The sequence below is a fragment of the Streptomyces sp. NPDC015661 genome (genome assembly GCF_043077765.1).
Lineage (GTDB): Bacteria > Actinomycetota > Actinomycetes > Streptomycetales > Streptomycetaceae > Streptomyces.
Window position 1 is genome coordinate 166,616 of the sequence record NZ_JBIBST010000011.1, and the last position, 56,663, is coordinate 223,278.

Below are 56,663 nucleotides of genomic sequence, written 5' to 3' on the forward strand. Positions count from 1 at the left end.
TCCGTCGGAGGCAGCGCGTTCACGTCGAGGGCCAGCTTCAGGAGCAGGTCCGCGATCTGCGGGTTCCGCGCCATGACGGGGCCGTGCATGTACGTACCGAAGACGGTGTCGTTGTACGCGCCCTCGGTGCCGTCGCCGGTCCCGTTGCCGTTGCCGAAGACGGTCCGGGCGAACGGCCGGGCCGTCGGGCCGAGATGGGTGATGCCCTGGTGGTTCTCGAACCCGGTCAGCTGGGGGAGGCCCAGGCGCGGGTCGATGTCCCCGAGGACGTCGCCGACGCAGCGGGCGCCCTCGCCGCGGGTCGTGGTCACGTCGAGCAGGCCGAGGCCGGGCTGGCGCTCGCCGACGTCGTTGATGAACTCGTGGCCCAGGATCTGGTACCCGGCGCAGACCGAGAAGATGATCGCGCCGTTGGAGGCGGCCCGGGACAGGCCGCCGTCGCGGAGGAGCCGCTCGGCCGCGAGCCGCTGCGGACGGTCCTCGCCGCCGCCGATCAGGTAGATGTCGCCCGAGGTCGGCACCGGCTGGTCGCTGCGGACGTCGACGCGCTCGACGTGGAGACCGCGCTGTTCGGCACGGCGCTGGACGACGAGGACATTGCCCTGGTCGCCGTAGGTGCTGAGCAGGTCCGGGTAGACCCAGACCAGGCGCAGGCTGCTGTCAGTCATGCTGCAAGTCCTCTACGGGTCAGTTGCCGACGCGGCGGCGGACGTCCTGGAAGGCGGTGTAGTTGGCGATCAGCTCGATCTGCCCGGGCGGGGCCATCGCGACGGCCTCGTCCAGCGTCTCGCAGACGCGGAAGTCCACGCCCGCGACCTCCAGGCGGACCGCGAGGTCCAGCTTCCGGTCGCCGATCACCATGATCGGATGGCCGGCGAGCCGGCCGTAGTCCACGTCCCACAGCCAGGAGGTGTCCGTGCCGTCGGCGCCGCGCGCGTTGACGGAGAGGATCACCGGGGCGGGCGGCCCGTCGATGAGGGAAAACGTTTCGAGCCAGCCGGCCGGGTTCTTCGCGAGGAGCAGACGCAGGTCGCGGTCCTGGAAGGAGACCACGTCGTAGCGTCCGGCGACGGCCTGCACCTGGTACATGCGCTCCAGGGCCACCTGCGGCGGCACCCCGAAGACGGCGGCGACGGCGGCCGAGGTCGCGGCGTTCGCCTTGTTCGCGCGGCCGGGCAGCTGGAGCCGGATCGGCCAGGCCGAACCGTGCGGGTCGAGCACGTGGTCGCCGCTGAGCGCCCAGCTCGGCGCGGGACGGCGGAAGCCGCACTCGCCGCAGAACCAGTCGTCGCCCGGGCGCTGCATCACACCGCCGCAGGCGGGGCACGACCAGGCGTCGTCCTTCCACTCCTGGCCGGCGGCGACCCACACCACGTTCGGGGAGGAGGAGGCGGCCCACACGATCAGCGGGTCGTCGGCGTTGGCGATGACCACGGCCTTGGTGCCGTTGAGGCCCTCGCGCCACTTCTCGGCGAGCATCCGGGTCTCGGCCGCGCGGTCCAGCTGGTCGCGGGAGAGGTTGAGCAGCGCGATCGCCTTGGGCGTGGTGTCCCGTGCGACGCCGGCGAGGTACTTCTCGTCGACCTCGATCACGCCGAACTTGGAGTCCGAGCCGCCGGCCAGCGCCGAGGTGATGCCGGCGGGCATGTTGGCGCCGAGGGCGTTGGAGACCACGGGGCCGGCGGCGCGCAGGGCCTCCGCGATCAGCCGGGTCGTGGTCGTCTTGCCGTTGGTCGCCGACACCAGGACGACGTCCAGATGCTGCGCGAGCCGACCGAGCAGGTCGGGGTCGAGCTTCAGCGCCACCCGGCCGCCGATCACCGATCCGCTGCCGCGCCCGGCCGCACGCGACACCGCGGCCGCGGCCTTGCCCGCCGTCACGGCCAGCTTGGCGCGCGGCGACAGCGGCTCTGGATTACCGGGGTGTCCTGACATCTTTCTTGTTCCTCCTTGCGTCGGTCCGGGCTCAGCCTATCGAGATCCGGCCAGCAGCCCGAACAGCGGCACCGGCAAGCGGCCGCACGAAACACGGAGGTCACGGCGGACCGTACCCTTACCGCCATGCGAAACCGCCCCATCCCCGGCAGTTCCGGCCTCGTCCGAGCGATGACGCTCCTCGGCGACCCCGTGCTGCACACGCCCTGCGCGCCCGTCACCGACTTCGGACCCGAACTGGCCCGGCTCGTCGAGGACATGTTCGCCACGATGTACGCGGCGCACGGCGTGGGCCTGGCGGCGAACCAGGTCGGCGTGGGCCTGCGGGTCTTCGTGTACGACTGCCCCGACGACGAGGAGAACCGTCACCTGGGCCATGTGGTGAACCCGCGCCTGGTGGAGGCGGACGGCGACGAGATCCGGGGCCCCGAGGGCTGCCTCTCGCTGCCGGGCCTGGAGGCGCCGACGCCCCGCTTCGACCGCGCGGTGGTGGAGGGCGTCCGCCTGGACGGCACTCCGATACGGATCGAGGGCACGGGTTTCTTCGCCCGCTGCCTCCAGCACGAGACGGACCACCTGGAGGGCGGGGTCTACGCGGACCACGTCACGGGGTGGCGCAAGTCACGCCTGCTGCGCACGATCCGCAAGCAGCCCTGGGGGAGCGGAGCGGACCGGATCGCCTAGGGGTGTCCGGAAAGTCCCTCACAGCACCCACGGCGCCCGGCACGCCCCGGCAGCCAAATCCGGCCCGACCCGCCCCGATCCGCTAGAAGCCCGGTCCCCCCGGCAGGTCGTCCGCCTCGGCGAGCCGGCCCCACAGGAGGTCCGCGAGGCTCTTGACGAGGTCCGCGCGGGAGCAGGGGCGCTCGCCGAGCCACCAGTCGCCCGCCGCGTGCATCATGCCGACGATGCCGTGGCCCCAGATGCGGGCCTGGGCCTCGGCGGCCGGGCCCAGGTCGACGCGCTCGGCGATGACCTGGCCGAGCTCCTCGCCCATGCGGCGCAGCAGCGGGGCCGAGTGGCGGCCGACGTCGAAGCCCTGCTCGGTCTGGTGAGACTCCTCGGCCGGGTGCATGAGGAAGCGGTAGACCTGGGGCATCGCCTCGATGGACGCCAGGTACGTGTCGAGGGTGGCCTCGACGCGGCGGCGCCGGTCGGCGGGCGCGTCGAGCGAGGCCCGCAGCGAGGCGAGGAGCGCGTCGGTGTGGCGGGTGGCGAGGGCGCGGTAGAGCCCGCCCTTGTCGCCGAAGTGGCGGTAGAGGATCGGCTTGGTGATCCCGGCCTCGGCCGCGATCGCGTTCATGGACGCCTTGGGGCCGTCCCGGAGCACCACCCGGTCCGCCGCCTCCAGCAGCTCGCGGCGCCGCTGCTCGGCGGGCGTCTGCTGGTCGGTGGCCCGGTGTGCGATGTCCATGTGCGTGTCTCCCCGCCCGTGCGATTCGTGAGGCTGTCGCAACGTAACACCCGGCCGGGATCCGATGTCGGTCGGGCCGAACCGCTCCACCGCAGGTTGACAGCCTCTACCCACCGGTAACAGACTGCTGTTACCGCAAGTAACGTCATGCTGGGAGGGAACATGGGCGAGTTCACGCTCGAACTCAACGAGGACCAGAAGCAGGTCCGCGACTGGCTCCACGGCTTCGCCGCCGATGTGATGCGCCCCGCCGCCGCCGAGTGGGACGAGCGTGAGGAGACTCCCTGGCCGATCATCCAGGAAGCGGCCAAGCTCGGCATCTACTCCCTCGACTTCTACGCCCAGCAGTTCTTCGACCCGACCGGCCTCGGCATCCCGATGGCGATGGAGGAGCTCTTCTGGGGCGACGCCGGCATCGCCCTCTCCATCGTCGGCACCGGCCTCGCCGCCGTCGGCGTCCTCGCCAACGGCACCGAGGAGCAGATCGGCACCTGGGTCCCGCAGATGTACGGCGACGCCAACGACGTCAAGGTCGCCGCCTTCTGCTCCTCCGAGCCCGACGCCGGCTCGGACGTCGCCTCCATGCGCACCCGGGCCGTGTACGACGAGGCCAAGGACGAGTGGGTCCTCAACGGCACCAAGACCTGGGCGACCAACGGCGGCATCGCCAACGTCCACGTCGTGGTCGCCGTCGTCGACGCCGAGCTCGGCTCCAAGGGCCACGCCTCCTTCATCGTGCCGCCGAACACCCCCGGTCTGTCCCAGGGCCAGAAGTTCCAGAAGCACGGCATCCGCGCCTCCCACACCGCCGAGGTCGTCCTGGAGGACGTCCGCGTCCCCGGCTCCTGCCTGCTCGGCGGCAAGGACAAGCTGGACGAGCGCCTCGCCCGCGCCCGGGAGAAGGCCAAGGCGGGCGGCGAGCGCGTCAAGAACGCCGCCATGGCCACCTTCGAGGCCTCCCGCCCGGCCGTCGGCGCCATGGCCGTCGGCACCGCCCGCGCCGCGTACGAGGTCGCCCTCGACTACGCGAAGACCCGCGTCCAGTTCGGCCGCCCGATCATCGAGAACCAGGGCGTCGCCTTCCAGCTCGCCGACATGGCCACCCAGATCGACGCCGCCCGGCTCCTCGTCTGGCGCGCCTCCTGGATGGCCACGGCCGGCAAGCCCTTCACCGCGGCCGAGGGCTCCATGTCCAAGCTGTACGCGAGCGAGGTCGCCAAGAAGGTCACCGCCCAGGCCATCCAGATCCTCGGCGGCAACGGCTACACCCGCGAGTACCCGGTGGAGCGCATGCACCGCGACGCCGCCATCTACACGATCTTCGAGGGCACCAGCGAGATCCAGCGCATGGTCATCAGCCGCGCGCTCGCGAAGTAGCGGCCGCGCACGCGCGCCGCTCACACGATGCAGAACTCGTTGCCCTCCGGGTCCTGGAGAACCACCGCGTAGTACTCCATGCCGTTCGGCCGGTCCATCGTGTAGAGGACGGTCGCGCCGAGCGCCGTCAGCCGGGCCACCTCGCCGTCCACGCGCTCGCGCCGGACGGCGAGGGGCACCTCGCGGCCGCCGCCGACCTTCAGGTCCAGGTGGACGCGGTTCTTGACGGTCTTGGGCTCCGGGACGCGCTGGAACCAGACGCGGGGGCCCACCCCCTTCGGGTCGACGATGGACTCCGGGAGCTCCCCGGCGTCCTCGCCCAGCTCATCCTCGGGTACGCCGATCGACTCCCAGTACGCCCGCCAGGTGGCGTGGCCGGCGGGCGGCGGGTCGGGGATGTAGCGCAGGGCGTCCAGCCAGAAGGGCACCAGGCGCTGGGGGTCGGCGCAGTCGATGGTCAGTTGCAGGGTCAGCTCGGGTCGCTCCATGGGGAGCAGCCTCGCAGACGCCACTGACAGTGGCTGATTTCGAGCCAACAGGCCGGATCCGATTCGCTGTTCGGCCCCGGCTGCCTGTGAGTTACTTCCTGAGGGACAATCGCCGGGCCAGTGACGATCAAGGGGGAACCGATCATGGCCACCACCACCGGAACCGAAGCACCCCAGCTCGCGGGAAGTCCGCTCCTCGGCTCCATGCCCGACCTCAAGCGGGACTCGCTGGGCACCTTCCTGCGCGCCCGGCGCGAGCACGGAGACGTCGTGCGGATGACCGCGGGCCCGCCCGGGATCCGCGCCACCTTCTACGGCGTCTTCTCCGCGGAGGGCGCCCAGCAGGTCCTCGCCGGGGAATCCGCCAACTTCCGCAAGGACAACCCCTTCTACCAGGAGATCCGCGAGTCCTTCGGCAACGGCCTGCTCACCAGCCAGGACGAGGACTACCTCCGCCAGCGCCGGCTCGTCCAGCCCCTCTTCACCAAGCGCCGCGTCGACAGCTATGCGGGGGCCATCGCCGCCGAGGTCGCCACCCTCATCGGCGAGTGGCAGGACGGCGGAGCCGAGACCGTCGACGTCCTCCACGAGATGACCCGCCTCGCCCTGCGCGCGGTCGCCCGCATCCTCTTCGGCACCGACGTGGACGCCGCCGTCGAGATCGTCGAGCGCTGCTTCCCCGAGCTCGGTGCGTACGTGCTGCGGCGCGGCTACTCCCCGGTCAAGTTCCCGCGCGACTGGCCCACCCCCGGCAACCGCAAGGCCGCCGCCGTCCACCAGGCGCTGTACGAGGTCTGCGACCGGATCATCGCCGAGCGGCGCGGCTCCGGCCGGTCCTCCGCCGAGGGCGACGACCTCCTCACCCTGCTCGTCGAGGCCGAGAGCGCCGAGGACGGCAGCTTCGACGCCACCGAGCTGCGCGAGCAGGTCCTCGTCTTCCTGCTCGCCGGGCACGAGACCACCGCCACCTCCCTCGGCTTCGCCCTCCACCTCCTCGCCCGCCACCCGGAGGTGCTGAAGCGGGCCCACGAGGAGGTCGACCGGGTCCTCGGCGGCCGTACCCCCGGCGCCGCCGACCTGGACGCGCTGCCCTACCTCACCCAGGTCCTGAAGGAGGCCATGCGCCTCTACCCCGCCGCCCCGGCCACGGGCCGCCGCGCCGTCGCCGAAACCGTGATCGGCGGCGTCACCATCCCCGCGGGCGCGGACGTCATCGTCGCCTCCTGGGTCACCCACCGGCACCCCGACTACTGGGAGGACCCGGAGCGCTTCGACCCGGACCGCTTCACGCCCGAGGCGGAGGCGGCCCGCCCCCGGTACGCCTGGTTCCCCTTCGGCGGCGGCCCGCGCGCCTGCATCGGCCAGCACTTCTCGATGCTGGAGTCGGTGATCGCGCTGGCGATGGTCCTCCAGAAGTACGGCTTCGAAGCCGTCGACACGGAGGTGCCCGTGGGCTCCGCGATCACCCTCACCACGCACGGCCCGGCCCGCTGCCGCCTGCTGCCGAGGACGCCGTAGCCCGACCGGACGGGGGAGCGGCCCGGGGCCGCTCCCCTCCTCCTACGGCTTCGTCGCGACGACGACCGTCGCCCACCACTCCTCGGAGGTGACGAGGCGCGGCGTCAGACCGGCCCCGGACATCACCGCGAGGGCCGTCTCCGCCTGCCGCTCGCTCGTCTCCACGAGCAGGTGCCCGCCCGGCGCCAGCCACTCCGGCGCCTCGGCGGCGACCCGCCGCATGACGTCGAGGCCGTCCGCGCCGCCGTCGAGCGTGACGTGCGGCTCGTGGTCGCGGGCCTCGGGCGGGAGCAGCCCGATCTCCCCGGTCGGTACGTACGGCACGTTGGCGACCAGGACCCCCACCCGGCCGCGCAGCTCCCGCGGCAGCGGCGCGAAGAGGTCCCCCTCGTACACGCGCCCGCCGCGCGGCTCGACGTTCCGCCGGGCGCAGCGCACCGCCGCCGGCTCGATGTCCGAGGCGTGCACCTCCACGCCCTCGGCCTCGGCCAGCAGGACCGCGCCCGCCGCGCCGGAGCCGCAGCACAGGTCGACGCAGACGGTGCCCGGCCGGGCCAGCTCCACCGCGTGGCCGACGAGGAACTCCGTACGCCGCCGGGGCACGAAGACCCCGCCGTCGACCTCGATCCGGAGCCCGGCGAACTCGGCCCAGCCCACGACGTGCTCCAGGGGCAGGCCGGAGGCCCGCCGCTCGACCATGAGGTCGAGCTCGGCGGGCCCGGAGGCGGTCGCGAGGAGCATCTCGGCCTCCTCCTCGGCGAAGACGCACCCGGCGGCGCGCAGCCGCTCGACGACCCCCAGGTCAGACAAGCTGTGCCTCGATGGCCGCCACGACCTCGGGGGCCTCCGGCTCGGTGCGCGGACGGAAGCGGGTGACCCGGCCGTCGCGGCCGATGAGGAACTTCTCGAAGTTCCACTGCACGTCACCGGCCTCGCCGTCGGCGTCGGTGACCTTCACCAGCTCGGAATAGAGCGGGTGGCGCTCCTCACCGTTCACGTCCGTCTTCTCCAGGAGCGGAAAGGAGACCCCGTACGTGGCCGAACAGAACGTCGAGATCTCCTCGGCGCTGCCCGGCTCCTGACCGGCGAACTGGTTGCAGGGCACGCCGAGCACGGTGAAGCCGCGCTCCCCGTATGCCTTCTGCAGCCGCTCCAGACCCGCGTACTGCGGGGTCAGCCCGCACCGGGAGGCCACGTTCACGACCAGGACGGCCCGGTCCCGGTAGTCGGCAAGGGAGACCGGCTCGCCGGTCAGGGTCTTCAGCGGAATGTCGTACAGGCTCATGGACTGCTCCTCGTCGGAATAGGGTTTGATCTCAGCATGGGAGACGAACCACTGGCAATCGCGATCGATTCCACGGCGGACGCGGGACCGCGCCGGGTCCACTGCCGCCTCTGCGGCCGCCCCCTGACCGGCGCGGACTCCCGCCGCACGGGCCTGGGCCCCACCTGCGACGCCAAACTCCACCCGGCGCCCCCGGACATCCGCACCCGCCGCCACGAGGTGGAACAGGACACGCTCCCGGGCATCGACCCGGAGCCGTAGGACCGCAGCCCGGCGACGCTACCAGGCGACAAAACGATGGCCCACGGGAATTCGGGTCGGCCACAGTGACCGGCGATGAGACCGAAACCCGAGCAACCGGAGTCCTGAATGTCCACCCTGCGCGTCACCGCCGAAGTCCTCACCGTCCATCCACACCCCCGTGCCGACGCCCTCGAAATCGCCCAGGTCGGGCTCTACCGGGCCGTCGTCGCCAAGGGGGTCTACGAGACGGGCGACGTCGCCGTCTACATCCCCGAGCAGGCCGTGCTGCCCCTCCCGCTCGTCGACGAGCTGGGGCTCACCGGCCGGCTCGCCGGGGGAAACGCGGACCGGGTGAAGGCGGTGCGGCTGCGCGGGGAGCTGTCGCAGGGGATCGTGTGCCGGCCCGGCGCGCTCGCCGGCACCGACCTGGCGCGGGCGGCCGCCGAGGGGGTCGACTTCGCGGAGGTGCTCGGGATCACCAAGTGGGTGCCGCCGATACCGCCGACGATGAACGGGGAGGTCGAGCCCGCGCCCGATCTGCTGCCGTGGGTCGACATCGAGAACCTGCAGCGGTATCCGGACCTGTTCGAGCCCGGTGAGCCCGTCGTCCTGACGGAGAAGCTCCACGGCACCGCCTGCCTGCTGACCTTCCACGCCGAGGAAGGACGCGTGCAGGTCACCTCCAAGGGCTTCGGGGCCAAGGGGCTCGCCCTGCGGGAGGACCCGCGCAACCTGTACTGGCGCGCCGTCCACGGCCATGGCCTCGCCGGCGTCGCCGAGCGGCTCGCCGAGCGGCTCGGCGCCCGCCGCGTGGGGCTCTTCGGCGAGGTGTACGGCTCCGGGGTGCAGGACCTCGCCTACGGCGCCGACGCCCGCTCCGAGACCGTCGGGTACGCGCTGTTCGACGTGTCCGCCGAGATCGACGGACAGGTGCGGTGGCTGGACCCCGAGGCGGTGATCGAGGCCGGTGAGGTGGCGTTCGTACCGCGGCTCCACACCGGGCCGTACGACCCCGACACCGTCCTCGCCCACGCCACCGGCCGCGAGACCGTCTCCGGCCGGGAGACGCACCTGCGGGAGGGCGTCGTCGTCCGGCCCGCGACCGAGCGGTACAGCCCGGTGACCGGCGGCCGGGCCATCGCCAAGGCTGTCAGCCCCGCCTACCTGACCCGCAAGGGCGGCACCGAGTTCGAGTGACCCCGGCGCGCGTCAGAGCTTTCTGAACAGGCCCTCCTGGACCACCGACACCAGCAGCCTGCCCTCGCGGTCGTAGATGCGGCCGCGGGCCAGGCCCCGGCCTCCCGTCGCGATGGGGGACTCCTGGTCGTACAGGAACCACTCGTCCGCGCGGAACGGCCGGTGGAACCACATCGCGTGGTCCAGGGAGGCCATGTCGAAGCCGCGCGGGCCCCAGAGGGGTTCGACCGGGATGCGGACCGCGTCCAGGAGCGTCATGTCCGAGGCGTAGGTGAGGGCGCACGTGTGGACCAGCGGATCGTCGCCCAGCGGGCCCACCGCCCGCATCCACACCGCGCTCCGCGGGTCGGCGCCCTTGACCTCCTCCGGCGTCCACCGCAGCCGGTCCACATAGCGAATGTCGAAGGGCTGACGGCGGGCCATGCGTTCCAGGGCCTCCGGCAGCGCGCCCAGGTGCTCCCGGATCTCGTCCGCGAGGTTGGGCAGGGTCTCCGGGTCCGTCAGGTGCCGCGGCGGCAGCTGATGCTCGAAGGCGCCCTCCTCCGGCTTGTGGAAGGAGGCCGTGAGGTTGAAGATCGTCCGCCCCTCCTGGATCGCCGTGACCCGGCGGGTCGTGAACGACCGGCCGTCCCGCACCCGTTCCACCTGGTACACGATCGGCACCCCGGGCCGCCCCGGCCGCAGGAAGTAGGCGTGCAGCGAGTGCACCGGCCGGTCGCCCTCCGTGGTGCGGCCGGCCGCCACCAGGGCCTGCCCGGCGACCTGCCCGCCGAAGACCCGCTGCAGCGACTCCTGCGGGCTGCGCCCACGGAAGATGTTCACCTCGATCTGCTCCAGGTCGAGCAGGTCCACGAGCCTCTCGGCGGGGTTGGTCATCCCGTTCTCCTCCTACAGCTGTCCGACGGACGTCACGCGGACCACCGCCCGGCCCTCCTCGTCGGAGGCCGCGAGATCCACCTCCGCGCTGATGCCCCAGTCATGGTCGCCGTTCGGGTCGGCGAAGGTCTGCCGGACGCGCCACAGCCCGTGCGCCGCGTCCTCCTCGATGGCGAGCAGCTTCGGGCCGCGCGCGTCCGGGCCCGTACCGAGGTCGTCGTACTCGTCCCAGTACGCGTCCATCGCCTCGCCCCACGCGTCCGCGTCCCAGCCGGCCTCGGCGTCCAGCTCGCCGAGCGCGTCGACGTTGTCGAGGGCGGCCAGCTCCACCCGGCGGAACATCGCGTTGCGCACCAGGACCCGGAAGGCACGGGCGTTCGCCGTGACCGGCTTGACCTGGTCGGCCTTCTCCTGGGCCTCCTCGGCCGTCTGGATCTCCGGGTTGGCCAGCTGCTCCCACTCGTCGAGCAGCGAGGAGTCCACCTGGCGCACCATCTCGCCCAGCCAGGCGATCAGGTCCTCCAGGTCCTCGGTCTTCAGGTCGTCCGGGATGGTGTGGTCGAGCGCCTTGTACGCGCTCGCCAGGTACCGCAGGACGATGCCCTCGGTCCGCGCCAGCTCGTACCAGGAGGTGAACTCCGTGAAGGTCAGGGCCCGTTCGTACATGTCACGGATGACCGACTTCGGCGACACCGGGTGGTCGCCGACCCACGGGTGCGACTTCCGGTACACGTTGTACGCGTGCCAGAGCAGCTCCTCCAGCGGCTTCGGGTACGAGATGTCCTGGAGCCGCTCCATCCGCTCCTCGTACTCGACGCCGTCCGCCTTCATCTGCCCGACGGCCTCCCCGCGCGCCTTGTTCTGCATGGCGGCGAGGATCTGGCGCGGGTCGTCGAGCGTCGACTCGACGACGGACACCATGTCCAGGGCGTACGAGGGGGACTCGGGGTCGAGCAGGTCGAAGGCGGCGAGCGCGAACGTCGACAGCGGCTGGTTGAGCGCGAAGTCCTGCTGGAGGTCGACCGTCAGCCGGATCGTGCGGCCCTCGGCGTCCGGCTCGTCCAGCTGCTCCACCACACCGCCGTCGAGCAGCGAGCGGTAGATCGCGATGGCCCGGCGGATGTGCCGCAGCTGCGCCTTGCGCGGCTCGTGGTTGTCCTCCAGGAGCTTGCGCATCGCCTCGAAGGCGTTGCCCGGCCGGGCGATCACCGACAGCAGCATGATGTTGGTGACCTTGAAGCGGGAGGTCAGCGGCTCCGGCTCGGCGTCGATCAGCTTCTCGAAGGTGGTGTCGCTCCAGGCGACGAAGCCCTCGGGGGCCTTCTTGCGGACCACCTTGCGGCGCTTCTTCGGGTCGTCGCCGGCCTTCGCGAGCGCCTTCTCGTTCTCGATGACGTGCTCGGGGGCCTGCGCCACCACGAAGCCCGCGGTGTCGAAGCCGGCCCGGCCGGCCCGGCCCGCGATCTGGTGGAACTCCCGGGCGCGCAGGGTGCGCACCCGGTTGCCGTCGTACTTGGTGAGGGCCGTGAACAGCACCGTGCGGATCGGCACGTTCACGCCGACGCCCAGGGTGTCCGTCCCGCAGATCACCTTCAGCAGACCCGCCTGGGCCAGCTTCTCCACGAGCCGCCGGTACTTCGGCAGCATGCCCGCGTGGTGCACGCCGATGCCGTGCCGGACGTACCGCGAGAGGTTCTGGCCGAACTTGGTGGTGAAGCGGAAGTTGCCGATGAGCTCGGCGATCTGGTCCTTCTCCTCGCGCGTGCACATGTTGATGCTCATCAGCGACTGCGCGCGCTCGACGGCCTGCGCCTGCGTGAAGTGCACGATGTAGACGGGCGCCTGCTTGGTCTCCAGGAGCTCGGTCAGGGTGTCCGTGATGGGCGTGAGCCGGTACTCGTACGACAGCGGGACCGGCCGGGTCGCCGAACGGACGACGGAGGTCGGCCGGCCGGTGCGCCGGGTCAGGTCCTTCTCGAACATCGACACGTCGCCGAGCGTCGCCGACATCAGGACGAACTGCGCCTGGGGGAGTTCCAGCAGCGGGATCTGCCAGGCCCAGCCGCGGTCCTGCTCGGCGTAGAAGTGGAACTCGTCCATGACGACCTGGCCGATGTCGGCGTACTTGCCGTCCCGCAGCGCGATCGAGGCGAGCACCTCGGCCGTGCAGCAGATCACCGGGGCGTCCGCGTTCACGGAGGCGTCGCCGGTCAGCATGCCGACGTTCTCGGTGCCGAAGAGCTTGCACAGGTCGAAGAACTTCTCCGACACCAGCGCCTTGATCGGCGCGGTGTAGAAGGTCACCTGGTCATTGGCGAGCGCGGTGAAGTGCGCACCAGCCGCGACCAGCGACTTTCCCGATCCGGTGGGGGTGGACAAGATCACGTTGGCCCCGGAGACGACCTCGATCAGCGCCTCTTCCTGGGCCGGGTAGAGCGTGATGCCCCGGTCCTCGGCCCAGGAGGAGAAGGCCTCGAAGAGGGCGTCGGGGTCGGCGGTCGGCGGCAGCTGATCGATAAGGGTCACGCCCCCATCTTGCCCGCATTCCCCTCGGATGAGGGAACCGGCCATCGGCAGTCTTGATCACGGACGATAGGCTCGTCCGTCGACCGGCCGTCAACTCGGCGCCGGCAGGGGAGAAACGGGGCGGACCAACCATGATGGGACCGGCGCATTCGCTGTCCGGAGCGGCGGCATGGCTCGGCGTCGGAGCGGCCGCGGCGGCCTTCGACCACCCGATGCCCTGGCCGGTTCTCGTCGTCGGCGCGCTCATCTGCGCGGGCGCTGCCCTCGCGCCCGACCTCGACCACAAGTCGGCGACCATCTCCCGCGCCTTCGGGCCGGTCTCCCGGGGCCTCTGCGAGATCGTCGACAAGCTGTCGTACGCGGTCTACAAGGCCACCCGCTCCTCCTCGGACCCCCGCAGGTCCGGCGGGCACCGGACGCTCACCCACACCTGGCTCTGGGCGGTCCTGATCGGGGCCGGGGCCTCCGTCGCGGCGGTCACCGGCGGCCGCTGGGCCGTCCTCGCGATCCTCTTCGTGCATCTGGTCCTCGCCGTGGAAGGCCTGCTGTGGCGGGCCGCCCGGATGTCCAGCGACGTCCTGGTGTGGCTGCTCGGCGCCACCAGCGCGTGGATCCTCGCGGGCGTCCTGGACAAGTCGGGCAACGGCTCGGACTGGTTCTTCACGGGCCAGGAGTACCTGTGGCTGGGCCTGCCCATCGTCCTCGGCGCCCTCGTGCACGACATCGGCGACGCCCTGACCGTCTCCGGCTGCCCGATCCTGTGGCCCATCCCCGTGGGCCGCAAGCGCTGGTACCCGCTCGGCCCGCCCAAGGGCATGCGCTTCCGGGCCGGCAGCTGGGTCGAGCTCAAGGTCCTGATGCCCGCCTTCATGCTCCTGGGCGGGGTCGGCGGAGCCTCCGCCCTGGGCTTCTTCTGAGCGAGGGTTCCTCCGACCGCACTCCGAGCGCATGAGGACGGGGCCCGCACCGGATGTCCGGTGCGGGCCCCTTCCTCATGGGTCAGCCGTGCCAGGACCGCCACAGCGCCGCGTACGTCCCGTCCGCCGCGACCAGCTCCTCGTGGCTGCCGAGCTCGCTGATCCGGCCCGCCTCGACCACCGCGATCAGATCGGCGTCGTGGGCCGTGTGCAGCCGGTGCGCGATGGCCACGACCGTCCGCCCGTCCAGGACCCGGCCGAGGGAGCGCTCCAGGTTCCGGGCCGCGCGCGGGTCGAGCAGCGAGGTCGCCTCGTCGAGGACCAGGGTGTGCGGGTCCGCGAGGACGAGCCGGGCCAGCGCGATCTGCTGCGCCTGCGCCGGGGTCAGCGAGCGGCCGCCCGAGCCGACCTCGGTGTCCAGGCCCTCGTCGAGGGCCCGGGCCCAGCCCTCCGCGTCCACTGCCGCGAGCGCCGCCCACAGGTCGGCGTCCGTGGCCCCGGTCCTGGCCAGCAGCAGATTGTCGCGGAGGGAGCCCACGAAGACGTGGTGCTCCTGGTTGACCAGGGCCACGTGCTCGCGGACCCGCTCGGCGGGCATCCTGGCCAGTTCGGCGGCGCCGAGGGTGACCGAGCCCGCCCTCGGGGCGTAGATCCCCGCGAGCAGCCGGCCCAGGGTGGACTTGCCCGCGCCCGAGGGGCCGACCAGGGCCAGCCGGGTGCCCGGCGCCACCCTCAGGGACACCTCGTGCAGCACGTCGACGCCCTCGCGGTAGCCGAACCGGACCCCGTCCGCCTCGACCGCCCGTCCCTCGGGCCGCACCTCCCGGTCGCCCGCGTCCGGCTCGATGTCCCGGACGCCGACGAGCCGGGCCAGCGACACCTGCGCGACCTGCAGCTCGTCGTACCAGCGCAGCACGATCCCGATCGGGTCCACCAGCATCTGCGCGAGGAGCGCGCCCGTCGTCAGCTGCCCGACGTCGATCCAGCCCTGGAGCACGAACACCCCGCCGAGCAGCAGGACCGCGCACAGTACCGTCGTATGCGTGAGGTTGATGACGGGGAAGAGCACCGAGCGCAGGAAGAGCGTGTACCTCTCCCAGGCCACCCACTCGGAGATCCGCCGGTCCGACAGCGCGATCCGCCGCTCGGCGAGGCGGTGCGCCTCGACCGTGCGGCCCGCGTCGACGGTCTCGGCGAGCGCGACGGCCACCGCCGCGTACCCCGCGGACTCCGATCGGTACGCGGACGGCGCCCGCTTGAAGTACCACCGGCAGCCCACGATCAGCACCGGCGCCGCGAGCAGCGCGGCGAGCGCGAGCGGCGGCGCGGTGACCGCCAGGCCGCCGAGCAGCAGCCCCGCCCAGACGGTCCCGATGGCCAGCTGGGGCACGGCCTGGCGCATCGCGTTCGCGAGCCGGTCGACGTCCGTGGTGATCCGGGAGAGCAGATCGCCCGTCCCGGCCCGCTCCAGGACGCCGGGGGGCAGACCGACCGCGCGGACGAGGAAGTCCTCGCGCAGATCCGCGAGCATCTCCTCGCCGAGGATCGCCCCGCGCAGCCGTACGAGCCGCGTGAACACGGTCTGGACGAGCAGCGCGACCGCGAACAGCGCGACCGTACGCTCCGGATGGAGGTCACGGACCCCGTCCGCGAGGGCGTCCACCACCGAACCGAGCAGGTACGGGCCGGCCATCGAGGCGGTCACGGCGACCGCGTTCACCCCGATGAGCAGTGCGAACGCCCGGCGGTGCCGGCGCAGCAGCGCGCGGACGTAGCCGCGGACGGTGGCGGTCCCGGCGACGGGCAGCGTCGTCGCCGTCTTCGGGGCCGCCGGGTCGTACTCCGGCGGCGCCAGGCCGATCATGCCGATTCCCCTTCCAGTGCTTCGAGTTCGCCCGCGCGGACCGAGAGTTCCTCGTCCGTCTCGCGGGTGACGACCGCGCGGTAGCGCGGCTCCACCGCGAGCAGCCCGCGGTGGCTGCCGACGGCGACCGCCTGGCCCTCGTGGACCAGGACGACCCGGTCGGCGCGGTCCAGGAGGAGCGGCGAGGACGCCAGGACCACCGTGGTCCTGGTCCTCCGCAGCTCCGCGATCCCGGCGGCGACGGCGGCCTCGGTGTGCGCGTCGACCGCCGAGGTCGGCTCGTCGAGGACGAGCACCTCCGGGTCGGCCACCAGCGACCGGGCCAGCGCCAGCCGCTGACGCTGGCCGCCGGACAGCGAGCGGCCCCGCTCCGTGATGCGGGTCCGCATCGGATCGCCGCCGGTGGAGGCGGAGGCCTGCGCGAGCGCGTCGAGGACGTCGTCGCAGCGGGCGGCGGCGAGCCCCTCCTCCGCACTGACCGCGCCCGACGCGGGCACGTCGAGCAGCTCGCGGAGGGTGCCCGAGAGCAGCACCGGCTCCTTGTCCTGGACGAGGACGACCGTACGGGCTTCCTCCAGCGGCAGTTCGTCGAGCGGCACCCCGCCGAGCAGCACCGAGGTGTGCCCGGCCTCAGGCTCCGTCGGGTGGCCGCCGAGCCGGTCCGCGAGCCGCCCGGCCACGTCCGGATCGCCGCAGACCACGGCCGTGAAGAGGCCCGCCGGGGCGCGCAGCCCGGTCAACGGGTCGTACAGGTCGCCGCCGGCCCCGAGCGCAGGGGCCGTGGGAGGCGCGGTCGTCGTACGGGTCAGCGAGAGGACCCGGGCCGCCCGTTTCGCGGACGGCCGGGAGAAGGAGAAGGCCTGGGCGATCTCCTCGAAGTTCCGCAGCGCGTGATGGGTGAGGGCCACCGAGCTGTAGACGGTGACCAGCTCGCCGACCTCGATCCGCCCGTCGAGCGCGAGCCGCGTCCCGTACGCGACCACGGCGATGAGCAGCAGGCCCGGCAGCGCGACCTGGACGGCGGCGATCAGCGCCCACATCCGCGCACTGTGCACGGCGGCCCCGCGGACCTCCTGGGAGGCGGCGCGGTAGCGGCCGAGGAAGAGCTCCTCGCCGCCGATGCCGCGCAGCACGCGGAGCCCGGCGACCGTGTCGGAGGCCAGCTCGGTGGCCTTGCCGGCCTTCGCGCGCTGGACGTCCGCCCGGCGGGTCGCGCGGGGGAGGAGCGGCAGCACGGCGAGGGCGAGCACGGGGATGCCGGCGGCGACCACGACACCGAGGGCCGGCTGGTAGACGACGATGCCGACGCAGAGGGCGACCAGGACGACGGCGGCCGAGGCGAACCGGGACAGGGCCTCGACGAACCAGCCGATCTTCTCGACGTCGCCGGTGGAGACGGCCACGACCTCGCCGGCGGCGACCCGCCGAGTGAGGACGGAGCCCAGTTCGGCGGTCTTGCGGGAGAGGAGCTGCTGCACGCGTGCGGCGGCGGTGATCCAGTTGGTGACGGCGGTGCGATGGAGCATCACGTCGCCGGCCGCGATCGCCGACCCGAGGGCCAGGAGCAGCACCCCGGCGAGCGCGAGCCGTCCGCCGTCGCGGTCCACGACCGCCTGGACGGCCAGTCCGACGCCGAGCGGCAGACCGGCGATGCCCAGATGGTGCAGCAGCCCCCAGAGAAGGCACTTCACCTGACCGCCGAGCTGTTGGCGGCCGAGCCAGAGGAGGAACCGGGTGCCCGAGCGGACGTCGGGGGTCCCCGGGTCGGCATAGGGAAGATCTCGAATGTGCATGGCGTCCCAGGGTCTCCGGGTCTGTACGGGATATCGCACGTCGGAGGTGCGCGACGGCGGTGGAAGGCCGTGCAAGGCTCGCCCCCTTCGCCGAGGGGCGGCAATCGATTTTCCGCAAGGGGGAACAGATCGCGCCATGTCCGCTCATCGTCCTCTGGACCGCACCGCACGAGCACGCTTCACTTCCGCCCCATGAGATCACTCAAGATCACGAGCGTGATCGGCGGTCTGCTGCTCGCCGCGGGCGCGCTGGTCACCGCCCACCCGGCCGCCGCCGAGGGTCCGAACGGCCCGACGCCGCCCGCCGAGTTCACCACCGACTGGCACGACCCGGTCACCGCCGCCCCGCCCGTCGAGACCCCCGGGACCCGCAGCTGCGAGGTCACCCTCGCCGCCGCCCGGTTCCGCGACTTCACCCCGTACAAGGGGAGCTACACCCCGCCGAAGGAGTGCGGCACGGCCGCTCGCTGGAACAAGGTCGTCCTGCGCCTCGACGGACAGGTCAAGGGCCGCCAGTACGACCGTCTGGGTTACCTCACCCTCGGCGGCGTCGAGATCCTCCGCACCTCCACCCCGGAGCCCTCGCCCGACGGCATCGCCTGGTCGGTCGAGAAGGACGTCACCCGCTACCGCGACACGCTCAGCCGCCCGCAGCCCGTCGAGATGCTCATCGGCAACGTCGTCAACGAGACGTACACCGGTGTCATCGACGTCCGCGTCACCCTCACCTTCCACACCGCCGAGGGCCGGGTGAAGCCCGCCGCGGGCACCCCCGACCGGGTCGTCCCGCTGACCGGCGGCACCCTCACCACCCCGCGCAACACCGAACGCGTCCTCGCCGAGGTGTACGCCACCGGATCCGGCGGCGGCTGCGAGGAGTTCTGGTACCTCACCGTCCCGGACGCGGCCCCGTACTCCTGCAAGGCCACCGACGGGCCCTACCGGGAGGTGCAGATCTCCGTCGACGGCCGGCTCGCCGGCATCGCGGCCCCCTTCCCGCACGTCTGGACCGGCGGCTGGTCCAACCCCTTCCTCTGGTACGTGACGCCCGCGCCGCGCGCCTTCGACGTGCAGCCGATCGTCTACGACCTCACGCCCTTCGCGGCGCTGCTCAACGACGGCGCGGCCCATCGCGTCGAGGTCTCCGTCGCCGGTGTCCCCGCGGGCCAGTCCGGCTGGAGCATCCCCACCAACGTGCTCCTCTGGCAGGACGAGGGCAGTGAGGTCGTCACCGGGGCCCTGGACCGGCACGAGCTCGGCACCCCGCGCAACTCCGCGGTGTACACGGCCGGTTCGCCCGACGTCCTGGAGGCCACGGGCGGCGACACGCTCACCGTCGCCGGGCATCTGAACACCTCGCACGGCCGGGTCGACACGACCGTCACCCGTACGGTCGACCACCGCTCCACGCACCGCTGGGGCGCCGACGAGAACCCGGACGCGCTCACCGCCCGCTGGACCGACGACGAGACCGTGACCGTCGGCGGGACCGCGACCCGCACCCGGCGCACGTACACCATGGACGGCGAGATCAGTGTCGACGGCGCGAACCGCCTGCGGACCGTCCTCACCGTCGGCGACCGCGCCGCCGTCGACGTCGTCCGGGGCGGCAAGCGGCTGTCCTGGTCACGCCTGGACGACACGTACACCGGCGACGCCGCCTTCACCCTCGGCGTCCCGCGCGACCAGCGGCACGCGGTCGGCACCAGCACCGAGCGCTACCGGCTGTACGGCTCCGCCGGCTGCTACGACCGGAGCCTGACGACCGTCCAGGGCACGGTCACCCAGGACCTGCGGCGCTGCTGAGGCACACGGCCGCCCCGGCCCCTCGCGGCGAGGGACCGGGGCGGCACGGGTCCGTCAGGCGGGCTTCGCCGAGTCCACGCCCGAGCGGGCGTTCTTCCACTCGCCGCGCGTGAAGTCGGGGATCTCCTGCGGCGCCCCGTTCGCCTTGATCGACGCGTGGCTGAGCGGTACCGGAGCCGTCCAGGTCGCCGCGTCGTACACGTCGAAGTCCGGCGGAAGGCCCAGCTGGAGGCACTGCATCAGGCGGTAGACCATGATGTAGTCCATGCCGCCGTGGCCGCCCGGCGGATTGGCGTGCTCCTTCCACAGCCAGTGGTCGAACTCGGTCGCGTACGCCGAGAAGTCGCCCCACACGTCGTCCTTGTGGTCCGGCTCCAGATAGATCCGGGCCGGGTAGTCCTCGAAGACCCCCCGCGTCCCGCCGAGGCTGTTGATCCTGCTGTAGGGGTGCGGGGTGGAGACGTCGTGTTCGAGGCGGATCAGCCGGCCCTTGGACGTCCGGACCATGCTGATCGTCCGGTCGCTCTCGATGTACGTCTCCTTCCAGCTCGGGTCGCCGGGCGGCATGTTCGCCGCGCGGTACTCGGCGAGACCGAGCGCCGGAGTGCCGAAGCTGCTGATGCTCACCACCCGGTCGCCCCGGTTGACGTCCATGTAGTTGGCGACCGGGCCGAAGCCGTGGTTCGGGTAGAGGTCCCCGCGCAGCCGCGTGTGCCACATGCGCCGCCACGGCCCCTCGTAGTACGTCGGCGAGAACAGCAGACCGCGCAGGTCGTGGTTGTACGCCCCCGCGCCGTGCAGCAGCTCACCGAACCTGCCGGCGTGCGCCATCCGCAGCACCCGCATCTCGTTCCGCCCGTAGCAGCAGTTCTCCAGCTGCATGCAGTGGCGGCGGGTCTGCTCCGAGAGGTCGACCAGCTCCCACAGCTCGGTGAGCTCCATCGCGACCGGACACTCCACGCCGACGTGCTTGCCGCCCAGCATGGCCGCTCTGGCGATCGCGAAGTGGGTCTCCCAGGGCGTCGCCACGTAGACGAAGTCGAGGTCCGTGCGGGTGCAGAGGTTCTCGTAGTCGTCCGCGCCGTGGGAGTACAGGGCGGGGGCGGGCTGTCCCGCGGCGACGACCGTCGCGGCGGCCCGCTCGGCCTTCTCGCGCACCGGGTCGCAGACGGCGACCACCCTGACCCAGGGCAGCGAGAGGAAGTTGCCGATCATGCTCGCGCCGCGGTTGCCGAGCCCGACGATCCCGATCCGGACGGTGGAACGGCCCTCGAACGGCACCCCGGCCATGGTGGCGCCCCGGCGCTTCGGCACCGCCGCGGTGACGGCTTCCGCCGCGGCGGAGGGAGTGGATCCGGTGGCGGCCAGTGCGGGCTGCGCGGCACCGCCCGCGGCGGCGATGCCGAGCCCTGCCCCGGCCGCTCCCGCGGTGGTCCTGAGGACCTTGCGGCGGCTCGGGGTGCGCGGTGTCTGCTCGTTCATGGAACCTCCCGGAGCTGTGTGCACGGTTGTTTCATGGAGCCCGCACAGGACCCTGGCCCCGGTGGCCGATGGTGCGCAAGGGCGCCGATAGGACTCTTGCGACGGGTAGTTGGACCTTACTGTTCCGGTTCCTCCGGTGCGCCGGACCGACCGCCGATGATCACTCGAACATACGAAGGGCCCCTCACCGCTCGGGGTGAGGGGCCCTGCTCGCCGGGGGAGGGGCCGGCTGACGGACGGTCAGGGACGGGTGGCGCGCTCCAGGGCGAGGAGCACCGATCCGTAGCTCCGGCCGGTCGCCCGGTCCATCCCGATCTCGCACATCCGGTTGGCCGAGAAGTGCGCGTCGAACGGCCGGGCCGTGACCTCGGCCGCCTCGCGCGCCGTCGCCGAGGCCGTCAGCTCCGGATGCAGCATGCCCCGGTCCCCGGCGAACGCGCAGCAGCCCGCGTCGGCCGGGACGACGACCTCCTCCGCGCAGGCCTCGGCGAGCGCGGTGAGCTTCTCCTCGTCGCCCAGATGTCGCATCGAGCAGGTCGGATGGACCACGGCCGAGGCGACGCGCCGCCGTACGTCGAGCCGGGGGAGCAGCTCGTCCGCCGCCCACACGAGCGAGTCGACGACGGTGAGTTCGGCGTGCAGCTCCCGGTTGTCCTCCGTCAGGTACGGCACCACCTCGTGCGCGATCCCCAGGGTGCACGAGGAGGCGTCCACCACGAGCGGCAGCCTCCCGCCGGCCGTCCACCCCCAGGCTGCCTCGACGATCCGGTTCGCCATCACCTCGTTGCCCCGCTCGTAGCCCTTGGAGTGCCAGATCGTCGCGCAGCACGTTCCGGCCACGTCGTCCGGGATCCACACCGGCCGCCCGGCCCGCGCGGACACCGCGACGACGGCCTCCGGGAGCGACGGCCCCCGCCGGCCGTCCGCGTTGCCGAAGATGCGGTTCACACAGGCCGGGTAGTAGACGGCGACCGCCGCGGGACGGTGGGTGCGGGGCAGCCGCCGCGCCGCGGCGCCGGGGATCTCCGGCAGCCACTCCGGTACGAGGTCGGGGCGGACGGCCTTGCGGGCGAGGCCCGTCACCGACTCCAGGACCCGGTCGCCGATCCGGTCCGCGGCGGCGACCGCGAGCCGCGCGGACGCCTCCACCGCGCGGAAGTTCCTGGCGGCCAGGGCCGCGATCCGCTCTTCGCTGGGCGAGTGCCGCTCGTGCCGGAACTCCTTCATCAGCGCCCCCGTGTCGATCCCGACCGGGCAGGCCAGCTTGCAGGTGGAGTCGCCGGCGCAGGTGTCGACGGCGTCGTAGCCGTACGACTCCAGGAGCCGGGCCTCGACGGGGGAGCCGTCGGACTGGCGCATCATCTCCCGGCGCAGCACGATCCGCTGCCGCGGAGTGGTCGTCAGATCGTGGCTGGGACAGGTCGGTTCGCAGAAGCCGCACTCGATGCACGGGTCGGCGATCCGCTCCACGGCCGGGATCGTCTTCAGACCGCGCAGATGGGCCTGCGGGTCCCGGTCCAGGACGATCCGCGGCGCGAGCACACCGGCCGGGTCGATCGCCTCCTTGACCCGCCACATCAGCTCGGTCGCCTGCGCCCCCCACTCCAGCTCCAGGAAGGGCGCGATGTTGCGGCCGGTCGCGTGCTCCGCCTTCAGCGAGCCGTCGAAGCGCTCCACGGTCAGCTTGCAGAACTCGTCCATGAAGGCCGCGTACCGCTGGACGTCGGCGGGGTCGGCCGCGTCGAAGGCGAGCAGGAAGTGGAGGTTGCCGTGGGCGGCATGGCCGGCGACGGCCGCGTCGAAGCCGTGCCGGGCCTGGAGCCCGAGCAGTGCCTCGCAGGCCTCCGCGAGCCGGTCCGGCGGCACCGCGAAGTCCTCGGTGATCAGGGTCGTACCGGAGGGGCGGGCGCCGCCGACCGCCGTCACGAAGGCCCTGCGGGCCTTCCAGTAGCCGGAGATCCGCTTCGGGTCCCGGGTGAAGTCGTTCTCCACGGAGGCCACCGGGGCGACCAGGCCGAGGCCGTCGAGCACGGCCGCCGCCGCCCGCTCGTACGCCTCCAGGGCCGCGTCGTCCGGGGCCCGGAACTCGACCAGGAGCGCCGCCGCCTCCTTCGGCAGCCCCGCCCAGTCGGCGGGCACGCCCGCCACGCTCACCGAGGCCCGCAGCGTGTTGCCGTCCATCAGCTCGACGGCGAGCGCCCCGGCCTCGTTGAACAGGGGCACGGCCGCGGCGGCGGCCGGCAGCGAGGGGAAGAACAGCAGGGCCGTCGACACCTGGCGGTCCAGCGGCACGGTGTCGAAGACGACCTCGGAGATGAAGCCGAAGGTGCCCTCGGAGCCGACCATCAGACCCCGCAGGATCCGCACCGGGGTGTCGCCGTCGAGGAAGGCGTCGAGCCGGTAGCCGTTGGTGTTCTTGATGGCGTGCTTGGCGCGGATCCGCGCGGTCAGCCCGGCGTCCGCCTCGATCTCCGCCTTCAGCGCCATCAGCTCCGCGCACAGCCTCGGCTCGGCGCGGGCGAGTTCCTCGTCGGCGTCCGGGTCGGCCGTGTCGACCACGGTCCCGCTCGGCAGGACGACGGTGAGGGAGGCGACGGTCCGGTAGGAGTTCCGGGTGGTGCCGGCCGTCATGCCCGAGGCGTTGTTGGCGACGACCCCGCCGATCGTGCACGCGACCGCGCTGGCCGGATCGGGCCCCAGGACCCGCCCGTGCGGGGCGAGCGCGGCATTGGCCCGCACCACCGTGGTGCCGGGCCGGATCCGGGCCCGGGCGCCGCCGTCCAGGACCTCGACGCCCACCCAGTGGCGGCGCACGTCGACGAGGATGTCCTCGCCCTGCGCCTGCCCGTTGAGGCTGGTCCCGGCGGCCCGGAAGACCACCTCGCGGCCCTTGCCGTGGGCGTACGACAGGACGGTGGAGATGTCGTCGACGTCCTCGGCGACCACGACGACCTGCGGGACGAAGCGGTACGGGCTCGCGTCCGAGGCGTAACGCACCAGGTCGGAGATCTTCGACAGGACCTTCCCGGGCCCGAGGAGCTCGGTGAGCTCCTCCCGCAGCCGCCGCGGCGTGCCCCGGGCCTGGAGCTCCGGCACACGGTCAGGGGCCGGGGTCCGCTTCGTACCGGGGCGGAGGGCCCGCGGGTCGGGTTCGAGCAGCGGCATGTCACGGCTCCCCTTCGGCGCGTCCCCGCGCCCGACGGGTCAGCAGCCGCGCTCCGGGCCGGGGTCGACCAGGGCGGACAGCAGACCTTCGAGCACCTCGCGCTGATCGACGGTCAATGGAGCAAGGATGTCCTCTGCGGCGGCCCGGCGCGCGCTGCGCAGCTCGCGCAGCGTGGCGCGGCCCGCGTCGGTGAGCTCGATCCGCACCACCCGGCGGTTGGTCGGGTCGGGCACCCGGCGCACCCGGTCGCCCGCCTCGAGTCCGTCGACGAGACTGGTCACGGCCCTCGGGACGACCTCGAGGCGGGCCGCGAGGTCGGCCATCCGGGGCGGCTCGCCGAAGTGTGCGACCGTGCGCAGGAGCCGGGACTGCGCCGGTGTGATGCCGACCGGCTCCAGGTGGCGCTTCTGGATGCGGTGCAGGCGCCGGGTGAGCCGCAGCAGCTGCTCGGCGAGGAGGCCGTCGGTGTCGGTCCCGCTCGGCCGCTCGGTGCCGCTCGGTCGCTCGGTCCCGCTCGGCCGGTCGGAGCTGCTCGGACGGTCGGAGGTGCTCATACGGGAACAATATCAGGACCATCTTCATTGTGAGTATAGGTAACAGTGAGCTATGCTCCGATGGATCGTCTACCTTCGAAGGAGCCCATGCGCCCCCACGACCAGTCCGACTGGACGCCCCCGCCCCGCGACTCCGGCCAGCCCAAGGAGCCCGCCCAGGTGCGGCGGATCCTTCGGCTCTTCCGCCCCTACCGCGCGCGCCTCGCGCTCGTCGGCCTCCTGGTCGGCGCCGCCTCGCTCGTCTCGGTCGCCTCGCCGTTCCTCCTCCGGGAGATCCTGGACACCGCCATCCCCCAGGGCCGCACCGGGCTGCTCAGCCTGCTCGCCCTCGGCATGATCGCCACCGCCGTCCTGACCAGCGTCTTCGGCGTGCTCCAGACCCTCATCTCGACCACCGTCGGCCAGCGCGTCATGCACGACCTGCGCACCGGGGTCTACGAGCAGCTCCAGCGGATGCCGCTCGCCTTCTTCACGCGCACGCGTACCGGTGAGGTCCAGTCCCGCATCGCCAACGACATCGGCGGCATGCAGGCGACCGTGACCTCCACGGCCACCTCCCTCGTCTCCAACCTCACCGCCGTCGTCGCGACCGTCGTCGCCATGCTCGCCCTCGACTGGCGCCTCACCCTCGTCTCGCTGCTCCTGCTGCCCGTCTTCGTCTGGATCAGCCGGCGCGTCGGCCGTGAGCGCAAGGCGATCACCACCCAGCGCCAGAAGCAGATGGCCGCCATGGCGGCGACCGTCACCGAGTCCCTCTCGGTCAGCGGCATCCTGCTCGGCCGCACCATGGGCCGCGCCGACTCGCTGACCAAGTCCTTCGCCGAGGAGTCCGAGCGCCTCGTCGACCTCGAAGTGCGCTCCTCCATGGCCGGGCGGTGGCGGATGTCCACCATCGGCATCGTCATGGCCGCCATGCCGGCCCTGATCTACTGGGCCGCCGGCATCGCCCTCGGCTCGGGCGGCTCGGAGATCTCGCTCGGCACGCTCGTCGCCTTCGTCTCGCTCCAGCAGGGCCTCTTCCGGCCCGCCGTCAGCCTGCTCTCCACCGGCGTGCAGGTGCAGACCTCCCTCGCGCTCTTCCAGCGCATCTTCGAGTACCTCGACCTGCCCGTCGACATCACCGAAGCCGACGAGCCGGTCCGGCTGCCGGAGATCCGCGGTGAGGTCTCCTTCGAGAAGGTCGAGTTCCACTACGACCCCGAGGGGCAGGGCCGCCCGACCCTGAACGGCATCGACCTGACCGTCCCCGCCGGGGGCAGCCTGGCCGTCGTCGGCCCCACCGGCTCCGGCAAGTCCACCCTCAGCTACCTCGTGCCCCGGCTGTACGACGTCACCGGCGGCCGCGTCACCCTCGACGGGGTCGACGTGCGCGACCTGGACTTCGACACCCTCGCCCGCGCCGTCGGCGTCGTCTCCCAGGAGACGTACCTCTTCCACGCCTCCGTCGCGGACAACCTCCGCTTCGCCAAGCCCGACGCCACCGACGAGGAGATCGAGGCCGCCGCGCGCGCCGCCCAGATCCACGACCACATCGCCTCGCTCCCCGAGGGCTACGACACCCTCGTCGGCGAGCGCGGCTACCGCTTCTCGGGCGGCGAGAAGCAGCGCCTCGCCATCGCGCGCACCATCCTGCGCGACCCTCCGGTCCTGATCCTCGACGAGGCGACCAGCGCCCTCGACACCCGGACCGAGCGCGCGGTGCAGCGCGCCATCGACGCCCTGTCGGCCGGCCGCACCACCATCACCATCGCCCACCGCCTGTCCACCGTTCGCGACGCCGACCAGATCGTCGTCCTGGAGGCCGGCGGGATCGCCGAGCGCGGGACGCACGAGGAGCTCCTCGCCCGGGACGGGCGGTACGCGGCCCTGGTCCGGAGGGACGCCCGCACCGAACAGGCGAACGTGGGAGCGGTTGTTCCCCAGAACGTGTGATCGTGCCGGGATTCGTTGCCCGACTCCCGTGCGGCATCGGATGATTACGGAGTGCGAGCGACGGGCTGCAGACCGCGACCGCACAGTCCCACTGATGTACCTGTACGAGGAGAAGCACCACCATGAACGTCATCACCAACCTGCTCGCCGGCGTCCTCCACTTCCTGGGCTGGCTCGTCTGACGATCGCAGTGCCCGGCGCCGTCGGTCCCCCGTCCCAGGGGGCCGGCGGCGCCGCCGCGTGCGCGGTTCCCGGGATTCGCGTACGGACCGGGTTAGCGTGCGGCCATGACGTACCGGCCGTCCTCCCCGTACGCACCCTCGCGCCGTCCCTCCCTGCCCCGGCCTCCCCGCCGCGCCCGGCTGCCCCGGCCTCCCCGCCGCGCCCGGCTGCCCCGGCCTCCCCGCCGCGCCCGGCTGCCCCGGCCTCCCCGCCGGGCACGCCTCACCCGGCGCGGCCGGCTCGCGCTGCTCTTCGGGGCCGTCCTCGCCGTGGCCGCCGCCGTCACCGTCCCGCTGCTCGTCACCCGTGACGAACCCGCCGTCGAACAGCCCCGCACCCTCCTCGTCCCGGAGGGCTGGCGGGCCGGCCAGGTCTACACGGCCGTCGACCGGGCCCTCCAGCTGCCCGACGGCACCGCGCGGAAGACCGCGACCACCCCCGGCGTCCTCCCGCTGCCCGCCGCGGCCGGCGGCAACCCGGAGGGCTACCTCTTCCCCGCGACCTACCCGGTGCTCTCGACCACCACCCCGGAGGCGCTGCTGCGCTTCATGGTGGACACCGCCGGCAAGCGCTACGGCACGGGGCGGATCGCCGAGGGGGCGCGGGCGCACGGACTCAGCGTGTACCAGACGGTCGTGGCGGCCAGCATCGTGCAGGCCGAGGCCGACAACCCCGAGGACATGGCGAAGGTGGCCCGCGTCGTCCACAACCGGCTCGCCCGCGGCATGGCGCTCCAGATGGACTCGACGCTGAACTACGCCCTCGGCCGCAGCAGCGTCGACACCAGCTTCGCGGACACGAAGTCGGGGAGCCCGTACAACACGTACGCCCGCAAGGGCCTGCCGCCGACGCCCATCGGCAACCCCGGGGACGAGGCCGTGGACGCGGTCGTCCGCCCGGCGGACGGCGACTGGCTCTACTTCGTCACGGTGGCCCCGGGGGACACCCGCTTCACCGCCGACTACGCGACCCACCAGGCGAACGTGGCCGAGTTCAACGCCAACCGGAGCGCCGGACAGCGCTGAACAGGCAGGTCAGATGGCCGGCGTGGCGGCCACCCGGTCGCGGTCGAGCAGGCGGCGGATGTCGGAGACGGCCGCGCGGCCGGCCCGGTTGGCGCCGATCGTCGAGGCCGAGGGGCCGTAGCCGACGAGGTGGACGCGCTCGTCCCGTACCGCGCGCGTGCCCTCCACCTGGATGCCCCCGCCCGGCTCCCGCAGCCGCAGCGGGGCCAGATGGTCGATCGCCGCCCGGAAACCGGTCGCCCACAGGATCACGTCCACGTCGACGGTCCGGCCGTCGTCCCAGGCCGCCCCGGTGGGGGTGATCCGGTCGAACATCGGCTGCCGGTCCAGGATCCCGCGCGCCCGGGCCGAGCGGATCGCGTCGTTGAGGGGAAGCCCGGTGACCGAGACGACGCTCTGCGGCGGCAGACCGCGCCGTACCCGGTCCTCGACCAGGGCGACGGCCTCGCGGCCCTCCGCCTCGCCGAAGGTGCCCTCGCGGTAGACGGGCTCGCGCCGGGTCACCCAGGTCGTCTCCGCGGCGACCTCGGCGATCTCCATGAGGTGCTGGGTACCGGAGGCCCCGCCGCCGACGACCAGCACCCGCTTCCCGGCGAACGCCTCGGGGCCCGGGTACCCGGCCGTGTGCAGCTGACGGCCCCGGAAGGTCTCCTGTCCGGGGTAGCGCGGCCAGAACGGACGGTCCCAGGTGCCGGTGGCGTTGATCAGGGCCCGGGTCGCGTACACGCCCTCCGAGGTCTCGACGCGCAGCCGGCCGCCCTCGCCCTCCCGGACGGCGATGACGTCGACGGGCCGGTGGACCCGCAGGCCGAAGGTCCGCTCGTACGTGTCGAAGTACGCGCCGATCACCTCGGAGGAGGGGCGCGCGGGATCGGCTCCGGTCAGCTCCATGCCGGGCAGGGCGTGCATCCCGTGGACCTTGCCGTAGGTGAGGGAGGGCCACCGGAACTGCCAGGCGCCGCCCGGGCGGGGAGCGTGGTCCAGGACGACGAAGTCCCGGTCCGGCTCCAGGCCGGCGCGCCGCAGATGGAAGGCGGCGGAGAGCCCCGCCTGCCCGGCGCCGATGACGACGACGTCCACGGCCCTGACCTCTTCGAACCCGAAATCGTTCACGCTTCCACCAACCGGGGCGGGGGCGCGGTTCTTCCCGGCGCCCCCGCCCCCCTGGTCCTACCGCCCGCCCGGCACGAGCAGCGGCGCGCCACCCGGGGCCGAGGCCGGGCGGCCGTTCGTCGCCGGGATGCCGAGCAGTGGCGAGGCGGGGGCCGACGGCAGCAGTCCGCGGGCCGCCAGTTCGGGTGTCACGCCCTCGCCGAACCAGTACGCCTCCTCCAGGTGCGGGTAGCCGGAGAGGACGAAGTGCTCCACGCCCAGGTCGTGGTACTCCTCGATCCGGTCCGCGACATCGGCGTGGCTGCCGACCAGCGCGGTCCCCGCCCCGCCCCGTACCAGACCGACGCCCGCCCACAGATTCGGGGAGATCTCCAGCCGGTCGCGGTCGAGCGAGCCGCCGCCGTGCAGCGCGATCATCCGCTGCTGGCCGACGGACTCGCTCCGCCCGAGGAGCTCCTGCGCCGCGGCGACGGTCTCCGCGTCGAGATCGGAGAGCAGCCGGTCGGCCGTCTCCCAGGCCTCGCGCGCCGAGTCGCGGGAGATCGTGTGCAGCCGGATCCCGAACCGGACCGTCCGGCCCTGCTCCTCCGCGAGCCGCCGGATCCAGTCGATCTTCTCCTTCACCTGCCAGGGCGGCTCGCCCCACGTCAGGTACACATCCGCGTGCCGCGCCGCGACCGGGCCGGCCGCCGCGGAGGAGCCGCCGAAGAAGATCTCGGGCAGCGGGTCCGGCGGCAGGGCGGTGAGCCCGCCCTCGATCCGGAAGTGCTCGCCCTCGAATTCGTACGGCCGCCCGCCCCACACGCCCCGCACCACCGAGAGGAACTCGTCCGTGCGCGCGTACCGCCGGTCGTGGTCGAGGTGGTCGCCGAAGCGGCGCTGCTCGGCCGAGTCGCCGCCGGTCACGACGTTGAGCAGGAGCCGGCCCCGGGTGATCCGCTGGTACGTGGACGCCATCTGGGCCGCGAGCACCGGGGAGATCACCCCCGGACGGAACGCCACCAGGAACTTCAGCCGTTCGGTGTGCTGGGCCAGCGCGACCGTCGTCAGCCAGGCGTCCTCGCACCAGGTGCCGGTCGGTGTCAGCACGGCCTCGAAGCCCAGCTGCTCGGCAGCCTTGGCGATCTGGACGAGATAGTCGATGTCGGGGGCGCGGACCCCGGACACGGTCCGGTTCCGGGTGATCCCGCCGTCCGTGTAGGCGTGCCGGTCGACGAGGGTCCGGCCGTCGCCGCCGGTCGGCAGGAACCAGTGCAGATGGACGGTCATCAGGAGGCCTTTCCGTAGCTGCGCGCCGGGGTGGTGGACGGCGGCAGGTCCTTGTTGAAGCGGGTGTCGACGTAGTCGGCGAAGCGGAACGTGTGGGGGATCAGACCGAGTTCGGCGAAGGTGTCGGCGATCTTCTGCTCGGAGGCGACGGCCGCGTCGTCGAGGGCGACGGGGACCCGGGTCCCGGTGCTGCGCTTCACGGCGGCCAGGGCCACCTCGTACGGCAGTCCGGTCTCCTTCGCCCAGACCTTCGCCCACGCCTCGGGGTGGTCGAACACCCAGCCCTGGGCGCGGCGCAGCCGCTCGACGAAGTCGCCGATCGCCTTCGCCTTCTCCTTGTCGGCCAGCGCCGAGGGGGCGGCGACCTGGAAGCCGAGGCCGTTGACGACACCGCGCCCGTCGGTCAGCACCCGGCCCTTGCCGCTCAGTAGGACCTGGGAGGTGTACGGGTCCCAGACGGCCCAGGCGTCGACCTTGCCGCTGGTGAAAGCGGCCAGGGCGTCGGCCGGCTGCAGCAGGCTGACCCGGACGTCGGACAGTTCCAGGCCGGCCCTGCGGAGCGAGGCGATCAGCTGGAAGTGGGCGGAGCTGCCCTGGGCGACGGCGACCGACTTCCCCTTCAGGTCCCGTGCGGTGCGCAGCGGCGAGTCCTTCGGGACGAGGATCGCCTCGCCCGCGGAGTCGCTGTGCGTCGACGCGACCACGGTGATCTTCGAGCCGGCGCCGGCGGCGAAGACGGGCGGGGTGTTGCCGACGGACCCGAAGTCGACGGCCTTGGCGTTGATCGCTTCGAGGAGCGGTGGGCCGGAGGTGAAGGTCGACCACTTCACCCGGTACGGAAGGTCGTCGAGCTCACCGGCGGCGCGCAGCAGGGCCTCGGTGCCGCCCTTCTGGTCACCGACGTTCAGGACGAGGCTGCCCTTGCCGTCGGAGTCCGAGACGTCACCGGCCGCGGAGGCGCCGGAGCAGGCGGAGGCGAGCAGGGCGAGCGGCACGAGCAGTGCGGCGGCGGACAGGCGGAAGGACTTCATGGATGTCTCCTCGGGGGACGGTGGGGATGCAGGGGTCAGGCGGCCGCGTGACCCGCGAACTCGGGTTCGGACACGCCGAGTTCGGCGAGCAGTCGGGTGCGGAGGGCGGCGAGCGCGGGATCGCCGGGGGAGCGGGGCCGGGCGAGGTCGACGGCGGTGTCGTAGGCGATCACGCCGTCCCGCATGACCAGTGCGCGGTCCGCGAGCAGCAGCGCCTCGTCGACGTCGTGCGTGACGAGCAGGACCGTGCAGCCGCGCCGCTGCCACAGCTCGGCCACGAGCCGCTGGGCCTTGATCCGCGTCAGCGCGTCGAGCGCGCCGAACGGCTCGTCGAGCAGCAGCAGATCCGGATCCCGTACCAACGCCCTGGCGAGCGAGGCGCGCTGGGCCTCGCCGCCGGACAGCGTCTTCGGCCAGGCCCCCGAGCGGTGGTCGAGGCCCACCTCGGTGAGTGCCTTCTCCGCCACCGGCCGGCCGGGCTTCCCCGGCAGCCCGAGCAGGACGTTCCGCCAGACCTTCTTCCAGGGCATGAGGCGGGGCGCCTGGAAGGCGACCGCGCGGCGGCGCGGCACGAGGACGGTGCCGGAGATCTCCCGGTCGAGCCCCGCGAGGATCCGCAGGAGCGTCGACTTGCCGCAGCCGCTGTGCCCGAGGAGCGCCGTGAACTGCCCCGGGTGCAGGGTCAGATCGAGCCCGTCGACGACGGGACGCCCGTCGAAGGAGCGGGTGAGACCCTGGACGGTCACTGCCCCGTGAAGGTCGGTCGCCATTGCAGCAGCAGCCTTTCGAGAGTACGGACGAGGGCGTCGGCGAGCAGGCCGAGGAAGGCGTAGACGACGAGGCAGACGACGATCACGTCGGTGCGGAAGAACTCCCGCGCCTGGTTCATGAGGAAGCCGATCCCGGCGTCGGCGTTGATCGACTCGCCGAAGACCAGCGCGAGCCAGGCCGTCGCCAGGGAGTACCGCAGTCCGGTCATCGCCCCGGGCAGCGCGCCCGGCAGGACGACGTGCCGGACCAGGCCCCAGCGGCCGAGCCCCAGGGCCTCGCCCGCTTCGACGAGCGTCGCGTCGACGCCCCGGATCCCGGCGTACACGTTCAGATACAGGTGGAAGGCGACGCCGAGCGCGATGAGCGCCACCTTGGGCGCCTCCCCGATCCCCAGCCAGATGATGAACAGCGGGATGAGCCCGACCCACGGGACCGTCCGCAGCATCTGCACCGGGGCGTCGACGAGGTCCTCGCCGAGCCGCGAGAGCCCGGACACCAGGGCGAGCGCGATGCCCACCGCCCCGCCGAGCAGCAGGCCCACGGCGACCCGTCGCAGCGAGACGCCCATCGCGGTCGGCAGCGTCCCGTCCCCGAGCAGTTCGCCGGCGGCCCGGGCGACGGTCCCCGGAGAGGCCAGCACGTCCGCAGGAAGCAGCCCCGCCGTGCTGCTCGCCTGCCAGAGGACGAGCAGCAGCACGGGTCCCACGGCCCGGCGCAGCCAGCGCGGAACGGCCGGGCCGCGACCGGGCCTTCGGGCGGGGGTCAGGGACTCGACGTCCGGCAAAGGCGATATGTCGGGCGGCGCGGAGGGAGGGGCATGGTCGACCGTCATGACGGACTCCGGGGGAGAAGGAGGTGAAGGTACGCGTCAGCGCCCGTGGGCGCGGAGCGGACACGCGCGCACGGCGATCAGAGCCTCAGCAGAGGCGGGGCGCAGGGGGTGAAAGGGCGTCAGCAGCCGCGGCGACACGCGGCGGAGGCCACCCGCAGCAGGTCGATGTGACCGCGCGTGGTGAGCAGGGCTGTACGCAACATGGCGCGAAGGTAGCGGCCGCCACGCGCCGGGTCAACGGCGTCTCGGACGGTGGACGGGCGGGCCTCGCCCGCGGAACCGACGTGCCACCGTGCTCCGTACGTGATCGCCACGCTCTAGTCTCCAGCCGACCGGACACGTTCACGACGGGGGAGCAGAACATGACATACCGGCGCGCGGTGATACCCGCACTGATCGGCGGGCTGCTGCTCACCGCACTCCTGTGGTGGGCCGGGGCCACCGCGGACGTGCTGCGCCTGCCCGGCAGTGGCGACCGGCTCGGCGCCGAGCCGGTCGCCGAGCTCCAGAGCTGGCTGGCCCCGTGGGCGTACGACCCGCCGTCCTTCCTCGACGCCGGTGCGATGGTGTCCGGTTACGTCGGGGACACCAGGGGCGGCGACGACCGCGGCTACTACGGAGGCCTGTACACGACGGGCCTGCAGATCCGGTACGGCACCGTCCTCGTCGCTCACGTGCTGGGCGCCCTGCTCCTGGTCCGCCGACTGCCGCCGGCGCGCGGACGCACCACCGCCGCCTTCCTCGCGCTGTGGGCCTGGGGCGCGGTGGCCGGGACCCTGGCGCTCGCCGTGTCCGCGCCATGGCTCATCGCCTCGACAGGACACGGCAGTTACCGCTTCCTGCCCCAGCTGGCGAACGTGATCGCCTCCGGACGGCAGCTCCCCGTGGCCGTCGGACTCGTCGCGGCGGCCGCCACCGTCCTCGTCGCACGGATCACCGCCAAGGGGGCGGGCCCACTGCCGCGCACCGACGTCCCGGCCCGCGCCGCGCGCCTGGCCGCCACCGCGGGAACGGCCGTGATCGCGCTGTCCGTCGCGGTCCTCTCGTACCACTCGGTCGCCGCCGCCCTCCAGGAGTTCTCCCCGGACGGCGGACCGCTCTCCGAGCCGGGCGACCTGCTGCGCCAGTGGCTGCTGCTCGGCGCCTGGTCCGCCCCCGAGGGCGGCCCGCTCGGCGAATGGCTCCTCTACCGCGCCTCCGACGTCCTCCTCCTCGTCGTCGTCTGGTGGGCCCTGCGCAAGCTCCCCGGGCTCCTCACCCGGGCCACGCTCCCCGCCATGGCGGCCGGCGCGGTCTGCGCCACCGTCCTCGGCCTCCTCGCGAGCCAGCTCCTCCGGATCGCGGTCGTCCAGGCAGGCCCCCAGCAGGGGACGCTCCACATCTCCGCCGGCATCGGCAACGGCATCCCGGCCGCCCTCACCTTCGGCCTCGCGGCCGGGGCCGTCGCCACCACGGTCCTCCGGCTCTCGCTGCGGGGCGCGCCGGACACCGCGGCCTAAGCTGCCGTACGGCACAGGTCCCGACCCAGGAGCGCACCCCATGAACGACCGCGACCGGCAGCACCCCTACCCCGACGCGTACCGCGCCGACGAGGCGCCCGCACCGCACGCGCTGCTCGCCCCGGTGACCTGGCTGCTCGGGACCTGGGTCGGGCGCGGGCGCGGCGGCTACCCCTCGCTCGCCGAGGAGTTCGCCTACGAGCAGGAGGTCACCTTCAGCCACGACGGGCGCCCCTTCCTGCACTACGAGGCGCGGGCCTGGCTCATCGACGAGGCCGGCACCCCGCTGCGGCCTTCGGCCCGCGAGAGCGGCTGGTGGCGGCTCCAGCACGAGGGGCGCGTCGAGGCGCTGATCACCCAGCCCACGGGGATCGCGGAGATCGCCGTCGGCCACGCGGAGGGCACCACCGTCGACCTCGGCACCCACGAGGTCGCCCTCGCCCCCACCGCCAAGCAGGTCGACGCCACCCGCCGCCGCTACACGCTCACCGGCGAGGACACCCTCGACTTCGTCCACGACCTGGCCGCGGTCGGCCGGCCGCTCCAGCACCACCTCGCCGTACGGCTGCGCCGCGAGAACCGGAGCTGAGGCCGGCCCCGGCGGCCGGGGCCCCACGGCCGGAGCGTTCACGGGCCCTGGCCGTCGAGCCTGCACAATACGGGGGTGAGCGATGACGACCCGTACCTGTGGCTGGAAGACATCTCCGGCGAGGCCGCCCTCGCGTGGGTGGCCGAGCGGAACGCCGAGACGGCGGACGTGCTGGCCGCCGACGCCGGGTTCGCCCCGCTGAAGGCGCGCGTGAGGGAGGTCCTCGACGCCTCGGACCGCATCCCGTACACCACGCGGCGCGGCGCGTACCTCTACAACTTCTGGCGCGACGCCGAGCACGTGCGCGGGGTGTGGCGGCGGACGACCCTGGAGCAGTACCACAAGGACGCGCCCGAGTGGGAGGTCCTCCTCGACGTCGACGCGCTGGCCGCCGCGGAGGGCGAGAAGTGGGTGTGGGACGGGGCACGGGTACGCCGTCCCGCCTACGACCGGGCCCTGGTGCGCCTGTCCCGGGACGGCGGCGACGCCGTCGTCGTCCGCGAATTCGACCTCGCCACGCGGGAGTTCGTCGCGGACGGCTTCCAGGTGCCGGAGGCGAAGACCCGGATCGGCTGGATCGACGCCGACACCGTCTTCGTCGGAACGGACACCGGGCCGGGCTCGCTCACCGAGTCCGGCTACCCGCGCACGGTCCGCCGCTGGCGGCGCGGCACGCCGATCGAGCGGTCCGAGCTCGTGTACGAGGCCGCGGACGCCGACGTGTCCGCCTGGGGCTACCGCGACGACACCCCCGGCCACGAACGGGACTTCGTCGGCCGCTCGCTGGACTTCTTCCGCAGCGAGACCTACCTCCTGGAGCCCGACGGCGGCACCGTACGCATCGACGTCCCCGACGACGCCCTCGTCCACGCACACCGCCGCCACCTGCTCGTCACCCTGAAGTCCGAGTGGCTCGGACAGCCCACCGGCTCCCTCCTCGCCTTCGACTTCGACGCCTTCCTCGCAGGCGACCGCAGCCCCGAGGTGCTGTTCACCCCGGACGCGCGGACCGCCCTCGCCGGGCACTCCTGGACCCGGCGCCATCTGATCCTGGAGACGATGCGGGACGTCAGCACCCACATCGAGGTCCTCACCCCGGGCGGCGAGGGCGCCGGCTGGACGCGTACCCCGCTCGTCGGCGTCCCGGCACTCTCCGCCGTCGGAGTCGTGGACACGGACCCGGACGTCTCCGACGAGTACTTCCTCGACGTGTCCGGCTTCCTCCAGCCCTCCAGCCTCCACCGCGGGCACGTCGGCGGCGACACGGAGGTCCTCAAGCAAGCCCCCGACCGCTTCGACACCGCAGGACTCACGGTCGAGCAGCACTTCGCGACCTCCGCCGACGGCACCCGCGTGCCGTACTTCGTCATCGGCCCCGACCACGCCGTCACCGGCCCCGGCCCCACCCTGCTCTACGGCTACGGCGGCTTCGAGGTCTCCCTCACCCCCTACTACGGCGCCGTCACCGGCCGGGCCTGGCTGGAGGGCGGCGGCACGTACGTCATCGCGAACATCCGCGGCGGCGGCGAGTACGGACCGGACTGGCACCAGGCCGCCCTGCGCGCGGACCGGCCCCGGGCCTTCGAGGACTTCGCGGCCGTCGCCCAGGACCTCGTCGCCCGGGGCATCACCACCCCGGACCGGCTCGGCGCCTCCGGCGGCAGCAACGGCGGCCTGCTCATGGGCGCGATGCTCACCCGCTACCCGGAGCTCTTCGGCGCGATCGTCGCGCAGGTACCGCTGCTCGACATGACCCGCTTCCACAAGCTCCTCGCCGGCGCGTCCTGGATCGCCGAGTACGGCGACCCGGACGACGCGGACGACCTCGCCCACCTGCGCGAACTCTCCCCGTACCACCGGATCACGGCCGACCGGACCTACCCGCCGGTGCTCCTGATGACCTCCACCCGCGACGACCGCGTCCACCCCGGCCACGCCCGCAAGACGGCGGCCCGGCTGCGGGAGCTCGGCCACCCCGTCCTGTTCCACGAGAACACCGGCGGCGGCCACGCGGGCGCCGGGGACAACGAACAGGCCGCCCACAACAGCGCCCTCGTGCACACCTTCCTCCGGCGGCACCTGACCTGACCGGTCCTACAACCAGCCCTGGCGCTGCGCCTGCAGCGCCATCTGGAAACGGCTCGTGGCGCCGAGCCGGGCCATCAGGATCTGGATCCGGCGGAAGAGCGTGCGGCGGCTGACCCCGATCTCCCGGGCGATGACGTCGTCGCTCGCGCCGCCCGCGAGCAGCCAGAGCAGCCGACGGTCGGCGGGCAGCAGTCCGGCGGGCAGCACGCCCGCCGGACGGGCCGTGCGGCCGTGGAACGGCAGGGCGCTCTGCCACGTCTGCTCGAAGAGGGCAACGAGCGCGGAGAGCAGCCCGCACGGCTGCACGACCAGCATCGTGTTGTGCACGTCCGCCTCCCTGATCGACAGCGACACCAGCGCGTACGCCTCGTCGATGATCATCAGCTTGACCGGCACCGACGGCAGCACCCGGGCCTGCTCGCCCGCCTCGATGCACGGCTCGATGACCGTCCGCATCTTGTCCGGGTACTCGAGCGACGCCTGGGAGTAGATGACCCGCTGCGTCACCCCCCGGGCCAGCGTCGCCAGCGCGTCGTCCGTCGAGCCCGGGATGGGCGTGTACGGAGGCGAGTCGAACTGCCGGATCTGCTCACGGGCACTGGCCCAGGCCTGCCGGCTCCGGGGGCCGATGGCGTCGCCGGTGACGACCTCCACGAGATCGTCGTTGTACGCGGCGAGCCGCTGCCGCCGGAAGGACTCGAAGGCGCCCCCGACCGTGATCCGCGACTCGTCGAGCTCGGCCGCCCGATGCCGGCCCAGGATCTCCAGGCCCGCGGCCGGAGGCACCGGGGCCACCAGGTCCGGGCCCTGCGCCGCCGGACTCGCCAGGCCCGCGTCGACCAGCTCCCCGTACGCCGCCGACAGCTGCGCACCGTCGAGACCGGCCGCCGCACCGATCGCGCTCAGCGGCGCGGGCCCCAGGTCCAGGAGCCGGACGTAGACCCGCCGGGCCTCGTCGCCGATCCCCAGGAGCCGGAGCGCCTCACCGAGCTTCTCGTTCGCCATGGACCGCATTATCGACCGGCCCCGGCCGCCCCCGCCGCCCGGACGTGGCCGATTCGTGCCACTGGCCGATCCGGGCACCGGCCGGGCCCGTGGCGGAGTACCTTCCGGGTGCCGCCGACGGCCGGCGGCCCAGAACGTACCCGGAAGAAGGTGCAGGACGTGGCGAAGGGTCGCAAGAACGGCCTCTACAACGGCGTCTCCGAGGAGCTCTCCGCTCTGATGAGGACGGGGTGGGCGGACACCGAGCGGCACGACCTCGAACCGGCCGAGCAGGCCCCGTACGCGGCCGGGCGCCGCGCCGCGCTCTCCGCGCTCTTCCCCGGCGAGCGCCTGATCGTCCCCTCGGGGAACCTCAAGACCCGCTCCAACGACGACACCTACCCCTTCCGCCCGTACTCCGGCTATGTGCACATGACCGGCGACCAGGCCCGCGACGGCGCGCTCGTCCTGGAGCCCCGCGCCGACGGCGGCCACGACGCCTACTGCTACCAGCTGCCCCGCGACAGCCGCGACAACGACGAGTTCTGGATCGGCTACACCGCCGAGCTGTGGATGGGCCGCAGGCGCACCCTCGCCGAGGCCGAGACCGTCCTCGGACTGCCCTGCCGTGACGTCCGCACCATCACCGAGGACCTGGCCGCCGGTTCCGGCCTGCCGACCCGGATCGTCCGCGGCGTCGACCCGGCCCTCGAAGCCGCCGTCACCACCGACGAGGAGCGCGACGCCGAGCTGGAGGGAGCGCTCAGCGACCTCCGCCTCGTCAAGGACGAGTGGGAGATCGGCGAGATGCGCAAGGCGGTGGACTCCACCGTCCGCGGTTTCACCGACTGCGTCGCCGAGCTCTCCCGCGCGATCGCCTCGTCCGAGCGGTGGATCGAGGGCACCTTCTTCCGCCGGGCCCGCCTGGAGGGCAACCACGTCGGCTACGGCTCGATCTGCGCCGCCGGCGACCACGCCACGATCATGCACTGGACGGAGAACGACGGCCCGGTGCGCCCCGGCGAGCTGCTCCTCCTCGACGCCGGCGTGGAGACCCACTCCCTCTACACCGCCGACGTCACCCGCACCCTCCCCATCAGCGGCACCTTCACCCCCGTCCAGCGCCAGGTGTACGACGCCGTGTACGAGGCCCAGGAGGCGGGCATGGCCACGGTGAAGCCGGGCGCTCCGTACCGCGACTTCCACGAGGCCTCCCAGCGCCACCTCGCGGCGCGCCTCGTCGAGTGGGGCTTCATCGAGGGCCCCGTCGACCGCGCGTACGAGCTCGGCCTCCAGCGCCGCTTCACGATGGCCGGCACCGGCCACATGCTCGGCCTGGACGTCCACGACTGTGCCCAGGCCCGCACGGAGGAGTACGTCGACGGCGTCCTCGAACCGGGCATGGTGCTCACGGTCGAGCCGGGTCTGTACTTCCAGCCGGACGACCTGACCGTACCCGAGGAGTGGCGCGGCATCGGCGTCCGGATCGAGGACGACCTCGTCGTCACCGAGGACGGCCACGAGAACCTGTCGGCCGGTCTGCCGCGCTCCTCGACCGAGGTCGAGGCGTGGATGGCCCGGTTCGCGGGCTGAGCCTCCCGCCGGCTCGGACGAGGGGCCGTTCGCGCGAATCTTCGCGCGGGCGGCCCCTCGTGTTGTTCCGGAGTTCGGCCCCTCGCCGGGTCGGGCGGGGACCGTGGGGCGGATGGGGCGTGTGACGGTGAGGAGCTTCGGGCTGCTCGTCCTGCTGGTCGTGGGTCTGTACGTGGGTCTGTATGTGGCGGGTTCGGGCGACCCGGGTTCAGGCGTGCCGCGTTCGGGTGACTCGGGTTCGGCCGTGGCGGGATCCGCCGGGGTGCCGGGCCCGTCGGGCGCTTGGGGCGGCTGCGAGGTGTCCGTCCCGTACACCGCCGGTGTCGGCGGCTACGCGAGCTACCGCATCCCCGCGGCCGTGCGGACCCGCGCCGGGACCGTGCTCGCCTTCGCCGAGGGCCGGACCGGCGGGGCCGGGGACAGCGGTGACATCGACATCGTCGTGCGCCGGTCGGCCGACGGCGGCTGCACCTGGGGTCCGTCGGCGGTCGTCGCCGACGGGCGCGGCGACACGCGCGGGAACCCCGCGCCGGTCGTGGACCCGCGTTCGGGCGACGTGGTGCTGCTCAGCTCGTACAACGGCGCGGAGGCGACGGAGCGCCGGATCCTGCGGGGTGAGGTCCCCGCTCCCCGCGGCCGCCGGGTGTTCGTCCAGCGCAGTTCCGACGACGGGCGGACGTTCTCCCCTCCGCGGGAGATCACCGCGCAGGTGAAGAAGCCCGGATGGCGCTGGTACGCCACCGGCCCGGGCCACGCCCTCGCCCTGACCCGGGGCCCGCACGCCGGGCGGCTGGTCGTCCCCGCCGACCACTCGGCGGCGCCGCCGGAGGGCTCCACGGACACCGGCGAGGAGCCCCGGTACTACGGGGCGCACGCGCTCCACAGCGACGACGGCGGCCGGTCCTGGCGCCTCGGTCCCGTGGACGACACCTACGACGGCTTCGTCAACGCCAACGAGTCGACGGCCGCCCAACTGCCCGACGGAAGCGTGTACTTCAGCTCCCGCGACCAGCTGGGCACGAGCCCCGGCAACCGCGCGGACGCCTCCTCCCGCGACGGCGGTGAGACCCTCGACCGCCCGCTCGCGCCCCAGCACACCCTGGACCGCGTGCCCGTGGTGCAGGGCAGCCTCCTGTACGTGGGCGGCCGGGACGGACTCCTGTTGTTCTCGGCCCCCTCGGTGCCGGACGCCCGCGCGGAGCCGGCCGTCTGGACCAGCGGGGACGGCGGGCGGACCTTCGTGAAGGCCCTGACGGTGTCCCGACGGAAGGGCGCCTACTCGGACCTGGTGCCGCTGGACGCGGCGACCGTCGGCCTGCTCCACGAGACCGGGACGCGGAGTCCGTACGAGACCGTGGAGTTCCGCCGGATCCCGCTGACGGCACTCACCGGCCGGCGGTAGCCGCCGGGTGGCCCCGAGCGCGGCCCAGGGCGGCTTGCCAGCTCTTAATGAAAATGATTATCGTCTCCCTTGTTCGTACACGCTCAACCATTTGCCCAAGGGGGGCCTCTTTTGCGTGCCTTCACGCGTTCTCTCACCCTTGCCGGAACCGTCGCCGCGACCCTCGCCGTCGGTGGACTCACCGCCGCCCACGCCGCCGGAACCACCCTCTCCACGGGGCACGTCGACGTCCTCGACGTCGAGTACGACGGCACCGGCCTCGGCCTGCACGTCCACGACGAGTCCGTGACCCCGGACGTCGAGTACGCCCCGGCCGACGTCGTCCTCAGGGCCCTGCCGGCCGCCGCGTACACCGTGCCCACCGGCACCTGCTACAGCCACCTCGGCACGGCCGGAACCACCGTCTACCGCCTGCCCCAGACCCAGAACGCCGACCTGCTCTGGCCCGGCATTTCCGGCGAGCACCTCACCGCCGGCGCCTTCCAGAACGACAAGGTGCAGGTCAAGCTCACCTCGCTCAGCGGCCCCGGCAGGCTCACCGTCTACAAGAACGGCCTCTGCCCCCGGAGCAACCGCTCCTACGACAGCGGCGACGCCACCCTCCCCAACACCCGGGACATCGCCGCCGGCGAGCACGACCACGCCAACTGGGTCTTCACCAAGGCCGGTTCGTACACCGCGACCTTCGCCGTCAGCGGCACCCTGACGAACGGCACCCCCGTCGGCCCGACCTCCGCCACGTACACCTTCCAGGTCGGCTGACGCCCGCCCGCCCATGAACCCCGCGCCGGGGGCGGGACAACCCGCCGTTCGAACCGCCCCCGGCGCGGCCGTGGCCTCCCCGTACGCACCCCGAAGGAGCCGCCCCGTCATGCGGGCCCGCAACGCACCCTCCACCCCACCCGCAGCCGCGCTCACCGCCGTGCTCGCGGCCGCCCTCGCCCTGTCGCCCGCCGCACCGCCCGCGTACGCGGCCGAACAGCCCCCGCGCGAAGCGCCCGCGGGCGAACGCGTCGTCCTCGACGGCGGCCACCTCGACCTCGCCGCCCGGCTCACCGGCGGCCGCCTGGAGTTCCGCGTCAAGGACGGCACGGTCCCCGGCGCCACCGTCTGGCGCGAACCCTCCGACGTCCTCCTCCACTTCGACCCGCGTCACGAGATCGTGATCCCGCCGCGCGAGGAGGTCCCGCAGCTGGAAGGCTTCGGCACCCCCGGCGCGAGCCTCTGGGTCGACAAGGACTTCGCGTCCACGGAGGGCCTCCTCTGGCCCGGCTGGAACACCCTCGGCATCCTGCCCGCCGACGCGACCGGCGGCGTCGAGGTCACCTTCCCCGCGATCGACGGGCCCGGCCGGTTCGTCCTCGGCCGCTGGGAGGACGATCCCGAACTCGGCCTGCGCGTCGGCGTCGACGTCGACAGCCGCAAGGCCGAGCCCGGCACGGTCTCCCTGCCGGCCTTCACCCACGCCCACCCGCTGTGGATCTTCGACACGGAGGGCGTCTACCGGATCACCCTGGAGATGAGCACCACGCTGCCCTCCGGCACGCGCCTCTCGGACCGCGAGACCCTCGCCGTCGCCGTGGGCGACGTCGACCCGTCGACGATCGAACCGGGGGCGGGGGAGGGGACACCAGGGCCGGGGCCGGGGCCGGGGCCGACGGCGATGCCGATGCCGATGCCGATGCCGATGCCGACGCCGTCCCCGTCCGGTACGCCGTCCCCGTCCGGTACGCCTTCGCCGGCCGGTACGCCGGCACCCACCCGCACCCCGACCGGCGTGCCGGCTCCGACGCCGGGCTCGACCCGTACGTCGTCCCCCACGGTGGCGCCGACTCCCGAGTCCCCCTTCGAACCCCGGACGACCCTCACCGCCTCCGCACCGCCCCGCGCCGCCGCCGCGGGCAGCCCTCGGCTGGCGGCCACCGGCGCGGTCCCGCTCGCCCTGCCGGCCGGTCTCGCCGGTCTCGCGCTCGCGGCCGGGGCCGTGACGGTCGCCCTCGTGCGCAGGAAGCGGACGGCCCGGTGAACACGCCCCGTACGGCCGCCGCCCTCGCGCTCGGTGCCGCGCTGCTGGTCTCCGGCTGCGGCGGCGGGCCCGACGGCCGCTCCGGCGGCAAGGCCGAACTGACGGTCTCCACGACCACCGCGATCATCGCCGACCTCGTCCGCAACGTCGGCGGCGACCGGGTCGACGTCGCCTCCGTCGTGCCGCAGCACGGAGACCCCCACTCCTACGAGCCCAGCCCCGGCGACGCCGCCCGCGTCGCGCGCTCGGAGCTGGTCCTCAGCAACGGGCTCCTCCTCGAAGAGCCCGGAATCATGAAGATGATCCACACCAACGCCCCCGAGGACACCCCCGAAGTGCCCCTCGGCGAACGCCTCGAACAGTACGGCGGCTCCGCCATCAGGCTCACGGAGGACCTCGGCCTCGACGTGCTCTGGCTGGGCTGGGCCGTCGAGGGCGAGGTGGCGGGCGACGGCTCCCACGTCCGGACGACCGCCACCGCGCTCGATGGGCCCGGTGACCTCCACGTCTATCTGACGGACACGCTCGGCACCCCACAGGTCGTCGTCGACTCCACGGACGGCTTCGGCACCAGGGACTCCTTCACCCTGCCGCCCGAGGCGCACACCCACGTCAACTGGGCCTTCAGCAAGCCCGGTACGTACCGGCTGACCGTACGGGGACAGACCGAGACCCTCGGTGGGAAGACCGCCCCGATCGGCGGCGGAACCGTCACCTTCGTCGTCGGCGGCGCCCCGGCGCCGGCCGGGAGGACCGTGCTCGACGGCGGGCACGCCGACATCGCGCTCGACACCCGGACCAGGTCGGTGCGGATCCGCTCCGACGACCCGGCGACCGGCCGGCGCGTGCACCGCTCCACGGACGCCGTCGTCCTCTCCGTACCGCAGCGGGCCAGGGAGACCGTGCCCCGCGAGGAGGCCTATCGCTTCCTCGGCCGGCCCGGCGCCGACCTGTGGGTGCTGCCGCAGGCCGTCATCGGCCGCCACGTGCACGGCGACACCGACCCCCACACCTGGGAGGACGTCGCCAACGCCGAGGCGTACGTCCGCCGGATCCAGGACGAGCTGACGAAGGCCGACCCCGGGGGCCGCGCCACGTACGAGCGGAACGCCGCCCGCTACCTGAAGCGGCTCGCCGCCCTCGACGACGAGGTGGCGAGGACGCTCGCCCGAGTCCCGGAGAGGAACCGCACGTTGATCACGACGCACGACGCGTTCGGCTACCTCGCGCACGCCTACCACCTGGAGATCGCCGGCTTCGTCGTCCCGGTGCCCAGTCGCGAGCCGAGCGCCGCGGAGATCGCGCGCCTCCGGGCCACGATCCGCGAACGCGAGGTTCCCGCCGTCTTCGTCGAACCCAATCTGGCGGCCCGCGCGGACGTCCTGCGCCGGGTGGCGGAGGACGAGGGCGTCGCCGTCTGCACGATCTACGGCGACTCCTTCGACGACAAGGTCCACGACTACGTCTCGATGATGCGCCACAACGCGAACGAACTGGCCCGCTGCCTGGGCCGGGAGGGGAGGTGAGCCCGATGCGGCTCGCACGGAACACGAGCGTCGCCCTGGCGACGGCCGGGGTGCTCGCCCTCGGCGGTACGGCGAGGGCCGAGCCGCCGGCCGATGGACCCGTGCCGGTACCGGTACCCGTACCCGTACCCGCGACACCTGGTCCGGCCGGGCCGGGGTGGGTCGACGGCGTGCTGGGGCTCGGGAGGGACGGTGTGCTCGACCTCGACGACTTCCACCGGGTCACCGGGGAGGACGGCACGGTCCACTGGGAGTTCAGGACCCCGTGGGACACCACGGCCCTCGCGGACGGCGGCTCGGTGCGCTGGTCCCTGACAGAGGCGGAAGGGCCCGGCGCGGTGACGGTGACGGTGTACGGGGCGGAGGGCGATGCGTCCGGGGTGTGGTTCGACAGCGGCGACGGGCTCCCGGACGCCTCCGAGCTTCCTGCCGGAGGCCGGGGCGAGAGCCGCTGGGCCTTCTCCGCGCCGGGGGTCTACCGGATCGTGCTCGCGGCGGAGACGGACACCGCCGAGACCGCCACAGCCGGGTTCACCGTACGGGTCGGGGGAGCCGCTCCCGTGCCCGTGCCCGTGCCCGCTCCCGCTCCCGTGCCCGTGCCCGTGCCCGCTCCCGTGCCCGTGCCCGTGCCCGCTGTGACGCGCGAGGCCAGGGCGTTCGTCGCCCAGCCGGCCGCCCCCAAGGCCCGGCCCGTCGTTCCCGCGCAGAAGGCCGGGACGACGCCTCCGGTCCTCGACGAGGGCCACGTCGACATCGCCGCGCGCGTGCTGGACGGCAGGCTCCAGATCCAGGTCAAGGACGGGACGGTGCCCGGCCGGACCGTCTGGCGCGAGCCCTCCTCTCTCGTGCTCCGGGTCAAGCCGGAGGCCCGTCGGACCGTTCCGGCCAACCCGGACTTCGCCTTCCTGGGGAAGGCCGGAGAGCCGGTGTGGCTGCTCGACCAGGTCCAGCGACCCGGGTTGCTCTGGCCCGGCTGGTCCACGGACAACATGGCGGCGGGCGCCACACGGGGCGAGATCGCGTTCTCCCTGGTGAAGGCCGAAGGGCCGGGCCGGTTCGCGCTCTTCACTTACGACGGCCTCTCCGGCGCGGCGGTCCGTTTCGCCAGTGCGGACGGGGTGCCCGACACCTTCGGCGTTCCGCAGAACACGCACGCGCACGGTGGCTGGGCCTTCGGTGCCGAAGGCACGTACCGGCTGACCCTCACGATGTCCGGCCTCCTCGCGGACGGGAGGAGGACGAGCGACACCGAGACGCTCACCTTCGAGGTCGGCTCGGGCGATCCGGGCGGGGGCTCTACGGGCGGATCGACGGGCGGATCGACCGGTGGCAGCACCGACTCCGGTGCGAGTGCGGGGACGAGTACGGGGACGTCTTCGGGCTCCGGTACCTCCCCGGGCAGCTCCGTCACGGGCGGCTCCGCCACGGGCGGGGCGAGCACCGACGGCAGCGCCACCACGGGCGCCACTGGCAGTACCAGTGCCAGTACCAGTGCCGCGGGCAACACGGACAACACGGGCGACACCTCCCCCCGTGGCTCCATGGCCGCCACCGGCGCCGAGTCCACCGTGCTGCTCGCGGGCACGGCCGTCGCGCTCGCCGCCGTCGGCGCCGGTGCCGTACTCGTCGCCCGGCGGAGGCGCAGCGCATGAGCGACGACCGACAGGAGCTGCTGCGGGTCCGTTCCCTCTCCGTCGCGCTCGGCGGCCGGACGGCCGTCGCGGACGTCTCGCTCGCCGTGTCCGGCGGGGAACTCGTCGGGCTGCTCGGCCCGAACGGGGCGGGCAAGACCACACTCCTCCGCGCCGTCCTCGGGCTCGTCGCCCCGTCGTCGGGCGCCGTCGACGCCAGGGGGACCGTCGGCTACGTCCCCCAACGGCACGAGTTCGCCTGGGACTTCCCGATCGACGTCGCCGGGGCCGTGCTCAGCGGGCGCACCCGTACGGTCGGCTGGCTGCGTCCGCCCCGGGCGCGCGACCGCGCGGCGGCCGACGAGGCCCTGGAGCGGGCCGGTCTCACCGCGCTGCGCCGCCGGCCGATCGGCGAGCTGTCCGGCGGCCAGCGTCAGCGCGTCCTGGTGGCGCGCGCCCTCGCCGCCGAACCCCGGCTGCTGCTCCTGGACGAGCCGTTCACGGGCGTCGACGTCCCGACCCAGGACCTGCTCAACGAGCTGTTCGGCCGGCTCGCGGCGGAAGGCAGGGGGCTGCTCATGACCACCCACGACCTGGCCGCCGCCGCCCGGACCTGCACCCGGGTGCTGCTCCTGAACCGGACCCTCGTGGCCGAGGGAGGCCCCGAACTCCTGGCGGACGCGGGACAGATGCTGCGGGCCTTCGGCCTGGACCGGACCGAACGGATCGAGGAAGCGGCATGAACGACCTTCTCGCTCTCCTCGCCGAGCCGTGGGCGCTGCCGTTCATGCGGCGGGCCTTCGCCGTCGCCGCGGTCGTCGGCCTCGTCTGCGGGGTCGTCGGCGTGTACGTCGTGCTGCGGGGCATGGCCTTCATCGGTGACGCCGTCGCCCACTCCGCCTTCCCCGGGGTGGCGCTCGCGTACGCCTTCGAGGGCAACCTGCTGCTCGGCGGCGCGGCGGCCGGCGTCACGACGGCGGTGCTCATCGCCTTCGTCTCGCAGAACCGGCGCCTCAAGGAGGACACCGTCATCGGGGTCTTCTTCGCCTTCGCCTTCGGGCTCGGCATCGTCCTCGTCTCGACCCGTGACAGCTGGACGACGGACCTGTCGTCGTTCCTGTTCGGGCAGGTCCTGGCCGTGGACACGGCGGACCTGTGGCGGGTGGCCGCGATCGGGGCGGTCCTGGTCGCCGTCGTCCTCGCCCTCCGGAAGGAGCTGGTCGCGGTCAGCCTCGACCGCGAGACGGCCCGGGCCTCGGGGCTTCCGGTCCTGCCGCTCGACCTGACCCTGTACGTCGTCGTGACGGCCACCATCGTCATGTCCCTGGAGGCCGTGGGGAACGTCCTGGTCCTCGCGCTCCTCATCACCCCGGCCGCCACGGCGCGGCTGCTGACCGAGCGGCTGTGGGCGATGACCCTGCTGGCCTCGGCCTTCGGCTGCGCGGGCAGTCTCGCCGGGCTGTACGTGAGCTATGCGTACGACCTGGCGGCCGGCGGCTCGGTCGTGGTCGTCCTGACCGGGTTCTTCGCCCTGGTCTGGCTGCTCGCACCCCGCCACGGCCTGGTCTCACGCGCGCGCGTACGCCGGGGCCGACGGTCCGTACACATGTCCGGCTCGCGTGCGTCCGAACGAGAGAAACAGGGCCGGATGTTCACCGATTCAGGTGACAGCGGACGAGGTGAAACGTCCCTCCCCTCGCCGGGGCGGCCACGCTCGACGTGACACATGGAGCCACCCTGTGGAGCGCCCGATGCAGCTGATCCCCCGTCATGACCCGCACCTCGTCGTCCGCTCGACCGGCGGTCTCACGGTCGCCGCCCTCCGGGGCGAGCTCGACCTCGTCCTGGTGCGGCACCTGCGGCCCGAGCTCGACGCGCTCGTCCGGGAGTCCGACGCCCTGACCGTCGACATCCGGCGCCTCACCTTCTGCGACGCCACCGGGCTCGGACTCCTCGCCCACTGCGCCGGGCGCATGCACCGGCGCGGAGCGCGCTGGCGGCTCGTCTGCGACCAGCCGTGGATTCTGCGGCTCATCCGGCTGACCGAGCTGAGCGACGTCCTCCGGCCCGAGGCGGGACCGGCGGATCTCCTCGATCAGCCGGGCGCGATGGGGCTGCCGGTCCCGGTGGGGCAGTCGGCTCCGCTGGGTCAGCCGGCCCCGGTCGGGCTGTCGGCCCCGCCCGTCCCGCCGCCGGTCGAGCCCGGCGTGACGAGACCCGTCTCGTAGGCGGCGATCACCGCCTGCGCCCGGTCGCGCAGCCGGAGTTTCTGGAGGATGCGGGCGACGTGGGTCTTCACCGTCGCCTCGCTCAGCCGGAAGCGCGCGGCCAGTTCGGCGTTGGTGTGGCCGCGCGCCAGGGCCTCCAGGACCTCCAGCTCGCGCGGCGTGAGCGTGGCCAGTTCACGGTGCGGGGCGGCCGGGCGGGGCCCCGCCCCCGTACCGGACACGGCGAAGCGTTCCACGAGGCGCCGCGTGATCGCCGGGGCGAGCAGGGCGTCCCCGGAGCGGACCAGCCGGACCGCCGCCGTCAGGTGCTCGGGGGTGACGTCCTTGAGCAGGAAGCCGCTCGCGCCCGCCGCGAGCGCCGCGTACACGTACTGGTCGAGGTCGTAGGTGGTGAGGACGACGACCCTCGGCGGCGTCGCGGTCCGGTCGGCGAGGATGCGGCGCGTGGCCTCCAGGCCGTCCGTGCCGGGCATCCGGATGTCCATCAGGACCACGTCCGGCCGGGTCCTGCGGACCTCCGCCACGGCCGCTTCGCCGTCGGCGGCCTCCGCGACCACCTCGATGCCGTCGGCGGCGAGGATCATCCGGAAACCGGTCCGCACCAGCGCCTGGTCGTCGACGATCACCACGCGCGGAGCGTCGGCCACGGTCACGGAACCTCCCACGGAATCACCGCACGGACCCGGTAACCGCCGTGCGGGCGGCTGCCCGCGTCGAGCGTACCGCCGTACACCGCGAGCCGTTCCCGGAGTCCGAGCAGCCCGTGGCCGCCGCCCGGCTCCGCCGTCCGCAGCCTGCGCCCGCCGGTGTCGGACACCTCCACGCGCAGTCGGCCATCCCCGTACTCCACCGTCACCGACACCCGCGCGCCCGCCGCGTGCTTCACCGCGTTCGTGAGCGCCTCCTGCACCACCCGGTAGGCGGCCAGATCGACTCCGGCCGGCAGCTCGACCGGGACGCCCCGCACCGCCACCTCCACCGGCACCCCCGAGGAGCGGACCCGGTCCGTCAGCTCCGTGAGCCGGTCCAGGCCCGGCTGCGGGGCGAGCGCCACGTCGGCGGCCGGATCGGGGCCGTCCGCGGCCATGGTGAGGAGCCCCATCACGTGCCGCAGCTCCGACATCGCCGTCCGCCCGGCCGCCTCCACCGCGAGCATCGCCTCCCGGGCCAGGTCGGGCGAGGAGTCCAGGACGGTGCGCGCCGCACCGGCCTGAATCGTCATCATGCTCACGTTGTGGGTGACCACGTCGTGCAGCTCCCGGGCGATCCGGGACCGCTCCGCCTCCACCGCCCGCCGCAGCGCCGCCTCCTGTTCCGCCCGCAGCGTCCGTTCCCGCTGCCGCCACAGATGGACGCCGTGGGAGGCGAGGGCGAGCGGGAGCAGGACGAGGACGGGCACCAGGTCGGTGTCGACGGCGGGGACCAGCGGGAAGACCGCGTAGAGCAGGGCGCCGGCCAGGAGCGAGGCCAGCACCGACTTGCGGTGCGGGCTGTACATGGCCGCGCTGTAGGCGGCGACGAGTCCGGAGGCGAAGGTGATCCGGGTGGCGTCGTCGGCGGCGTCCCCCAGGTGCAGGAGCACCGTGGCGGTCGTCACCACCCAGTAGACGGCCAGCGGGAAGCGGCGCCGCAGCACCAGCGGCAGCGCGGTCAGCACCGCCGCCGCCAGCTCCCAGGCCTCCACCGGCGGCAGCAGATGCTCCACGGCGCGCACCGGGCGCGGGCCCTCCGGACCTCCCGGTACGTCCGGGGGCGCGGGCGGGGTCGGGAGCTGCCCGGGCACCCGCGTCTTGCTCCCGGCCAGGTCGGGCCGGAGCTCCACGTACGAGCGGTTCATGTTCCCGACGATGGTGGCGACCGTGAGCGACAGGGCGAGGAGCCCGTCGGCCAGCCACGACCAGCGGGACAGCGGGGGCGGCGCGCCGACGGTCCGCGACCCGCGCAGTCGGCCCATGACTTCCTCGTACCTGCTCACCGGTGCAGTGTGCCAAGCAGGTGGCCGGGGCGAATCGGCCCGGAGGACCAGGGCACCGTCCCGGCGATGTACATCGCGCGGAGGACTCGTCCGCGCCTCCGCCGCACACGGTACGGATCTTCGCCACCGCGGCCGACGCGCCCGAGGGCGGGCCGCTCCTAGCGTCGGTGCGAACCCGACCCGTACCGAGCCCTGGAGGGCCCATGACCCCATCCGAAGCCGAGCCCCTCATCGAACTGAGCGAGGTCGGCAGGACGTACGCGGACGGGCCGGCCGCGCTCGCCGGACTGAACCTGAGCGTGGCGCGGGGCGAGTCGCTCGCCGTCCTCGGCCCCTCCGGCAGCGGCAAGTCGACCCTGCTCAACCTCCTGGCCGGCCTCGACCGGCCGAGCACCGGCCGGGTCACCGTCGACGGGCTCCGCGTCGACGCGCTGAGCGAGACGGCCTCCGCCCGCTACCGGCGCGACCGCATCGGCATGGTCTTCCAGTTCTTCAACCTCCTCGACGACCTCACCGTGCTCGACAACGTGCTGCTTCCCGCCCAGCTCGCCGGCATGGCGCGCGGCCGGGCGGCGGCACGCGCCGCCGAACTCCTCGAACAGCTCGGCGTCGCCCGCCACGCGCGCGTGCACCCCGGCCGCCTCTCCGGCGGCGAGCGGCAGCGCGTCGCCGTCGCCCGCGCCCTGATGAACCGTCCCCCGCTGCTCCTCGCCGACGAGCCCACGGGAGCCCTCGACACCGCGTCCGGAGCGGACGTGCGCGACCTGCTGCGCGCCCTCAACGCCGACGGCCAGACGATCGTCCTCGTCACCCACGACCTCGCGCTCGCCGAGGCCTGCGCGACACGCACGATCGAGCTCGTCGACGGCCGCGTCACCCGCGACGTCCCGGCGGTGGCCCGATGAGCGCGCCCCGGGCAACCGGCGCCATCGGCCGGGTCGTACGCGCCGGCGTCGGGCGGCGCCGTACCCAGACCGCCGTGATGGTGCTGACCACGCTGCTGTCCGTCGCCTCGGCCGTCCTCGCGCTCGGCCTCCTCGTCGCCTCGGGCGCTCCCTTCGACCGCGCCTTCGCCCGGCAGCACGGCGCCCATCTGACCGTGCGGTTCGACGGTTCCGCCGTCACGCCGGAGCGGCTCGCCGCCACCGCCCGCGCGTCCGGGGTGGCCGCGGTCTCGGGTCCCTTCGCCGTCACCTCCCTGCGCCTGAGCGCGGACCGGGCGGCCCCGCCCGGGTTCGCACCGCCGCCGCTGACGGTCGTCGGCCGGGCCTCCGCCGCCGGGCCCGTGGACGCGGTGACCCTGACGGAGGGCCGGTGGGCGACGGCTCCCGGCGAGATCGTCCTGGAGCGGGGATCCGAACCGCCGAGCTCGGGCCCGGGGGCCCGGCTGACCGCCGGCGGCGTCACCCTCACGGTGGTCGGCATCGCCGAGTCGGTCGGCGAGAGCGCCGACGCCTGGGTCGTACCCGGGCAGCTCACGGCGCTCGCGGGAGGACGGCCGCCCGCGCTCCAGATGCTCTACCGGCTCACCGCCGCCGACACCGCCGCGGAGGTGACGGCCGGACGGAAGGCCGTCACCTCCGCCGTACCGGCGGGAGCGGTCACCGGCAGCCGCTCGTACCTCGACGTACGGGAGACCGCACGCGAGACCACGGCCGCCTTCGTCCCCTTCGTCACCGCCTTCGCGCTCCTCGGTCTGGCGATGTCGGTCCTGGTGATCGGCATCGTGGTGAGCGGAGCCGTCGGCGCCGCGACCCGCCGCATCGGGATCCTCAAGTCCCTCGGCTTCACCCCGTTCCAGGTGGGACGCGCGTACGTGGCGCAGGCGCTGATCCCGGGCACCGTCGGAGCCGTCCTCGGCGTCGCCCTCGGCAACGTGCTCGCCGTCCCCCTCATGGCGGAGGTGGCCGAGGTGTACGGCACGACGGAGGTCCTCGTCCCCCTCTGGGTGGACCTCGTCGTACCGGCCGGCGGGCTCGCCCTCGTGGCCGCCACCGCCTTCGCCCCCGCCCTGCGCGCGGCCCGGCTGCCGACCGCGGCGGTCCTCCGCGTCGGACCCGCCACCGGCGGCGGCCGGGGCCGCGCGATCCGCGGCCTGTTCGGGCGGCTGCCGCTGCCCCGGCCGGTCACGCTGGGACTCGCCGCGCCCTTCGCCCGCCCCGCACGGGCCGCGAGCACGGCCGCGGCGGTGACCTTCGGAGCCCTCGCGGTGACCTTCGCCGTCGGACTCGGCAGCACGCTCGTCGCCGTCAAGACCGACGGCGACCCCGACCGGGGCGGCGACGTCACCGTCCACACGGTCTCCCTGCCCCGCGGAAACGAAGGCGCGGCGGGCGGGGCGCCTCCCCTGCCGGGGAAGCCCGCCGACCCGGCCGCCGTGGCGAAGGCGATCGCCGCGCTCCCGGGGACCGGCTCGGCGTACCGGACGGCCCGCACCCAGCTGGACGTGGCCGGTCTCAAGGGCGGCGCGCCCCTCGTCGCGTACGAGGGGGACACGGCGGGCAGCCGTCACACGATGGTCTCCGGGCGCTGGTTCGGGGCCACGGGGGAGGCCGTCGCGGCCACCCGGTTCCTGCGCGCCACCGGGGTCCGCGTCGGGGACACCGTCACCCTTTCCGAGCAGGGCCGCACGGACCGGGTCCGGATCGTCGGCGAGGTCTTCGACCTGGGCGACGACGGCATGACCCTGCGCACCCCGGCGGCGTCCGTCGCCGCGCTCCACGCCCGCTACCAGCCCGCCGACTTCGCCGTGACCGTCACCGCGGGCACGGACGCGGCGCGTTACGCGAAGAGCCTCGACGCGGCCGTGGCGCCGCTCGGCGCGGAGGCCGCCGTCACGCAGGGCAGCAAGTCGAGCGTCATCCGGGCGATGCAGGCCCTGATCGTCATGCTCACCCTGATGCTGGTCGCCGTCGCCTGCCTCGGCGTGCTCAACACGGTGGTCCTGGACACCCGCGACCGCGTCCGTGACCTGGGCGTCTTCAAGGCCCTGGGGATGACCCCGCGGCAGACGGTCGGGCAGGTCCTCACCTCCGTCGGGGCCATCGGTCTCGTGTCGGGCCTCGTCGGCGTGCCGATCGGCGTGGCCCTCCACGGCCGGGTGATGCCGGCGATGGGCCGCGCGGTCGGCACCACGATCCCGCCCGCGGACATCGACGTGTACGGCACGCCGCTGCTCGTGCTGCTCGCGACGGCGGGCGTGGTGATCGCGACCGCAGGCGCGCTGCTGCCGGCGGGCTGGGCGGCCCGTACGTCCACGGCACGGGCGTTGCGGGCGGAGTAGGAGCGGAAGGCCCGATGGGGCGCCCGGCTCCCCGGCCCGGGGGCGCTGGGCGCCTCCCCGGCCTGCCCCCGGCCTGCCCCCGGCCTGCCCCCGGCCCGCCCCCGCCCGGCTCCCCGCCCGGCTCCCCGCCCGGCTCCCCGCCCGGCGCCCCGGACGTCCCGCCGGTCCGCCGCGATACCGTCGCCGCATGTCTGAAGTCCGGTTGACCACGCCCTCCTTCCTCGTGCTCGGCATCATCGACAAACTGGGCGAGGCCAGTCCGTACGACGTCAAGGTGGAGGCCGCGCGGACGGTGGCCCCGTTCTGGTCCATGCCGCACGCGCAGGTGTACGCGCAGTGCGACCGGCTCCTGGAGGCGGGGCTGCTCTCGGAGGTGCGGCAGCCGGGCGGCCGCAACCGGCGCCTGATGAGCCTCACCGAGGAGGGCGCGGCGGCGCTGCGCGGCTGGCTGGCCGACCCCGCCTTCGTCCCGGTCGAGGCCCGAGAGCGGGGCATCCTCAAGCTGTGGTTCGGCGCGAGCCCGCGCGTCCACGCGCCCGTGCAGATCGACGAGCACCGCAAGACCCTGGACGAGTACGAGGGACTGGCGGACGAGGTGGGCGCGTTGCTGACGCGCGGGCAGCGCGAGGCGCTGGAGTTCGGCATCCGCTATGAGCGGATGATGGTCGATTTCTGGCAGTGGGTGGAGAGCCGCGAGCCCTGAGCCCGCCAACGACGGCTTGTTACCGACCGGTTGACCCCGGTCGCCCCTCGCCCTACCTTCACCCATAGTCCAGAAGGGACTATGGGTGAAGGGGGAACCGCCATGGCGCGCACGACCGGCACGAGAGGGGGGTGGGGGAGGGCGGCCACCCTCGCGGTCACCGTGGTCTGCCTGGCGTACGCGCCGATCGCCATGACCGAACTCTGGCCGTACGCGAGCCCGGGAGCCCCCGCCGTCGGCGAGTGGCTGCTCGGCCGGTCCGTGTCCCCGGAGTTCGTCGCCGAGGCCGTGCGCGACCGGATGGGCCCGTACGGACGCAGCCTCGTCCCCCTGATCGTGCACTCGGTCCTGGGCGGCCTCCTCATGCTCCTCGGCCCGGTGCAGCTGCTCTCCGCGGTCCGGCGCCGCATCCGGCTCCACCGGATCACCGGGACCGTCTTCGCCGTCACGGTGTACGTGTCGATGGCGGGCGCCGCCGTCTACCTGGTGCGCACCCCGCCGGCGGAGGCCTTCAGCGGGGCCGCGTTCTGGATCGTCCTCGCCACGATCCTGGCCGGCACCGTCGGCAGCGTGACCTTCGGGATCCTCGCCGCCGTCCGCGGCTTCCCGGACCTCCACCAGCGCTGGCTGCTGCTCTGCTACGGCTTCCTGATGACCGCCCCGCTGCTGCGGCTCGAATGGGGCCTCCTGCCCTCGCTCTACCCCGGGCTCGACCTGCGCGACATCAACCGCGTCGCGATCATGCACCTCGGGGCGCTCGTCTCCTTCGGCGCGCTGCTCGCCTCCCGCGCCCTCGACCGGCGTGCCGCCGTCCCCGGTCTGACCGGCACCTGGTGCCCGCTGCCGGTACGGGCGGCCGCCCATCTCGCGGGCGGGGCGGGCCTGGTGTGGATCACGGTGGCGTTCCTCGACGAGGGAACCGCCGGGCGGCGACTCCTCCTCGCGTACCTCGTCCCGTACGCCGTGACGTACGCCGTCATCGCCGTCCGGGCCACCCGCGCCGGCTCCCGGGGTGCGCACTGGGCGCGCGAGGAGTGGTCGCTGCACCTCGCCGCCCTCTGCCTGGCCCCCGCCTTCTCGGCGGTGACCGTGCCCGTACTGGAACGGACCCTGGGCCTCGACCGGATCACGGCACTCGTCGCGGGCGTCGGCATCGGCTGCGGCATGCTCGCCTACGCGGCCGTCACCGTGGTGAGCCTGCGGATCCTGTACGCACATGAAGTCCAAAAGCGGCAGCGGGAGTTCGCGGATCTGTCGACGGCTCCGGCGGAGGCCCGGGTCACGGCGGCCACCGCTCCGGAAGGGGGCCGGGGATGAGCGTCGTTCCGCAGGAGACGGCCGCCGGCACCGGCCGGGCACTCTCGCCCGCCGTCGTGGTCCTGAGCGGTGTCGTCGGAGGCATCAGCGCCACCGTCGGCACCCTGCTCGCCGTGGCGAGCCTGACCGGACACGCGGCGGGCGCCTGGGTGTCGCCCGAGGCGCTCAGCCCCGGTCTCGTCGGGGCGGCCATGGCGGGCGTGGCGCCCGCGCTGTTCACGGTCGGCCGGGCCCGTGTCTGGGAGGAGGTCCGGAGCCTGGTGCTGCCGCTCGCGATCGTCCTCGTCGGCCTCTTCACGGTGACCCTGCTGAACGCCGGAAGCCTCCAGGCGGTCCGCGGCGGCCCGCTGTTCCTCGCCCTGTTCAGCCTCGGCTGGGTCGCCACCCTCGGCGTCCTCGCCCTCGCCGCGCTGGGCTGCCTGGCCGCGCAGTACCGCAGCAGGCCCGCGGGCGACGGGCCGAATGGCCGGCGTCCGGTCGCCCCGCTGCCCGCCTGGTCGAAGCCGCCGCTCGCCGTGGTCGGTTCGGGATGGCTCGGCATCGGTGCCGGCCTGCTGTTCTTCCCGGCGTTCTGGGGCGCCCTGCTCCCGTGGACGGTGAACCGCGCCGACGCGCAGGGCCTGGGCGTGTGGGCGCTCGCGCTCGGCGTCGGCGTCCTCGGTTCCCTGGCGGAGGACGACCTGGCCCGTATCCGTCCCGCGCTCAAGGCCGTCCCCGTGGTGGCCCTGGCCCTCGCCGTGGTCCTCGCCGCCCGCGCTGCCGCGGTCGACTGGACCTCGGGCCCGGGAGCCGCCCTCGTCGCCCTGGTCGCCGGACTCTTCACAACGGGCACCACGGGCCACTGGCTGCTCGCCCGATCCGCCCGGCGGGGCGAGGCGCTCCAGGGCGTGTGTCGGAAGTGATCCAGTGACCTGGGTCGGAAATTCTTCGGCGGGCCGCCCGGCTTTCAGGTGCAGCCGTCAGCGGAGTCAAGACGAGCCGCACCAGGGTCACCAGCCGACGGAAACAACCCGGTCGGGCCTACCGTTTGGGGCGATGGTCACTTCGTGGACCGCGCCTGCCCGGGTGGTCATGCGCATTCGGTCGGAAGCCGCCCACACGGTCTCGCTGAGCGCATTGTCTTCGGAGTCGCCGTTGAAGCAGCCGCCCCTCCATCGGCGTTCCAGCGGCGGTTTCCCCTGGT

At 73.5% G+C, this 56,663-nt stretch carries 49 protein-coding genes (2 of these 49 running past the window's edge); 26 read left to right on the plus strand and 23 right to left on the minus strand.

Annotated features, from left to right (window positions below; translation table 11 throughout):
• Window positions 1–668 carry the 5' portion of a type 1 glutamine amidotransferase gene (locus ACF07V_RS28615; protein ID WP_392158438.1) on the minus strand. 61 nt of this gene lie to the left of the window's left edge, so the window shows 668 of its 729 coding nt (coding positions 1–668); its start codon is at window positions 666–668; its stop codon lies off the left edge, out of view.
• Window positions 669–687: 19 nt separating this feature from the next.
• Entirely contained in the window at window positions 688–1,935 is a 1,248-nt protein-coding gene (locus ACF07V_RS28620) for a MurT ligase domain-containing protein (RefSeq protein ID WP_392158440.1), read from the minus strand.
• Between the two features lie 126 nt (window positions 1,936–2,061).
• On the opposite strand from ACF07V_RS28620, the gene def reads away from it, so the two are divergent.
• Window positions 2,062–2,619 carry a peptide deformylase gene (gene def, locus ACF07V_RS28625; RefSeq protein ID WP_351181517.1) on the plus strand — a complete coding sequence of 186 codons (558 nt, stop codon included), beginning with the start codon at window positions 2,062–2,064 and terminating at the stop codon, window positions 2,617–2,619.
• A gap of 82 nt (window positions 2,620–2,701) precedes the next feature.
• Here the strand turns inward: def and ACF07V_RS28630 are convergent, their stop codons facing one another.
• On the minus strand, window positions 2,702–3,349 hold the full coding sequence (locus ACF07V_RS28630) for a TetR family transcriptional regulator (protein ID WP_392158442.1): 648 nt from the start codon (window positions 3,347–3,349) through the stop codon (window positions 2,702–2,704).
• A gap of 162 nt (window positions 3,350–3,511) precedes the next feature.
• On the opposite strand from ACF07V_RS28630, the gene ACF07V_RS28635 reads away from it, so the two are divergent.
• Complete coding sequence (locus tag ACF07V_RS28635; protein ID WP_189803863.1) at window positions 3,512–4,726, plus strand: acyl-CoA dehydrogenase family protein; 1,215 nt, start codon at window positions 3,512–3,514, stop codon at window positions 4,724–4,726.
• A 20-nt stretch (window positions 4,727–4,746) separates the two neighbouring features.
• Here the strand turns inward: ACF07V_RS28635 and ACF07V_RS28640 are convergent, their stop codons facing one another.
• Window positions 4,747–5,214, minus strand: a complete 468-nt coding sequence (locus ACF07V_RS28640; RefSeq protein WP_392158443.1) for a VOC family protein — start codon at window positions 5,212–5,214, stop codon at window positions 4,747–4,749.
• A 144-nt stretch (window positions 5,215–5,358) separates the two neighbouring features.
• On the opposite strand from ACF07V_RS28640, the gene ACF07V_RS28645 reads away from it, so the two are divergent.
• Window positions 5,359–6,732, plus strand: a complete 1,374-nt coding sequence (locus ACF07V_RS28645; RefSeq protein WP_392158445.1) for a cytochrome P450 — start codon at window positions 5,359–5,361, stop codon at window positions 6,730–6,732.
• Window positions 6,733–6,774: 42 nt separating this feature from the next.
• Here the strand turns inward: ACF07V_RS28645 and ACF07V_RS28650 are convergent, their stop codons facing one another.
• Window positions 6,775–7,542 carry a putative protein N(5)-glutamine methyltransferase gene (locus ACF07V_RS28650; RefSeq protein WP_392158447.1) on the minus strand — a complete coding sequence of 256 codons (768 nt, stop codon included), beginning with the start codon at window positions 7,540–7,542 and terminating at the stop codon, window positions 6,775–6,777.
• Window positions 7,535–8,017 carry a glutathione peroxidase gene (locus ACF07V_RS28655; protein ID WP_392158449.1) on the minus strand — a complete coding sequence of 161 codons (483 nt, stop codon included), beginning with the start codon at window positions 8,015–8,017 and terminating at the stop codon, window positions 7,535–7,537. The genes ACF07V_RS28650 and ACF07V_RS28655 overlap by 8 nt, the downstream gene beginning before the upstream one ends.
• Window positions 8,018–8,053: 36 nt before the next feature.
• Here ACF07V_RS28655 and ACF07V_RS28660 point away from each other — a divergent pair, with 36 nt between their 5' ends.
• Both ACF07V_RS28660 and ACF07V_RS28665 read left to right on the plus strand, forming a co-directional pair.
• Complete coding sequence (locus ACF07V_RS28660) at window positions 8,054–8,278, plus strand: DUF6011 domain-containing protein (RefSeq protein WP_392158451.1); 225 nt, start codon at window positions 8,054–8,056, stop codon at window positions 8,276–8,278.
• A 108-nt stretch (window positions 8,279–8,386) separates the two neighbouring features.
• Entirely contained in the window at window positions 8,387–9,457 is a 1,071-nt protein-coding gene (locus ACF07V_RS28665) for an RNA ligase (ATP) (protein ID WP_392158453.1), read from the plus strand.
• A 12-nt stretch (window positions 9,458–9,469) separates the two neighbouring features.
• Here the strand turns inward: ACF07V_RS28665 and ACF07V_RS28670 are convergent, their stop codons facing one another.
• Both ACF07V_RS28670 and ACF07V_RS28675 read right to left on the minus strand, forming a co-directional pair.
• A complete protein-coding gene (locus ACF07V_RS28670) occupies window positions 9,470–10,333 on the minus strand; it encodes an acyl-CoA thioesterase (RefSeq protein ID WP_392158455.1) in 864 nt (287 codons plus the stop codon).
• Between the two features lie 12 nt (window positions 10,334–10,345).
• The gene (locus ACF07V_RS28675; RefSeq protein WP_392158456.1) at window positions 10,346–12,904 is read right to left on the minus strand and encodes a DEAD/DEAH box helicase; all 2,559 of its coding nucleotides are present in this window, start codon (window positions 12,902–12,904) and stop codon (window positions 10,346–10,348) included.
• Between the two features lie 86 nt (window positions 12,905–12,990).
• Between ACF07V_RS28675 and ACF07V_RS28680 the strand changes: the two genes are divergently transcribed.
• Window positions 12,991–13,776, plus strand: coding sequence for a metal-dependent hydrolase (locus tag ACF07V_RS28680; RefSeq protein ID WP_392158458.1), 786 nt, complete (start codon window positions 12,991–12,993; stop codon window positions 13,774–13,776).
• A gap of 82 nt (window positions 13,777–13,858) precedes the next feature.
• Here ACF07V_RS28680 and ACF07V_RS28685 read toward each other — a convergent pair whose 3' ends face one another.
• A complete protein-coding gene (locus tag ACF07V_RS28685; protein ID WP_392158460.1) occupies window positions 13,859–15,640 on the minus strand; it encodes an ABC transporter ATP-binding protein in 1,782 nt (593 codons plus the stop codon).
• Complete coding sequence (locus tag ACF07V_RS28690) at window positions 15,637–17,433, minus strand: ABC transporter transmembrane domain-containing protein (protein WP_392158462.1); 1,797 nt, start codon at window positions 17,431–17,433, stop codon at window positions 15,637–15,639. The genes ACF07V_RS28685 and ACF07V_RS28690 overlap by 4 nt, the downstream gene beginning before the upstream one ends.
• Window positions 17,434–17,625: 192 nt before the next feature.
• Between ACF07V_RS28690 and ACF07V_RS28695 the strand changes: the two genes are divergently transcribed.
• Window positions 17,626–19,239, plus strand: a complete 1,614-nt coding sequence (locus ACF07V_RS28695) for a peptide-N4-asparagine amidase (protein WP_392158464.1) — start codon at window positions 17,626–17,628, stop codon at window positions 19,237–19,239.
• Window positions 19,240–19,293: 54 nt separating this feature from the next.
• On the opposite strand, the gene ACF07V_RS28700 is transcribed toward ACF07V_RS28695, so the two are convergent.
• The 3 genes from ACF07V_RS28700 to ACF07V_RS28710 all read right to left on the minus strand — a co-directional run bounded on the left by ACF07V_RS28700 (window position 19,294) and on the right by ACF07V_RS28710 (window position 24,441).
• Window positions 19,294–20,721, minus strand: coding sequence for a Gfo/Idh/MocA family protein (locus tag ACF07V_RS28700; protein ID WP_392158466.1), 1,428 nt, complete (start codon window positions 20,719–20,721; stop codon window positions 19,294–19,296).
• A gap of 240 nt (window positions 20,722–20,961) precedes the next feature.
• Entirely contained in the window at window positions 20,962–23,886 is a 2,925-nt protein-coding gene (locus ACF07V_RS28705; protein WP_392158468.1) for an FAD-binding and (Fe-S)-binding domain-containing protein, read from the minus strand.
• 39 nt (window positions 23,887–23,925) lie between these two features.
• Entirely contained in the window at window positions 23,926–24,441 is a 516-nt protein-coding gene (locus ACF07V_RS28710; protein WP_392158469.1) for a MarR family winged helix-turn-helix transcriptional regulator, read from the minus strand.
• Between the two features lie 87 nt (window positions 24,442–24,528).
• Between ACF07V_RS28710 and ACF07V_RS28715 the strand changes: the two genes are divergently transcribed.
• Window positions 24,529–26,373 (plus strand): ABC transporter ATP-binding protein, encoded by a 1,845-nt coding sequence (locus tag ACF07V_RS28715; RefSeq protein WP_392158471.1) that lies wholly within the window; start codon window positions 24,529–24,531, stop codon window positions 26,371–26,373.
• Between the two features lie 287 nt (window positions 26,374–26,660).
• A complete protein-coding gene (gene mltG / locus ACF07V_RS28720) occupies window positions 26,661–27,620 on the plus strand; it encodes an endolytic transglycosylase MltG (protein WP_392158473.1) in 960 nt (319 codons plus the stop codon).
• Window positions 27,621–27,629: 9 nt separating this feature from the next.
• Here mltG and ACF07V_RS28725 read toward each other — a convergent pair whose 3' ends face one another.
• The 6 genes from ACF07V_RS28725 to ACF07V_RS28750 all read right to left on the minus strand — a co-directional run bounded on the left by ACF07V_RS28725 (window position 27,630) and on the right by ACF07V_RS28750 (window position 32,839).
• Complete coding sequence (locus ACF07V_RS28725; protein WP_392158474.1) at window positions 27,630–28,733, minus strand: NAD(P)-binding domain-containing protein; 1,104 nt, start codon at window positions 28,731–28,733, stop codon at window positions 27,630–27,632.
• A gap of 57 nt (window positions 28,734–28,790) precedes the next feature.
• The gene (locus ACF07V_RS28730) at window positions 28,791–30,002 is read right to left on the minus strand and encodes an LLM class flavin-dependent oxidoreductase (RefSeq protein WP_392158476.1); all 1,212 of its coding nucleotides are present in this window, start codon (window positions 30,000–30,002) and stop codon (window positions 28,791–28,793) included.
• Complete coding sequence (locus ACF07V_RS28735) at window positions 30,002–31,033, minus strand: ABC transporter substrate-binding protein (RefSeq protein ID WP_392158477.1); 1,032 nt, start codon at window positions 31,031–31,033, stop codon at window positions 30,002–30,004. Before ACF07V_RS28735 ends, ACF07V_RS28730 begins: the two co-directional genes overlap by 1 nt.
• A gap of 35 nt (window positions 31,034–31,068) precedes the next feature.
• Complete coding sequence (locus ACF07V_RS28740) at window positions 31,069–31,803, minus strand: ABC transporter ATP-binding protein (RefSeq protein WP_392158479.1); 735 nt, start codon at window positions 31,801–31,803, stop codon at window positions 31,069–31,071.
• A complete protein-coding gene (locus ACF07V_RS28745) occupies window positions 31,776–32,636 on the minus strand; it encodes an ABC transporter permease (RefSeq protein ID WP_392158480.1) in 861 nt (286 codons plus the stop codon). The genes ACF07V_RS28740 and ACF07V_RS28745 overlap by 28 nt, the downstream gene beginning before the upstream one ends.
• Window positions 32,637–32,755: 119 nt before the next feature.
• A complete protein-coding gene (locus ACF07V_RS28750) occupies window positions 32,756–32,839 on the minus strand; it encodes a putative leader peptide (RefSeq protein WP_351816447.1) in 84 nt (27 codons plus the stop codon).
• Window positions 32,840–32,998: 159 nt separating this feature from the next.
• On the opposite strand from ACF07V_RS28750, the gene ACF07V_RS28755 reads away from it, so the two are divergent.
• The 3 genes from ACF07V_RS28755 (at window position 32,999) to ACF07V_RS28765 (ending at window position 36,812) form a co-directional block, all read left to right on the plus strand.
• Window positions 32,999–34,135 (plus strand): hypothetical protein, encoded by a 1,137-nt coding sequence (locus ACF07V_RS28755; protein ID WP_392158482.1) that lies wholly within the window; start codon window positions 32,999–33,001, stop codon window positions 34,133–34,135.
• A 40-nt stretch (window positions 34,136–34,175) separates the two neighbouring features.
• On the plus strand, window positions 34,176–34,724 hold the full coding sequence (locus ACF07V_RS28760; RefSeq protein ID WP_392158484.1) for an FABP family protein: 549 nt from the start codon (window positions 34,176–34,178) through the stop codon (window positions 34,722–34,724).
• 75 nt (window positions 34,725–34,799) lie between these two features.
• Window positions 34,800–36,812, plus strand: coding sequence for a prolyl oligopeptidase family protein (locus ACF07V_RS28765; protein WP_392158486.1), 2,013 nt, complete (start codon window positions 34,800–34,802; stop codon window positions 36,810–36,812).
• 6 nt (window positions 36,813–36,818) lie between these two features.
• Here the strand turns inward: ACF07V_RS28765 and ACF07V_RS28770 are convergent, their stop codons facing one another.
• Window positions 36,819–37,817, minus strand: coding sequence for a LuxR family transcriptional regulator (locus ACF07V_RS28770; RefSeq protein ID WP_392158488.1), 999 nt, complete (start codon window positions 37,815–37,817; stop codon window positions 36,819–36,821).
• 159 nt (window positions 37,818–37,976) lie between these two features.
• On the opposite strand from ACF07V_RS28770, the gene ACF07V_RS28775 reads away from it, so the two are divergent.
• The 9 genes from ACF07V_RS28775 to ACF07V_RS28815 all read left to right on the plus strand — a co-directional run bounded on the left by ACF07V_RS28775 (window position 37,977) and on the right by ACF07V_RS28815 (window position 48,202).
• Window positions 37,977–39,389, plus strand: coding sequence for an aminopeptidase P family protein (locus ACF07V_RS28775; RefSeq protein WP_392158490.1), 1,413 nt, complete (start codon window positions 37,977–37,979; stop codon window positions 39,387–39,389).
• A 121-nt stretch (window positions 39,390–39,510) separates the two neighbouring features.
• On the plus strand, window positions 39,511–40,791 hold the full coding sequence (locus ACF07V_RS28780; protein WP_392158707.1) for an exo-alpha-sialidase: 1,281 nt from the start codon (window positions 39,511–39,513) through the stop codon (window positions 40,789–40,791).
• A 111-nt stretch (window positions 40,792–40,902) separates the two neighbouring features.
• Entirely contained in the window at window positions 40,903–41,553 is a 651-nt protein-coding gene (locus ACF07V_RS28785) for a choice-of-anchor M domain-containing protein (protein WP_392158492.1), read from the plus strand.
• A gap of 109 nt (window positions 41,554–41,662) precedes the next feature.
• Window positions 41,663–42,817, plus strand: a complete 1,155-nt coding sequence (locus ACF07V_RS28790) for a choice-of-anchor M domain-containing protein (protein WP_392158493.1) — start codon at window positions 41,663–41,665, stop codon at window positions 42,815–42,817.
• Window positions 42,814–44,343, plus strand: a complete 1,530-nt coding sequence (locus ACF07V_RS28795; RefSeq protein ID WP_392158495.1) for an anchored repeat ABC transporter, substrate-binding protein — start codon at window positions 42,814–42,816, stop codon at window positions 44,341–44,343. Before ACF07V_RS28790 ends, ACF07V_RS28795 begins: the two co-directional genes overlap by 4 nt.
• 5 nt (window positions 44,344–44,348) lie before the next feature.
• Window positions 44,349–45,995 carry a choice-of-anchor M domain-containing protein gene (locus ACF07V_RS28800; protein WP_392158497.1) on the plus strand — a complete coding sequence of 549 codons (1,647 nt, stop codon included), beginning with the start codon at window positions 44,349–44,351 and terminating at the stop codon, window positions 45,993–45,995.
• On the plus strand, window positions 45,992–46,717 hold the full coding sequence (locus tag ACF07V_RS28805) for an anchored repeat-type ABC transporter ATP-binding subunit (protein ID WP_392158499.1): 726 nt from the start codon (window positions 45,992–45,994) through the stop codon (window positions 46,715–46,717). The genes ACF07V_RS28800 and ACF07V_RS28805 overlap by 4 nt, the downstream gene beginning before the upstream one ends.
• Window positions 46,714–47,697, plus strand: coding sequence for an anchored repeat-type ABC transporter permease subunit (locus ACF07V_RS28810; protein ID WP_392158501.1), 984 nt, complete (start codon window positions 46,714–46,716; stop codon window positions 47,695–47,697). The genes ACF07V_RS28805 and ACF07V_RS28810 overlap by 4 nt, the downstream gene beginning before the upstream one ends.
• 28 nt (window positions 47,698–47,725) lie before the next feature.
• Entirely contained in the window at window positions 47,726–48,202 is a 477-nt protein-coding gene (locus ACF07V_RS28815) for an STAS domain-containing protein (RefSeq protein WP_392158502.1), read from the plus strand.
• On the opposite strand, the gene ACF07V_RS28820 is transcribed toward ACF07V_RS28815, so the two are convergent.
• Both ACF07V_RS28820 and ACF07V_RS28825 read right to left on the minus strand, forming a co-directional pair.
• Window positions 48,124–48,849 carry a response regulator gene (locus tag ACF07V_RS28820; protein ID WP_392158709.1) on the minus strand — a complete coding sequence of 242 codons (726 nt, stop codon included), beginning with the start codon at window positions 48,847–48,849 and terminating at the stop codon, window positions 48,124–48,126. The genes ACF07V_RS28815 and ACF07V_RS28820 overlap by 79 nt on opposite strands.
• Window positions 48,850–48,851: 2 nt before the next feature.
• On the minus strand, window positions 48,852–50,177 hold the full coding sequence (locus tag ACF07V_RS28825) for a sensor histidine kinase (protein WP_392158504.1): 1,326 nt from the start codon (window positions 50,175–50,177) through the stop codon (window positions 48,852–48,854).
• A gap of 203 nt (window positions 50,178–50,380) precedes the next feature.
• Between ACF07V_RS28825 and ACF07V_RS28830 the strand changes: the two genes are divergently transcribed.
• The 5 genes from ACF07V_RS28830 (at window position 50,381) to ACF07V_RS28850 (ending at window position 56,382) form a co-directional block, all read left to right on the plus strand.
• Window positions 50,381–51,082: an ABC transporter ATP-binding protein gene (locus ACF07V_RS28830; protein WP_392158506.1), complete on the plus strand. Its 702-nt coding sequence runs from the start codon at window positions 50,381–50,383 to the stop codon at window positions 51,080–51,082.
• Window positions 51,079–53,460, plus strand: coding sequence for an ABC transporter permease (locus tag ACF07V_RS28835; protein ID WP_392158507.1), 2,382 nt, complete (start codon window positions 51,079–51,081; stop codon window positions 53,458–53,460). The genes ACF07V_RS28830 and ACF07V_RS28835 overlap by 4 nt, the downstream gene beginning before the upstream one ends.
• Window positions 53,461–53,647: 187 nt before the next feature.
• The gene (locus tag ACF07V_RS28840; RefSeq protein WP_392158509.1) at window positions 53,648–54,163 is read left to right on the plus strand and encodes a helix-turn-helix transcriptional regulator; all 516 of its coding nucleotides are present in this window, start codon (window positions 53,648–53,650) and stop codon (window positions 54,161–54,163) included.
• 102 nt (window positions 54,164–54,265) lie between these two features.
• On the plus strand, window positions 54,266–55,480 hold the full coding sequence (locus ACF07V_RS28845; protein ID WP_392158511.1) for a DUF2306 domain-containing protein: 1,215 nt from the start codon (window positions 54,266–54,268) through the stop codon (window positions 55,478–55,480).
• Window positions 55,477–56,382: a hypothetical protein gene (locus tag ACF07V_RS28850; protein ID WP_392158513.1), complete on the plus strand. Its 906-nt coding sequence runs from the start codon at window positions 55,477–55,479 to the stop codon at window positions 56,380–56,382. Before ACF07V_RS28845 ends, ACF07V_RS28850 begins: the two co-directional genes overlap by 4 nt.
• An 87-nt stretch (window positions 56,383–56,469) precedes the next feature.
• On the opposite strand, the gene ACF07V_RS28855 is transcribed toward ACF07V_RS28850, so the two are convergent.
• Window positions 56,470–56,663 carry the end of a hypothetical protein gene (locus ACF07V_RS28855; RefSeq protein ID WP_392158515.1) on the minus strand. It continues 286 nt past the right edge of the window, so only the last 194 of its 480 coding nucleotides appear in the window; the start codon falls outside the window, past its right edge — the gene reads right to left on this strand; it ends in the stop codon at window positions 56,470–56,472.

Coding starts and splice junctions, on each gene's coding strand:
- ACF07V_RS28620 (WP_392158440.1), bottom strand. CDS start 1,935: ATGTCAGGACACCCCGGTAATCCAGAGCCGCTGTCGCCGCGCGCCAAG.
- def (WP_351181517.1), top strand. CDS start 2,062: ATGCGAAACCGCCCCATCCCCGGCAGTTCCGGCCTCGTCCGAGCGATG.
- ACF07V_RS28630 (WP_392158442.1), bottom strand. CDS start 3,349: ATGGACATCGCACACCGGGCCACCGACCAGCAGACGCCCGCCGAGCAG.
- ACF07V_RS28635 (WP_189803863.1), top strand. CDS start 3,512: ATGGGCGAGTTCACGCTCGAACTCAACGAGGACCAGAAGCAGGTCCGC.
- ACF07V_RS28640 (WP_392158443.1), bottom strand. CDS start 5,214: ATGGAGCGACCCGAGCTGACCCTGCAACTGACCATCGACTGCGCCGAC.
- ACF07V_RS28645 (WP_392158445.1), top strand. CDS start 5,359: ATGGCCACCACCACCGGAACCGAAGCACCCCAGCTCGCGGGAAGTCCG.
- ACF07V_RS28655 (WP_392158449.1), bottom strand. CDS start 8,017: ATGAGCCTGTACGACATTCCGCTGAAGACCCTGACCGGCGAGCCGGTC.
- ACF07V_RS28660 (WP_392158451.1), top strand. CDS start 8,054: ATGGGAGACGAACCACTGGCAATCGCGATCGATTCCACGGCGGACGCG.
- ACF07V_RS28665 (WP_392158453.1), top strand. CDS start 8,387: ATGTCCACCCTGCGCGTCACCGCCGAAGTCCTCACCGTCCATCCACAC.
- ACF07V_RS28670 (WP_392158455.1), bottom strand. CDS start 10,333: ATGACCAACCCCGCCGAGAGGCTCGTGGACCTGCTCGACCTGGAGCAG.
- ACF07V_RS28675 (WP_392158456.1), bottom strand. CDS start 12,904: ATGGCCGGTTCCCTCATCCGAGGGGAATGCGGGCAAGATGGGGGCGTG.
- ACF07V_RS28680 (WP_392158458.1), top strand. CDS start 12,991: ATGATGGGACCGGCGCATTCGCTGTCCGGAGCGGCGGCATGGCTCGGC.
- ACF07V_RS28685 (WP_392158460.1), bottom strand. CDS start 15,640: ATGATCGGCCTGGCGCCGCCGGAGTACGACCCGGCGGCCCCGAAGACG.
- ACF07V_RS28690 (WP_392158462.1), bottom strand. CDS start 17,433: ATGCACATTCGAGATCTTCCCTATGCCGACCCGGGGACCCCCGACGTC.
- ACF07V_RS28695 (WP_392158464.1), top strand. CDS start 17,626: ATGAGATCACTCAAGATCACGAGCGTGATCGGCGGTCTGCTGCTCGCC.
- ACF07V_RS28700 (WP_392158466.1), bottom strand. CDS start 20,721: ATGAACGAGCAGACACCGCGCACCCCGAGCCGCCGCAAGGTCCTCAGG.
- ACF07V_RS28705 (WP_392158468.1), bottom strand. CDS start 23,886: ATGCCGCTGCTCGAACCCGACCCGCGGGCCCTCCGCCCCGGTACGAAG.
- ACF07V_RS28710 (WP_392158469.1), bottom strand. CDS start 24,441: ATGAGCACCTCCGACCGTCCGAGCAGCTCCGACCGGCCGAGCGGGACC.
- ACF07V_RS28715 (WP_392158471.1), top strand. CDS start 24,529: ATGCGCCCCCACGACCAGTCCGACTGGACGCCCCCGCCCCGCGACTCC.
- mltG (WP_392158473.1), top strand. CDS start 26,661: ATGACGTACCGGCCGTCCTCCCCGTACGCACCCTCGCGCCGTCCCTCC.
- ACF07V_RS28730 (WP_392158476.1), bottom strand. CDS start 30,002: ATGACCGTCCATCTGCACTGGTTCCTGCCGACCGGCGGCGACGGCCGG.
- ACF07V_RS28735 (WP_392158477.1), bottom strand. CDS start 31,033: ATGAAGTCCTTCCGCCTGTCCGCCGCCGCACTGCTCGTGCCGCTCGCC.
- ACF07V_RS28740 (WP_392158479.1), bottom strand. CDS start 31,803: ATGGCGACCGACCTTCACGGGGCAGTGACCGTCCAGGGTCTCACCCGC.
- ACF07V_RS28745 (WP_392158480.1), bottom strand. CDS start 32,636: ATGACGGTCGACCATGCCCCTCCCTCCGCGCCGCCCGACATATCGCCT.
- ACF07V_RS28750 (WP_351816447.1), bottom strand. CDS start 32,839: ATGTTGCGTACAGCCCTGCTCACCACGCGCGGTCACATCGACCTGCTG.
- ACF07V_RS28755 (WP_392158482.1), top strand. CDS start 32,999: ATGACATACCGGCGCGCGGTGATACCCGCACTGATCGGCGGGCTGCTG.
- ACF07V_RS28760 (WP_392158484.1), top strand. CDS start 34,176: ATGAACGACCGCGACCGGCAGCACCCCTACCCCGACGCGTACCGCGCC.
- ACF07V_RS28770 (WP_392158488.1), bottom strand. CDS start 37,817: ATGGCGAACGAGAAGCTCGGTGAGGCGCTCCGGCTCCTGGGGATCGGC.
- ACF07V_RS28790 (WP_392158493.1), top strand. CDS start 41,663: ATGCGGGCCCGCAACGCACCCTCCACCCCACCCGCAGCCGCGCTCACC.
- ACF07V_RS28800 (WP_392158497.1), top strand. CDS start 44,349: ATGCGGCTCGCACGGAACACGAGCGTCGCCCTGGCGACGGCCGGGGTG.
- ACF07V_RS28805 (WP_392158499.1), top strand. CDS start 45,992: ATGAGCGACGACCGACAGGAGCTGCTGCGGGTCCGTTCCCTCTCCGTC.
- ACF07V_RS28810 (WP_392158501.1), top strand. CDS start 46,714: ATGAACGACCTTCTCGCTCTCCTCGCCGAGCCGTGGGCGCTGCCGTTC.
- ACF07V_RS28815 (WP_392158502.1), top strand. CDS start 47,726: ATGCAGCTGATCCCCCGTCATGACCCGCACCTCGTCGTCCGCTCGACC.
- ACF07V_RS28830 (WP_392158506.1), top strand. CDS start 50,381: ATGACCCCATCCGAAGCCGAGCCCCTCATCGAACTGAGCGAGGTCGGC.
- ACF07V_RS28835 (WP_392158507.1), top strand. CDS start 51,079: ATGAGCGCGCCCCGGGCAACCGGCGCCATCGGCCGGGTCGTACGCGCC.
- ACF07V_RS28840 (WP_392158509.1), top strand. CDS start 53,648: ATGTCTGAAGTCCGGTTGACCACGCCCTCCTTCCTCGTGCTCGGCATC.
- ACF07V_RS28845 (WP_392158511.1), top strand. CDS start 54,266: ATGGCGCGCACGACCGGCACGAGAGGGGGGTGGGGGAGGGCGGCCACC.
- ACF07V_RS28850 (WP_392158513.1), top strand. CDS start 55,477: ATGAGCGTCGTTCCGCAGGAGACGGCCGCCGGCACCGGCCGGGCACTC.